The following is a 57,671-nucleotide window of genomic DNA, read 5'->3' on the forward strand; positions in this document are numbered from 1 at the left end:
GAAGTTGGGGCTCAGAAAGGAGACCACACCAATCAGGACCAGCAGCGCGACCAGGGATTTGTTCTCGATCCACCACGCCTTGCTCATGACGCCACGGCGGGAAAGGGTTTGGGTTGTCATTGGGATGCCTCTTGCTCTGCTTGCCACTGTTTACCGACTGCCGCCGCCATCAGCTTCTCCTGATTGGCATCGCGGGTGTTGAACTCTGCGCTGATGCGCCCTTCATGCATCACCATGATGCGATCACTCATGCCGAGCACTTCCGGCATCTCGGAGGAGACCAGAATGATGCTCATCCCCTCCTTCTTGAACTGGTTGATCAGCTGATAAATTTCCTTTTTCGCCCCCACGTCGACGCCGCGGGTCGGCTCGTCGAGGATCAGTACCTTGGGCCGGGTCAGCAGTCCCTTGGCGATGGCCACCTTCTGCTGGTTGCCGCCGGAGAGCAGCTTTATCAGCTGATCCTGACTCGGGGTCTTGATGTTGAACAGGCGCACATAGTCGCTCACCGCCTGCCGTTCGGCCTTGCCGTCAATCTTTCCGTTGCTGATGAACTCGTCGAGGGCGCACAGACTCATGTTTTCGCGCACCGACAGCTCCAGCACCAGCCCATCCCCCTTGCGATCCTCGGAGATATAGGCGATGCCTGCGGCCAGACCATCGGCCGGGCTTTTGGGCACCAGCGCATGACCGTCCACTGCCACTTCACCGGCGCTGATGGGGCTGGCGCCGTAGATCAGCTTCATCAGCTCGGTACGGCCGGAACCCATCAGGCCACTAAAGCCCAGAATTTCCCCCTGACGCAGGGAGAAGCTCACCCCGCGCACGCCGGGACCGGCCAGATCCTTCACCTGCAGGCTGACGGGGCCAAGCTCGCGCTCAAGACGCGGGTACTGCTCTTCCAGCCGGCGGCCCACCATCATCTCGATGATCTTGTCTTCATCCAGATCGCTCACCGCCTTCTCGCCGATCCACTTGCCATCGCGCAGCACAGTGACCCGATCGCAGATCTCGAAGATCTCTTTGAGGCGGTGAGAGATATAGACGATGCCGCAACCTTGTTCGCGCAGCTCGCGGATCACCTTGAACAGCTGCTCGGTCTCGGTATCGGTCAACGCATCGGTCGGCTCGTCCATGATGATGACGCTGGCATCGAACGACAGCGCCTTGGCGATCTCCACCATCTGCTGTTCGCCGATGGAGAGATCCCCGAGTCGGGTATCCGGCCCGTGTTTGACCCCAAGTCGCGCCAGCAGGCCGCTTGCCCGCTCGCGCAGCTGTTGGTGGTCGATGCTGCCAAAACGGGTATGGGGTTCGCGACCGAGGAAGATGTTGGCGGCAATCGACAACTCCGGCAGCAGGTTCAGCTCCTGGTGGATGATGCTGATCCCCTGATCCTGAGAGTCGCGGGGGCCCTTGAAGTGGACCGACTGACCGCGATAGCTGACGCTGCCCGCATCGGCCTGATAGATACCGGTCAGCACTTTCATCAGGGTGGATTTGCCGGCGCCATTTTCACCGAGCAAGGCCATCACCTGGCCCGGATAGACCCGCAGACCCGCTTCGTCGAGGGCGCGCACACCGGGGAAGGTCTTGACGATCCCGGTCAGCTCCAGAATGGGTGAGAGGGGGGAGGTTGTGCTCATTTGCAGCTTCCTTGAAGGGGCTTAAAACGCCACACCGGCGCAGAGGATCAGGTTGGCGTAGGGAGTCACCTCGCCGCTGCGCACGATCGCCTTGCTCTGGCGGGAGCGGGTTTTGAACTCCTCGTGCAGGCAGTATTCGATGGCGATGGGTTTGCCCTGGGCGGCTGCGTGCGCCTCAAGCTGATCGACCAGCGCCTGATGGGCGGCGGGGCTGATCTGCTTGATCTCGCTTGCCATGATCGCTTTCTCCACCACCAGATCGGTGAGCAGGGCGGTCAGTACGGTTTCAAGACTGGGCGTCCCCGCCATCAGCGCCAGATCGATCCGCTCCGGACCTGCCGGAATGGGCAAGCCAGCATCGCAGACGGTGATCTCGTCGGTGTGGCCCATCTGTGCCACCAGAGCACTCAGGGGAGCATTGAGCAGTACGCCTCGTTTCATACAGCACCTCATCAGGCCTTGGCCCGTCAATCTGTGAACCGCTAGGCAACCGGTTACGCAACCGGTTGCGTCATGGCGCAAAGATAGGCTTTTTACCGGGGAAGGGCCACGGCAAAACCACGGAAATGTGAAAACGATCTCAAAGGCGGGAGAAGAAGTGCAGGGGAGGAGGCAGGAAGGGTGTCAGCAGAGCCCTGACACCCTTGTTATTTATCGAGTTATTGATTTTATGGTTAGTTGGCCAGTGCCTTGGCGACCGCCGAACGGCTCAGCATGCGCTGATAATGATCGGCAACCTTGGGGAATTCACTGATCTCGACCCCATCGCTTTTCAGCCAGCCCGCGACCACGAACAGATAGATGTCCGCCACGCTGAACTGCTCGCCCAGTACCCAGGGGCCAGCCAGATAGTGTTGCTCAATCTGGGCAAAGCCATCGCGCATATTGCTGGCGACTTTCTGCTGCATGGCGGCAATGGCCTGCTCGTCATCGGCCCAGCGGCTGCCACGGCGACCGTGGGCATGGGAGACATGCACGGTGGAGGCGAGGAAGCTGTTGACCTCCTGCATGCGGGCCAGCAGGAACGGGTTGTCCAGCGGCGCCAGTTTGGCATCGGGGAAGCGCTGCGCCACATAGAGCAGCAGGGCCGGGGTCTCGGTCAGGGTGCCCTGCTCGGTGACAAGGGCTGGCACCCGTCCTTTGGGGTTGATGGCAAGATACGCAGGATCACGCTGCTCACCGGCGGCGAGGTTGACGAGACGGGGTTGGAACGGGGCATTCGCTTCCAGCAGGGCAATTTGCACGGCCATGGCACAAGTGCCGGGAGCGAAATAGAGGGTCAGATCGGACATGAATACTCCTGATTGGCTCAGGCCACCCGCGATATCGGCGAAAAGCGTGTTTTCCGTGATACCTCGAGGGGTCATGAAAAAAAGAGAGGGGGCAACGCTTGCCCCCACAGCCAATCTACACCCCTAAGGGATAATGAAAAAGCACAGAATTAATCGGCCTGCCACTTCGTAGTTTACCTACACCTTAAACACCTCAGCCAAAACTTTGAACCAGATGATGCTAAGGATCGCACAAGAAAACTACCTAAAAAATGCTAGATATTTTTTCAGCGCGGAAGTTCCATGAGGAATTTATCCACTTTTTCAAATAATAACTCATTTGGATCATCACCAGAGATTTTGCTTTTTATCAAGTCTATTAGCATGTTTTCATCAAGGTTTAGAATCAATTTTCCATGTTCACGCATTGCTCCCTGACAAGCGACAATCGCATTTTCTGAGGGACCCATTCTTGAAATAAGAAAGCAAACTTTGCGCTTAGCTTTTTCATAAAGATATTTTTCTGTTGAATATACTTGCGCTTGCCCTATTTCATCTTTATAGTTTTTAAATTCAAATAAAACATACCTAGAGTCTAGATTTAGAGAAATGAATTTCCAAACGGTAGAGTTATCTATGACTCGGCAAATTAAGTCATAACGGTGCAAATCATCTGCAGTTCTTTTCTGTTGATGCCAACCGGTTAGGTCTCCATCGAAAAGATACTTTAAAATGTTACTGACGGTATTTTCAAAATCATAGCAACCATCTTTGCCAAGAGGTATAGAACGAAGACTATCAATAAAAGCAGTACCTATTCTTTCATTTTCTTGAGATGTTTTTGTATTGTATGAAGATTTTATCTTTTTAGGTTGAATGATAGATTTAATATTTCCATCGAGATTTCGTTCTGACAGATCAACTTCGCACAGCTTTATAAGTTTACCGAATAGCTCCAACTCTATGCTTGCTAAAGATAGTAATTTATTTAAATCCAAAACCTGTATTCTATATTCGGCCTCGATCCGCTCTTTAATTTTTGGCTTTATATCTGCGGTAACAATAAGGATTGCTTTGCTAATGCCTGCAGCACTAGCGCTTTCAATAAGCCTTTCTGAGGAAATTAATAGGGCTGAGGTGGGATATATGGGGTTTCGTGTGTATTTGACTTCAAACGCGATACGATCTTTTCCGGTCGGTTCCGTTGCAACAATATCGATCCCTGTATCAGAAAATGAGTCTAACAATTCAACTTGCCAACCATTAGCAGATAAAATATCACGACAAAGGTCTTCGAGGGCGAATGCTAGCCTTGTGCTTAAACCAGCGTTTATTCTGATGCTCAATGTATATCCTTTATTAATTGGACTGTATTTGTTAATTAACAGTCATTTAGTCACATCATGCCTAAAACAGTCTTTCGATAATACAGTACCGTCATTCCCTATAAACACACCTATTGTGCCTATATCTCCACAATGGGGCAACTCTGAATCTAAATGGAATGACCCATATTCACTGCTCGCACCCCTAAAATTTTTATGCAGCTGGCTGCCTGGGGTGACTTACAAGGATTATTGTGTTGAGAAAAGGGGCTGGTGGTGAAAAAGAGAAGGGGGCAAATATTGCCCCCTTTATCCATTAATCCCGTCAGGGCTGATTAACCACTGACTTAACCGGCCTTGGCCACCATGGCTTTCAGCTGCAGAAAGTACTGCTCGTAGAGGCGGGAGGCATCCCCTACATCGGACTGGAACTCTCCCTTGCGCTTGATCTCATCGCTCGGGAAGACCATGGGGTTGTTGCGAAACGCCGGGGTGAGCAGTGGAATAGCATCCTTGACCGGGGTGGGGTAGCCAATCGCCTCGGCCACCTTGGCGGCCACATCGGGGCGCATCAGGAAGTTGATCAGAGCGTGTGCCTCCTTCACATGCTTGGCCTTGGCCGGGATGGCGAGGTTGTCCATCCAGAGTACCGCTCCCTCTTCGGGATAGGTCATCTGGATGGAGGGGTATTCGCGCTGGGCGCCGTAGGCCGAGCCGTTCCACAGCATGCCGATATTGACCTCACCGGCGATAAAGGGGTCGGCCGGGTTGTCGGAGTTGAACGCCTTGACGTTGGGCATCAGCTTTTTCAGGTATTCGAACGCTTCGGCGATCTGCGCCTTGTCTTGAGTGTTGGGGCTGTAGCCCAGCTGCACCAGCGCAATATGGAACACCTCGCGGGCATCGTCCATCAGCAGCAGGCTCTCTTTCCACTCCGGTGCCCAGAGCTGCTTCCAGCTGGTGACCGGCTGTTCGATGATATCGGTGTTGGTGCCGATCCCGGTTGCGCCCCAGATATAGGGGATGGAGTAGCGGTTGTCCGGGTCGTACTCGTGGTTGAGCAGGGTAGGGTCGAGGTGCTTGAAGTTGGGCAGCTGGGCGCGATCCAGCGGCTGCAGCATCCCCTCTTTGGCCATTTTCGAGATGAAGTAGGTGCTGGGCACGACCACGTCATAGCCGTCGCCATGGGTTTTCAGCTTGGCGTAGAGGGTCTCGTTGGATTCGTAGGTGGAGTAGATCACCTTGATACCGGTCTCTTGCTGGAACTGCTCCAGCAGGCCGTCCGGCACATATTCCGACCAGTTGTAGAAGTAGACCACCTTGTCATCGGCCGCGTGAGCGCTCTGGCTCAGCAGCGGGGTGGTGAGGGTGAGGGCGGCTGCCAGCAGGGCGCCGGCCTTGTGTTGGATTGTCATCAACAACTCCTTGGGGTTATGGGGCCTTGCGGCCCACCGTGACAGAGTTCGCCAAAGATGGCGGGGATGAAACGGGCAGGGTCAACCCTGCCGTTTACGCAGTAACAGTTGCGCCAGCAGCACCATCCCGAGGGAGGCGACCAGCATCAGGGTGGCCAGGGCGTTGACCTCGGGGGAGACCCCCACCTTGACCATGGAGTAGATCTTGAGCGGCAGGATCTCGTAGGACGGGCCGGTAACAAAGGAGCTCACCACCACGTCGTCCAGCGACAGGGTAAAGGAGAGCAGCCAGCCCGCCATCACCGCCGGCAGGGCCAGCGGCAGTATGATGCGGCGCAGGATGATCCACTCGCCAGCCCCCAGATCTCGCGCTGCCTCCAGCATCCGCACATCAAAACCGCACAGCCGCGAGTAGACGGTGATCACCACGAACGGCAGGCAGAAGGTGATGTGGGCGATCAGAAGCGACCAGAAGCCCAGCGCAATGCCGGTCACCACAAACAGGGTCAGCAGGGAGATGGCCATCACGATATCGGGGGACATCATCACCACGAACAGCATGCCGCTGACGTACTGCTTGCCGCGAAAGCGGTAGCGAAACAGCGCCACGGCGGTGAGGGTGCCGATCAGGGTCGCTGCGGTGGCGGTGAGGGCGGCGATGGTCAGGGAGTGCTGGGCCGCCTGCATCAGGCTGGCGCTGGCAAACAGCTTCTCATACCAGCCCAGGGTAAAGCCGCGCCAGTCGATGCCATATTTCGACAGGTTGAAGGAGTTGGCGATCAACACCCCGATGGGCACATAGAGATAGCCAAACACCAGCAGCAGGAACAGAGCTTTCAGTGCGCGCATCATGCCAGCTCCCCCTTCTTGCTGAGCAGCTTGCCCGCCCGCCAGTAGCAGTAGACCAACAGCGCCATCAGCACCGTCAGCATCACGCTGATGGCGGCGCCAAAGGGCCAGTCACGGCTGTTGAGGAACTGGGTCTTGATCAGGTTGCCGATCAGCAGGTGCTTGGCGCCCCCCAGCAGATCGGAGACATAGAACATCCCCATGGCGGGCAGGAACACCAGCAGACAACCGGCGATGATGCCGGGCAGGGTGAGGGGCAAGATGATCCGTACCAGCCGCTGCCAGCCATTGGCGCCAAGATCCCGCGCCGCCTCCAGCAAACGGCCATCCAGCTTCTCGATGCTGGAGTAGAGCGGCAGCACCATAAAGGGGAGCAGCACATAGACCAGCCCGATGATGACGGCCACCTCGGTATACATCATCTGCAGCGGTCGCTCGATAAGCCCCAGATCCAGCAGCCAGCCGTTGATCAGCCCCCGGGTGCCGAGCAGCACTTTTAGCGCATAGGTACGGATCAGGGAGTTGGTCCAAAACGGCACCACCACCAGAAACAGCAGCAGCGGGCGAATGCGCGTTGGCAGATGGGCCAGCAGCCAGGCAAAGGGGTAGCCCACCAGCAGGCAGATGGCGGTGGCGAGCAGCGCCAGCCAGAGGGAGTGGAGCAGCACTTCGAAATAGAGGGGGTCCAGCAGGCGGCCATAGTTGCTCAGGGTAAAGAGCGGCGCGATAAGCTCGGACTCATCACGGGTCAGGAAGCTGACGCCGATGATCATCAGGTTGGGCAGGAAGACAAACAGCGTCAACCAGCCCAGGATCAGCGCAATGGCTCCGTTGCGAAAGCCGTTGTGGGCAAAGCTGTGCGCTACCCGCAGATTAGTGAGGCTCATAGGGCAGCACCACCTCCCAGCTGTCGACCCAGTGGATCGCCACCTCCTGACCCAGACGGTAGTCAAAGTCGGGGTCATCCTCGTCGAAGAACTCGGAGATAAGCAGCTGTTTGCCACTTTCGAGCTCGATCACCGAATCCAGCGTCGCCCCCTTGTAGTTGCGCTCGCGGATATTGCCCCGCAGCGCACCACTTTGATCGTCATCCTGATCGAGAATGCGCAGATCTTCCGGGCGCAGCAGCACCAGCACCTTGTCGTCTGGCTGGAATGGCAGTGTGGTATGAAGCAGGCATTCGCGCCCCTCTACCTCCGCCTGCCAGATACCGGGCTCGCGCTGGCTGATCAGCTTGCCATCCATCACGTTGATCTCGCCGATAAAGCGGGCCACGAACAGGTTGGCTGGCGATTCGTAGATATCGCGCGGGGTGCCGCGCTGGATGATCTTGCCGCCCTCCATCACCAGGATGCGATCAGACATGGTGAGCGCCTCTTCCTGATCATGGGTAACGAAGACAAAGGTGATGCCCAGGCGACGCTGCAACGCTTTGAGCTCGCTCTGCATCTGCTTGCGCAGCTTGTAGTCGAGCGCCGAGAGGGATTCGTCAAGCAGCAGCAGGCGGGGCTTGTTGACCACGGCGCGGGCGATGGCGACCCGTTGCTGCTGGCCGCCGGAGAGCTGATCCGGGCGGCGGTTGGCCAGCTCGGTAAGCTGCACCATGGCGAGGGTCTCCTCGACCCGCTGACGGATCTCGCTGGCCGGTACTTTCTGCATCTCGAGGCCAAAGGCGACGTTTTCAAACACCGTCATATGGGGGAAGAGCGCATAGCTCTGGAACACGGTGTTGATGTGCCTGTGTTCGGCGGGGATATGGGTGATCTCGTCACCGGCCAGATGGATGGTGCCACCGTCGACCGATTCTAGCCCGGCCAGCAGGCGCAGCAGGGTGGTCTTGCCACAGCCGGAGGGGCCCAGCAGGGTAAGAAATTCACCGTCATAGATTTCAAGGTCAAGGTCACTCAGGATCACCTTGCCATCGTATTTTTTGCTGATCTTGTTCAGCGCAACAATTACCTGTGGATTGTTCATCATCCGCCAGTCTCACCCCAGCCAGTGGCCATCGTGTTGAAAGAGGGCCGCATTCTATGCAGCCGACACATGAAATTAAAGGCTTTTTGGCCCGAATTAGCCGCAAGTGCGCAGGAAAAACGGCTACGAATAGCAGACCAAATCGCTATAATGTGCCACCTGATTTGGTCGTTTTCGATATTGGATAGTCAATTGAGTAATAAAATGCGTATTGGCGGCTCCCTTGAGCAGTCTCTGAACCAGGGCTACCGCCTTGATCTGAAAGGGGTCATCCAGGAGGGATGGCAACAGACCCGCCGTACCGGATTTGGCCTGCTGCTGGCGATTGTCGGGGTGACGGCGATCTGGATCCTGCTTAGCAATGTGCTGCTGTTGCCCTATCTGGGGGATGATAGCCAGATGAATGTGGCCATGGTGCTGAGCCTGCTGATGACGGTGGTGATGGCCCCCATGACCAGCTCCCTCGATATGCTGGGGTTGCAGCAGTCGGTCGGGGTGCGCGCCCGCGCTAACCAGGTGTTCGACTTCTTCCGCCACTTTGTACGCCTCGGCATGTTGAGCCTGCTTGGCAGTCTGCTCACCAGCCTGTTTGGCCCGCTATTCGATCTGCTGGGATTGCCCGCCGTACTCTCTTTCATTCCCTCGGCCCTGATCGGCATGGGGCTGCTCTTTACCGTACCTCTGGTGCTGGAGCGTGGCTTGACGCCGCCCCAGGCCATTCTGGTTTCTCTCAAGCTCTTTGCGCGCGGCTGGCCCAGCATTGTGCTGTTCCACGGCGTGATGACCGCGCTCTTCTTCCTGGCTCTGATCCCCATGGGGTTGGGGCTTATCTGGGTGGCACCGCTCTATTTCAACTGCAAGGGGATCCTCTATCGGGATCTCTGCGGGGTAGGTGTAGAGGTTAATGAGGTGACAGAAGGCCCCAACCATTTCAATGCATGATGCAAAAGGACGTTGAATGACCCGTCGATATGGAGTGACCAAGGCTGTGCGCCAGAGCCTGCTGGCCACGCTCTTGCTGCCAGGGCTGGCGCTGGCTGAGCCGATGCTGGATCTGCAATACAGCACCTTCTACAGCCAGATGAAGACCTTTGCCAAAGGGGAGTTTGGTCACGCCAGACTGGGGTTTTATCTGACCGATCCGCAAAATGGTCAGCGCTGCGGTCTGGCCGCTGCGCGGGTATCGACGCAGGACAAGGAGGTCGCCGCCGAGGTGACGGTGGACAGCGAATTGCGACTGCCGTTCGATGATGATCTCAACCTCGACAAAGGGATGGTGCAGGTCACGCTCAAAGAGCCCCACGCCACCTGCGATATGGCGGTACAGGTGATGGCCGATGCGCCGAACGGGCCCGAGCTGCCGCTGGCGGAGCTAGCGGCCCGTCAGCAGCAGATGCAGTCGCTGCTCGACAAGATGGCGGGCATGGTCGGCAAGCACTTCCTGCCGAAGATGGAAGGAGTGCGTATTACCCTGGTGCAGCAGAGCGGTACCGCTTATCTGATTGATGGCGCCCGTCAGGAGGCGCTGTCCTGGCAGGAAGGCCACCTGCTGCTGAGCAATGAGCAGCTGGCCGCGTTCGCCGCAGGGCAACTGCGTCTGCAGGGTGACGTGTTGCGACTGACCCCCTGGCTGCACAAGGGCTGATGCCGATGGCGCTGTCACGTTGGTAACAGGCAGGTCAAGAAAGCAAAAAAGGAGCGATCATCGCTCCTTTTTTATTGCGTGGCGTTTGCCCTGTGAGCGCGGCTTAGCGCACTTCAATCACATCCAGCATGTCCATCTCGTCGATGTCCAGCAGCGGCGCCTTTGGCATCTCGGGCGGATCAAACGCCTTGTCGCCACCATCGATGATGCCGGAGTCGCGATTGATGCTCTTGAAGTCAAACAGCTTGTGGTCGAGGAGGTGGCTCGGGATCACGTCCTGAATGGCGGTGAACATGGTTTCGATACGACCGGGGAAGCGGCGATCCCAATCCTGCATCATCTGCTTGATGGCCTGACGCTGCAGGTTCTCCTGCGAGCCGCACAGGTTGCACGGAATGATGGGGAAGGCTTTGACGTCGGCGTAGCGGATCAGATCCTTCTCTTTGCAGTAGGCTAGCGGGCGGATCACCACGTTCTTGCCATCGTCGCTCACCAGCTTGGGCGGCATGGACTTGAGCTTGCCACCGTAGAACATGTTGAGGAACAGGGTCTCGAGGATGTCGTCGCGGTGGTGGCCAAGGGCAATCTTGGTACAACCCAGCTCCTGAGCGGTGCGGTAGAGAATACCGCGGCGCAGCCGTGAGCAGAGAGAGCAGGTGGTTTTTCCTTCCGGTACCTTCTCTTTGACGATGGAGTAGGTATCTTCCTCGACGATCTTGTACTCGATGCCGAGGGAATCCAGATACTCGGGCAGCACATGCTCGGGGAAACCGGGCTGCTTCTGATCCAGGTTGACGGCAACCAGATCGAAATGGATGGGGGCACTGGCTTTGAGGCTCATCAGTATGTCGAGCATACCGAAGCTGTCCTTGCCGCCGGAGAGGCAGATCATGACCTTGTCGCCCTCTTCAATCATGTTGAAGTCGGCAATGGCCTGACCCACGTTGCGCCGCAGGCGCTTCTGCAGTTTGTTAAAACTGTATTTTTCTTTGGCGTTCAGCTCTTCTAGCATGCTCGTAAAACCCGGGACACAAATAAGCGCGTTATTATAGCCATGTCCCGGGGGAGGGCAAGGTGCCAGGCACCTTATGATTGATTGCGACGACTGTCGACCGGGCAGCTGTAGTCCGCCGGTTTGAGGATCAGGATGTCGCAGGAGAGGCGGTCAATCACATGTTCGGCAGTATTGCCGAGCAAAGCTGCAGAAAGCCCGGTACGGCCGACGCAGCCCATGATCATCAGGGTCGCCTTGAGCTCTTCGGCCATATCCGGCAACACCTCTTCCGGTAGCCCCTCTGCTACCCGGGTCCAGAGATGACCGATCCCGAACTTGTCGGCATGGCTGAGCAGCAGGCTTTCGTGGTGTTTGCGGATAGCTTCGTTGTAGGCGTTGGGGTCAAACTCCGGCAGCTCGATGGCCACGTTGACCGGGGTGCCCGGGTAGGTGTTGACCAGATAGAGATTGGAGCCCAGCAGCTCGGCGATGTCGCTTCCCTCCTGGGTGATCCGTTCATTGAGCAGTTTCTGATCCGGATCGTCGCTTGAGCAGTTGATGGCGGCGATGATGTTGCCGCCCCGTTGCCAGTGACCCTCCTTGACCAGCAGCACCGGACAGGGGCATTTGCGCAGCAGGTGCCAGTCGGTGGGGGTAAAGATGAAGGTTTGCAGGAAGCTGTGATGGTGAGTGGCTTTGACCACCAGATCGTGACGCTGCTCAAGCACTTCCTGAATGACACACTCGAAGGGGCGATTGTGCCAGACAACCTTCACTTCGCATTCGATCCCCTGTGCCCGATAGGGGGTCAGGATCTCGTCCAGCCACTCACGTCGCTGTGAAATGACGCCGTCGCGCATCTCTTGCCGCTCGTCCACCGAGAGCATGGCGGTCATTTCATACGAGAAGTCATAGATGGTGAGCAGCAGGGTCAGATGGGCGTTTTCGTCCAGCTCGGCGACTTTGACTGCCCGTTCGAGGGCGATTTGACGCTCCTCTTCTGGATTGATAACCACCAGAATATTCTGATATTTGACCATCTTCTCCTCCTTGGAAAAGTCCAATGACAGCAGAATCTTAGCCATTACAGCTTAGCGCAGGAGGAGGGTATGGGGAACGTACCGGATCACATTCCAGAGGAAAGGATCCGGCAGGGAAAGCAGGAGAAAAGCGGGAGGGTAAGCGGAAAAATCAGCCGCAGGGCGGGCGAGTTGCACCGGCCATCATGCCCAGCGCGACCTGATCAAGCACGGTAATGTATTTGCCTTTGACGCTGATGAGACCGGACTTCTGGAAACGGCCGAGCAGACGACTGATGGTCTCGACGGTCAGACCCAGATAGTTGCCAATGTCACCACGGGTCATGGAGAGACGGAACTCCTTGGCGGAGAAGCCGCGCTCGGAGAAGCGTACCGACAGATTGTGCAGGAAGGCGGCGAGGCGCTCTTCAGCATTCTTCTTGGAGAGCAGCAGGATCATCTCCTGATCGCCCATGATTTCGCTGCTCATCAGACGCATGATCTGCTGGCGCAGTTTGGGCATCTTGCCGGAGAGATCATCCAGCACTTCAAACGGGATCTCGCACACCATGGCCGTTTCCAGCGCCTGGGCGAAGGAGGGGTGGGCCTGCTTATTGATGGCATCAAACCCGACCAGATCGCCAGCCAAGTGGAACGCAGTGATCTGCTCATCACCTTGCTCGGTGATGGTGTAAGACTTGATGGTCCCGGAACGGATGGCATAGAGCGATTTGAACTCATCGCCAGCCTTGAACAGCTCTTCACCCTTCTGGATCGGCTTCTTGCGCTCGATGATGCTGTCAAGCTGATCAAGCTCGTTGTCGTTCAGAGTGAAGGGAATACAGAGCTGACTGATGCTGCAATCCTGGCAATGAATTGCACAGCCACCGCTCTGGATACGTCTGCCAGGTTTCTTTTCCGGGATCATAGGCTCATACGAATAATTGATTTATATCAAACAAGTTTACCATCAACTCATCCGTTTTGGATAGGGTTTCAAAAGGAAGCAATGCCAATCCAGAAGGTATGCACCCCGAACAAAATGAGCAGCAGGGCACCGCCAAGGCGCAAACTGCGCAGGGTGAGCCAGTATCTCAGGCGATCAGCGAGTCCCCCCAACGCAAACAAGGTAGGCAGGGTGCCGAGACCAAAAAAGAGCATGATGAGCGCCCCGCCGCTGGCCGAACCGGCCGCCGCGCTCCAGGTCAGCATGGAATAGACCAGCCCGCAGGGCAGCCAGCCCCACACCATGCCAAAGGGCAGTGCCTGCACAGGCGAGGTGAAGGGGAGAAACTTGCCCGCCAGCGGTTTGATACGGGGCCAAAGTCTGGCGCCGAGCCGCTCCAGCAGCAAGATCCCTTGCCACCAGCCCGCCAGATAGAGACCAAGCGCAATCATCAATAGCGCTGCCACGAGACGCAAGCCGGCAATAGCGTGTTTGCCAGCGCCCAGCTCGCTGGTGGTGGCGAGCAGTCCGCCCACCAGTGCGCCTGCAATCACATAGCTCAGGATCCGGCCGAGGTTGTAGTTGAGCAGATAGGCAAGCCGCCCCCAAAAATGCTGTTTGTTGGCGGGGATCGCCATGGAGAGCGCGGCGGAGACACCCCCGCACATGCCGATGCAGTGAGCCGAGCCTGCCAGTCCGACCAGCAGGGCCCCCAGCAGATCAAGGTTGTGGGTCATGGTCAGCAGGCTTTACGGGTTTGTGGGCGGGTTGCTCTTCGTCAAACAGGATGTTGGAACCCTGCCGGTCGAGATCTTCAAACTGCTCGGAGCGAATGGCCCAGAAGAAGACGACCCCAGCGATGATCACAAACAGAATGGCGATGGGGATCAGGACAAAAATTATATTCATGAGAGGTACCTTGGCGTTCATCCTTGGCAAGCGTCCCCTATGGTAACCCTGTTCGGGCAGGGGGCCAGCCGCTATCAGTGAGAAATGTGGCCTGCATCGGAGGCAGGCCACATTTTCAGCTATTTTCCGCCACCGGCCTCATCGGTTGAGGCGCATGGAGTTGGTTACCACGATGAGTGAGCTGAGCGACATGCCCGCCGCCGCCAGATAGGGGGGCAGCCAGCCGCAGGCCGCCAGCGGCAGCACCAGCAGGTTGTAACCGATGGACCAGGCGAAGTTCTCGATGATGATCTTGCGGGTACGCATTGCAAGCACTCTGGCCTCGAGCAGTCGGCTCAGGTCATCGGCCAGCAGGATGGCATCGGCGCTGTTTTTCGCCAGATCGGTGCCACCAGCCATGGCGAACGAGGCGTGAGCTCCGGCCAGTACCGGCGCGTCGTTGATGCCATCGCCCACCATGATGCTGATATCCCCTTGGGCTTCCCGGGCCTTGAGGTAGGCCAGCTTGCCATCGGGCGAGACCCCCTTGACCAGCTCATCCACCCCCAGTTCCCGGGCAATCTCGTCTGCCTGCAAAGAGCTGTCGCCAGTCAGCACGGTAGTTTGCAGACCTGCTGCCTTGAATGCCGCGATCAGCGCCCTGGCATCGGGGCGCAGGGTATCTTCCAGATTGAAGCGGGCCAATACCTGCTGCTCGTTGGCCAGATAGATAGCCAGACCGCGGCCGTGCTCTTGCGCCGGATCCAGCCCAAGCCAGCGGGCACTGCCGATGCGGTAGCGTACACCCTCCACCAGCGCCGTGATGCCATGACCGATGACCGGGGTGATCTCGCGGGCGGATGGCAGCACACTGATACTGTCGGCAGGTAGCCGGAAGGCGCGAGCTATGGGGTGCTCGGATTGCGCCTCCATAGCCCGGGCGATGGCGAGGCAGTGCGCCTCCTCCACGTCTGCCAAGGTGGTGGTGCCGGTCAGACTGATCTCCCCTGTGGTCAGGGTGCCAGTCTTGTCCATCACGATCCGGTTTGCCTTGGTCAGCACGTCAAGCACATGACCGCGGCGCAGCAGAATGCCGTTACGGGTCAGATTGGCGGTGGCCGAGGTCAGTGCCGTCGGGGTCGCGAGTGACAGGGCACAGGGGCAGGTGGCCACCAGCACGGCGAGGGTGACCCAGAACGCCTGATCCGGTTGATGGAAGTGCCAGAAGGTCCAGACCGCGGCGGCAATGATCAGCAGCACCAGAATAAAGTGGCGTGACAGCTGATCCGCCATCTGGGCGATGGCTGGTTTGTCATCAAGAGCGTGATCCTGCAGCCGCATGATCTGGGCGATCCGCGACTCTTCGATACGGTGGCTGACCCGGATCTGCAGCGGCGCATCCGTGTTGATGGTGCCGGCATAGACCTGATCTCCGCGCTGTTTGAGCAGGGGCAGCTGTTCACCGGTCAGCATGGATTCGTTGAGGCTGGCTTGCCCTTCGACAATGATGCCGTCCGCCGGCAAGGTGGCGCCGGCCAGTACCCGCACCCGATCGCCGACCTGCAAGGTCTTGGCCGCTACCTCATGCTCTCCTTCATCATCGATGCGGGTCGCCATGATGGGCACCAGTCTGGCCAGGTTGGAGCTCGATTCCGACGCCTTGCGCCGGGCCCGCAACTCGAGAAAGCGCCCCAGCAGCAGGAAGAAGACGAACATGGTGATGGAGTCGTAATAGACCTCACCGGTATTGAACACGGTGGCCCACATGGAGGCGATAAAAGCCCCAATCAGCGCCAGCGACACCGACACATCCATCGACAGGTGACCCTGTTTCAGACTGCGCCAGGCACCCACGTAAAAGGGCTGGGCCGAGTAGATCATGATGGGGGTGGAGAGCAGCAGGCTTATCCACTTGAAGTAGACCATGAACTCATCTTCAACACTGATGAAGAGGTCCATGTAGAGGGCCACGGCGCACATCATCACCTGCATCGAGCCAAGCCCTGCCAGTGCCAGCCGGAACATATAGCTACGCACCTCTTTGGCGTAGAGCGCCTCCTGTTGATGGGTCTGGAACGGGTAGGCACGATAGCCGATCTGGGCAAATCCCTTGAGGATGTCACTTAGGGAGAGCAGCTCCGGATCCCACTTGATGCGGGCCCGGTGGGTGGTGGTGTTGACATTGATGTAGCGCAGGCCCGTCAGTGTCATCAGGTGGCGTTCGATAAGCCAGGCACAGGCGGCGCAGGTGAGCCCTTCAACTGTCAGCTGGATTTCGCGAAGGGTACCGCTGTCGGTGACAAAATCCTGTTGCACTTCTGCCAGATCGTAGTGGGTGAGGGCGGCCAGCTCTTCGGGTACCAGATCTCCCTTGGTGCCGGGAGCGGTGCGGTGATCGTAGTAACTGGCGAGGCCGCACTCCATGATGGTTTCTGCCACCGCCTGACAACCGGGGCAGCACATAGGGCGAACAATCCCCTTTATCTCAAGGGCATAGCCACTATTGGCGGGTACCGGCTCGCCACAGTGAAAGCAGGGGGTCATGCGTTATGCCCCCCTGAATGCAGAATGCAAGCAGCAGGGGCGCTGGCGAGCACCGGCCCGCCACAGTGAGAACAGCCGGTCATGGCTTAGCGTCCTTTCGGGTCGAGTTCGACAGGGGCCAGGGTGGGCAGCTGGACGGTCTCTTGCAATCGCCACTCGTGGTCAAAGGCATCGACCCGAATGTGCCACTTGCCGACCAGCGGCTTGTCAAAATGGAGGCGATAGGTGCCGCTCGCATCGGCGGTGATCATGTGTTCGCTGTCCTGACCGGCCAAGGTCGGGTGGAACAATGAGAGATAGAGAGCTTGCCCGGCAGGAATGTCACCGCTGATGGGTTTGAGGGTCAGCTCGTTGCCGTCAACCTCCAGCCCAAAGCGGATATTGAGCGTTTCGGAGCGGTCAAACTTGCTCAAGTCCTGATTGATCTCTTTCCCTTGTTTGTAATAGTCCTCGGCCACCAGATTGACCCCATCCTTGCTGGCGATGATGGCGGTGGCGATGCTGCCGACCACGGCGGCAGTGGGGAGGGCGATGATAAACCAGGGCCAGAATTGGCGATACCACGGTTTGGATAGAGGTTGGGTCATGATTGCTACTGCCATGAAACGAATGATTAACGTGGAAGATGGTTTTTACGCAACACAAGATAACAAAAAGCCTCGAGGAGTCGAGGCTTTTTGCTGTGTAATCACGTGTTTATCACATGTTACAACGTTACGGGCGAACCTTATTTGGCAGACTGTTGATGAGACAGGCTGTAAACGTAGGAGGCCAGCAGGTGAACCTTGTCCTCACCCAGAATGTCTTTCCAGGCTGGCATCACGCCGTGACGACCGTGGGTGATGGTTTGCACCACCACTTCGCGGGAGCCACCGTAGAGCCAGGTGTTGTTGGTCAGATCTGGCGCACCGACGGCGATACCGCCCTTGGCATCGGCCCCGTGGCAGGCTGCGCAGATGGCAAAGCGTGCTTCACCTTTCTTCGCTTCCACCAGGTCAACCTTGCGACCGGAGAGGCTCAGCACATAGGAGGCCACTTCCTGAACGCCATCTTTGCCGAGGATTTCACCCCAGGCAGCCATGATCCCCTGACGACCGCCCATGATGGTGGTCTTGATTTGATCAGGTTGGCCGCCCCATTGCCATTCGCTGTCGGTAAGGTTCGGGAAGCCGCGGCCACCACGGGCATCGGAGCCGTGACACTGGGAGCAGTTCTGCAGGAACAGACGCTGACCCACTTTCAGGGCTTCCGGATCCTTGGCGATCTCGGTGATGGCACGATAGGTTTTGCCATCCGCTTCATAGGTGAGTTCACGGAACTTGGCGCCGTAGATCTCGTCAGCCTTGGCGACCTCGCGGTCGTACTCCACCGCGCGACCTTCGGCCTTGGCCGATTCGGTTGCAGCCTTGGACTCGGCCAGCGAGCGCACGTCCTGGTTGGAACTTTGCCAGCCCAGCAGGCCTTTGAAGTTGCCAAGCCCCGGGAAGGCGATCAGATAGACCAGACCGGTGACGATGAAGAAGAGGAACATGTAAGTCCACCACTTCGGCAGCGGGTTGTTGATCTCCTCGATGCCATCGAAGGAGTGACCCATCGATTTGCCTTCTTCAACACCCATCTTGTCCTTGCGGCACCACATCAGCAGCAAGAAGCAGCCGAGGATGGTTCCCAGACTGATGACAGTCACAAAAATGCTAAACAGAGTGCTCATTATTGTTTCGCTCCTGCGTTCTTTTTATCAGCACCGGGTTGCTCATCATCGGCAAAAACCAGATTGGCAGCCTCGTCGAAAGAGGTCTTGCGGCGTTTGCTATAGGCCCAGACGATGATGCCAATCATGATGGCCATCAACAGCAGGGTATACAGACCGCGAAATGTGCCGTAGTCCATCTTCGCCTCCTTATTTCAGGGCATGACCCAGTGATTGCAGATAGGCCACCAGCGCATCCAGCTCGGTTTTACCCTTCACGGCTTCGCCTGCACCCTGAATATCTGCGTCGGTATAGGGCACACCGAAGTGATCGCGGAACAGCGCCAGCTTCTTGGCGGTCATCTCGCCGGTCAGCACATTAGTATCAAGCCAGGGGTAGGCGGGCATGTTGGATTCCGGTACCACATCGCGCGGGTTGATCAGGTGAACCTTGTGCCACTCGTCGGAGTAACGGCCACCGACACGGGCCAGATCCGGACCAGTACGCTTGGAGCCCCACAGGAAGGGGTGCTCCCAGACGCTCTCACCGGCGACCGAGTAGTGACCGTAACGCTCGGTTTCGGCACGGAACGGACGGATCATCTGGCTGTGGCAGTTGGTGCAGCCTTCGCGAATGAAGATGTCGCGCCCTTCCATCTGCAGAGCGGTGTAGGGCTTGAGGCCCTCCACCGGCTCGGTGGTTTGCTTTTGGAAGAACAGCGGGGTGATTTCAACCAGGCCCCCCAGACTGATGGCGAAGATGATGCCGACCACCAGCATGGGAACGCTTTTTTCAAATATTTCGTGACGGTTATTGTTGCTCATGGGTTGACCTCTTCAATCATGCTGGCTGGGCGACAGGTTCCAGAGAACCTTTGGGCGCAGTGATGGTGCGATAGGCGTTGTAAGCCATCAGCAACATGCCGGTGACGAAGAAGCAGCCACCCAGGAAGCGCACGAAATAGAAGGGATAGGATGCCTGCAGCGCTTCAACGAAGCTGTAGGTCAGGGTGCCGTCTTCGTTGACTGCACGCCACATCAGGCCCTGCATCACGCCGGAAATCCACATGGCAACGATGTAGAGCACGGTGCCCACGGTCGCCAGCCAGAAGTGAACGTTGATCAGCTTGACGCTGTACATCCGGCCCTGGCCGAACAAGTTCGGGATCAGGTGATAGACCGCACCGATGGAGACCATGGCAACCCAGCCCAGCGCACCGGAGTGAACGTGACCAACGGTCCAGTCGGTGTAGTGGGAGAGGGCGTTGACGGTTTTGATCGCCATCATCGGGCCTTCGAAGGTCGACATGCCGTAGAAAGAGAGAGAGACGATCAGGAAGCGCAGGATGGGGTCATAACGCAGTTTGTGCCAGGCACCGGAGAGGGTCATGATGCCGTTGATCATGCCGCCCCAGGAGGGGACAAACAGGATCAGGGACATCACCATGCCCAGTGACTGAGCCCAGTCAGGCAGTGCGGTGTAGTGCAGGTGGTGCGGACCGGCCCAGATATAGAGGGAGATCAGCGCCCAGAAGTGCACGATGGAGAGGCGATAGGAGTAAACCGGACGACCGGCCTGCTTGGGCACGAAGTAGTACATCATCCCCAGGAAGCCGGCGGTCAGCAGGAAGCCTACCGCGTTGTGGCCATACCACCACTGCACCATGGCGTCCATGGCGCCGGAGTACATGGAGTAGGACTTCATGCCGGAGAGCGGCACTTCCATGTTGTTGACAATGTGCAGCACCGCAACGGTGATGATGAAGGCGCCGAAGAACCAGTTCGCCACATAGATGTGGGAGGTGGTGCGCTTCATCAGGGTGCCGAAGAAGACGATGGCATAGGCGACCCATACCACAGTGATGGCGATATCAATCGGCCACTCCAGCTCGGCATACTCTTTGGCGGAGGTGTAACCCAGCGGCAGAGAGATGGCGGCAGAGAGGATGATTGCTTGCCAGCCCCAGAAGACGAAGGTTGCCAGCGGGCCACCAAACAGTCTGGTTTGACAGGTGCGCTGCACCACGTAGAAGGAGGTGGCCATCAGTGCACTGACGCCGAAGGCGAAGATCACTGCGTTGGTATGGAGGGGCCGCAGACGACTGTAAGTCAGCCACGGGGTCTCGAAGTTGAGGGCAGGCCAGATCAACTGGGCTGCGATCAGTACGCCAACCGACATGCCGACAATTCCCCAGACAATCGTCATGACGGTAAACTGGCGAACAACGGTGTAGTTGTACTCAGGATGGTTAGTTGTATGGCTCATCGTTATATTCCGCTTCCGATGCTGCTGTTGTTTGGTTTTGTATCCGGAGAACCGGACTGGCTTCATCAGCCACCGCCGACCAGTTGTTAACATCTGTTAACGAAAGGAAAAGCAAAAGATGGCTAAATGAAAACTGCATGGGAATGATACTGAACTGACAGGTAAAATAACAGTATAAACAGTGATATATTTGGCTCCGTCCGGTCTCGATATGGCAGTTTTTTACCTTGTTCGAGATCACAAAAAACTATTTTAATTGCATCTTAATCGGGCTGTTTTTGATGAAAGAGAGACTTACCGCACGTAAAGTTTTGCACCTCGTACTGGTATTGGCGCTGTTATTGGCGCTGATGGCCTATCGCACCTGGTTTTCGGCCGATAACAGCGTCTCTGCTGACCAGAAAAAAGATCAGATTTGTGATCTTTCCCACACCCCTTGCAGCGCGCTGATTGGTGACAAGCCGCTGACGGTCGCCATCAAGGAATTACCGCTGCGCGCTGAACATGACTTTGCCATCGCTATTACCGGCGGCGATCCGGCCATCAAACCGGTGAAAGCGACACTCGAAGGCAAAGATATGTTTATGGGCACCATTCCGGTGAGTTTTGAAGAAATAGACGGACAGTGGCAGGGGGTGACCCAGGTGGGGAGCTGTACATCACCCGTCATGATCTGGTTGTTAAATATCGAGTGGAGTAATGGTCAACGCCAGCAATTGGCGCTTTCCGTTGCCCGGGAATAACGGCGCAAGAGGTGGAGAGTGGAAAAAATATTTGAAATTTCCCGGCCAGGCGTTACCTTCCCCAAACCATCAGGGAGTGAAGTTCATTTAATCATGATTGAAAAACAACCGTTTTATCGCACCCTCAACCAGCAGGCCAAGGCGCTGCTGGAGGGGGAAACCGATCTGATTGCCAATCTGGCCAACCTATCCGCGCTGCTGAATCAGGAGCTGGAGGAGATCAACTGGGTCGGTTTTTATCTGTTGCAGGGCGAGACCCTGGTATTGGGGCCATTTCAGGGCAAACCGGCCTGCGTGCGGATCCCGGTCGGCCGTGGGGTGTGTGGTACGGCAGTGGCAGAGGGGAAAACCCAGCTCATTGACGATGTCCACCAGTTCGACGGTCACATCGCTTGTGATGGCGCGAGCAACTCGGAAATCGTGATCCCGGTGCGCCGTGGTGGCGAGATCATCGGGGTACTCGATATCGACAGTCCGATTTTTAACCGTTTCGACCAGCAAGACCGGATTGGCCTCGAAGAAACGGTGCAAATTTTGGAAAGCATGCTCTAAGTCATTGCTAGATGGTTCGCAAAAGGCCCCAAGCTCTCTATAATGGGGCCTTTGTTGTGCTCGGGACGTGCCCGTGCGTTTATATGAAAGCCAAGGTTATACATGGAAAACACTGAGAAGCTGAAGAACAGTAAAGAGATCGTTGCCTACCTGGTCGAGAAATTCCCGGCCTGCTTCGTTGCTGAAGGAGAGGCCAAGCCGCTCAAGATTGGCATCTTCCAGGATTTGGCCGAGCGTCTTGCTGACGATGCCAGAGTCTCCAAGACCATGCTGCGTTCCGCACTGCGTCAATACACCTCCAGCTGGCGCTACCTGCACGGTCTCAAAGCTGGCCAGGCTCGCGTTGATCTGGATGGCAACCCGGGCGAGCTGTTGACCGAAGAACACATCGAGCACGCCAAGCAAGCTCTGAAAGAGAGCAAAGAGCGCGTATTCGCCAGCCGTCGTACCAATACCAAAGAGAAGGATGAGAAGGCCAAGAAGCCCCGTCGTCCTGCTGTGCGCAAAACCGAGAAAACCGAGAAAGCTGATGTAGCTGCCAAGCCGAAAGCTGCCGCCAAGGCACCGGTCGCTGACACTCCGCTGGTTAAAGTGGATGCCGCTACGCTGAAAGTGGGCCAGGATGTGCGCGTCGTTATGGGTAAATTCCCGGTTCCGGCAACCATCAAGGAAGTAACCAAGGACGATGTACAGGTCCAACTGCAGACCGGCATGATGGTGCGGGTCAAATCAGAGCACTTGGTTCTCTAAGGAGACAAATGTTGAAGCATGGCGTAATTCGTTTTTCCCTCGTTGCCTGTAGCCTGGCGCTTGCCGGGCTTGCACAGGCCATCGAGCCGGTGCTCAAGGAGAGTGATTTGCCTGTGTTGGCTCAAGAGAGCCAACATGCTACGGCCAGCAAGCGAATTACCAATCTGTTTACCCGCTCGCACTACAAACAGTTCAAGCTGGACGATGCCTTTTCCTCCGTGATTTTCGATAAATATCTGGAGAATCTGGACTACAGCCGCAACCTGTTTTTGGCCTCTGATATCAGCCGTTTTGAAAAGTACCGTAACGGTTTTGACACCGACCTCGAAAGAGGCCGTCTGGCTCCCGCCTACGAGATGTTCAACCTGAGTCAGCAGCGGCGTTATGAGCGGTTCGAATACGCCCTCAAACTGCTTGATACTCCTTTCGATTTTACCCAGACCGACAACTATGTGTTTGATCGGGAAGGGGCGGCTTGGCCCAAAGATGAAGCAGAGCTCAACGAGCTGTGGCGTCAGCGGGTCAAGTTCGATGCCCTGAGTCTCAAGCTCAGCGGCAAGGAGTGGCCCGAGATCAAGGAGCTGCTTGGCAAGCGTTACAACAACGCCATCAAGCGGATGTCCCAGACCGAGAGCGAGGATGTCTTCCAGCTCTTCATGAACTCCTTCGCTCGCGCCATCGAACCGCACACCAGTTACCTCTCACCGCGCAGTGCCGATCGTTTCAATACCGAGATGAACCTCTCGCTCGAGGGGATTGGTGCCGTGTTGCAGGCGGAAGATGACTTTACCGTCATCCGTTCTCTGGTGCCTGGTGGCCCGGCTGCCAAATCCAACCACCTCAAACCCGATGACAAGATCACCGGGGTGGGGCAGGAAGATGGCAAGATTGTCGATGTGATCGGCTGGCGTCTTGATGACGTAGTCGAGCTCATCAAGGGGCCCAAAGGGAGCAAGGTCAAGCTGGAGATCCAGCGCGGCAAAGGCGCAACTGCCAAGACCGAGCAGATCGAGCTGACCCGCGACAAGGTGCGCCTTGAAGATCGGGCTGCCAAGTCCAAGGTGATTAACGCCGAAGGCAAGAAGATTGGTGTCATCGAGATCCCGAGTTTCTACGTCAATCTGCACGATGACGTGATCAAGGAGCTCTCGAGCCTCAACAAGAAGAAGATCGATGGCTTGATCATTGATCTGCGCGGTAACGGCGGCGGCGCTCTGACTGAAGCTTCCGCCCTCAGCGGTCTCTTCTTTGCCAGCGGTCCCGTGGTGCAAATTCGTGATCACATGGGCCGTATCACGGTCAATGGCGATGACGATGGCAACGTCTACTACGGCGGCCCGATGTCGGTGATGATCGACCGCTACAGTGCCTCGGCTTCCGAGATCTTCGCTGCGGCCATGCAGGATTATGGCCGCGCGTTGATTCTGGGTGAAAACTCGTTCGGCAAGGGGACGGTGCAGCAGCATCGCAGCCTCGCCAAGGTCTATGACTTCTACGAGCAGCCGCTGGGTCACGTGCAGTACACCATCGCCAAGTTCTACCGGATCGACGGTGGCAGCACCCAGAACAAGGGCGTTGCGCCGGATATCAGCTTCCCGACACCGGTTGCTCCGGAAGAGACGGGCGAAAGCCGTGAGTTCAATGCGTTGCCGTGGGACAAGATTGCCTCCGCCAACTACGAGAAACTCGGCAACTTTGCCAGCGTACTGCCCAAGTTGCAGGCGGCGCACGATGCCCGGATCGCCAAGGATCCCGAGTTTGCCTATGTGATGCAGGACATCGCCGACTACAAGGAGGAGAAAGACAAGAAGTCGGTCTCCCTCAACGAGGCGGAGCGTGTTGCAGAGCAGGCGAAACAGGATGAGAAAGCGCTCAAACGTACCAACGAGCGTCTGGCACGTCTTGGCAAGCCGGCGGTGAAGAGTCTGGATGAGCTGCCCGCTGATTTTGAAGCGCCGGATGAGTATCTCATCGAAGCGGCCAATATCACGGCAGATCTGGCCAAGGTCAGCAAACGCAGCTGACAAAGCGACCTCCAATGCACAAGGGCGACTGCGGTCGCCCTTTCTTTTTGTCTGGCGTATCTGACGTAATGCAAATTGTTTGACCCCGCCAGTTGGTTGTGACAGCCTCTTTCTCGCCTTTAACAAGCGTGGAAGCAGACAATAATGACCGATCACTCCCAGGCCATGACGGCCAAATATCGCCAGGATTATCAGGCGCCGCTCTACTGGATCGACACCATCGACCTCGATTTCCAACTGCAGGGGCCGCTGACCCAGGTCACCGCCATCACCCGCATTCGTCGCAACGGCGAGCACAATGCGCCGCTCGTCCTCGATGGTGAGCAACTGACCCTCAAAAGCGTTGCCATTGATGGCATTCCCTGTGACCACTACGAGCAAGGCGAGAGCAGTTTGACCCTGTTCAACCTGCCGGCCGAATGTGTGCTGACCATTGTCACCCTGCTGGATCCGGCCGCCAACACCGCTCTGGAAGGGCTTTACAAGTCAGGCGATGCCTACTGCACCCAGTGTGAAGCGGAAGGTTTTCGCCGCATAACCTATTATCTGGACCGCCCCGACATTCTGGCGCGCTACAGCACCCGCATTACCGCCGACAAAGCCCAGTTCCCCTTCCTGCTCTCGAATGGCAACAAGGTCGACAGCGGTGATCTCGATGGCGGCCGTCATTTCGTACAGTGGCAGGATCCTTTCCCCAAACCGAGCTACCTGTTTGCGCTGGTTGCCGGTGATTTCGATGTGGAGCGCAGCCACTACACCACCAAGAGCGGCCGCAAGGTGGCCCTCGAGATCTTCGTCGACAAGGGCAACCTCGATCGCGCCGGTTTTGCCATGGAGAGCCTCATTAACTCTATGCGCTGGGACGAGCAGCGTTTCGGCCTCGAGTATGATCTCGACATCTACATGATCGTTGCGGTGGACTTCTTCAACATGGGCGCCATGGAGAACAAGGGGCTCAACATCTTCAACTCCAAGTTCGTGCTGGCCAATCCGGCCACCGCCACCGATAGCGACTACCACGGCATCGAACGGGTGATCGGTCATGAGTATTTCCACAACTGGACCGGCAACCGCGTCACCTGTCGCGACTGGTTCCAGCTCAGCCTGAAAGAGGGGCTGACAGTGTTCCGGGATCAGGAGTTCTCCTCTGATCTGGGCTCCCGTGGCGTCAATCGCATCAACAACGTGCGTACCGTCCGCGGCCCGCAGTTTGCGGAAGATGCCGGCCCCATGGCGCACCCGATCCGCCCGGATGTGGTGATCGAGATGAACAACTTCTACACCCTGACCGTTTATGAAAAAGGGTCGGAAGTGATCCGCATGATGCACACCCTGCTGGGGGAAGATGCCTTCCAGGCCGGTATGCGTCTCTACTTCGAGCGTCACGACGGCTCGGCCGCTACTTGTGATGATTTCGTGCAGGCGATGGAGGATGCTTCCGGTGTGGATCTCGGTCGTTTCCGTCGCTGGTACAGCCAGTCCGGCACCCCCGAGCTGACCGTGACCGACGAGTACGATGCCGCCAGCGGTATCTATCGCCTTCATGTGAGCCAGCACACCCCGCCGACTCAGGATCAACCGCAAAAGCTGCCGCTGCACATCCCTCTCGATATCGAGCTTTATGACGAGCAGGGTGCCGTCATTGCGCTGCAGTATCAGGGAAAGGCCATCGGCAACGTGCTCGACGTGCTGGAAGCGGAGCAGACCTTCGAATTCGATCGGGTGCCGGTCAAGCCTGTTCCCTCCCTGCTGCGGGACTTCTCCGCGCCGGTCAAGCTGCACTATGACTACAGCGACGAAGCGCTCGCCTTCCTGATGCGCTTTGCCCGCAACGAGTTTGCCCGCTGGGATGCTGCCCAGATGCTGATCAACAAGGCGGTCATCGACGGAGTGGCGCGGGTCCTGCACGGGCAGGGGGTTGAGCTCTCCCAAACCCTGTTGGCAGCCTTCGTCGCCATTCTGGACGACAGTGAACTGGATTTGGCCCTCAAGGCGGAGATCCTGGCGCTGCCCGGTGAGGCGACCCTGGCCGAGCTGTTCGAGGTGGCCGATATCGATGCCATCCATCAGGTACGCGACGCGATCCACACCCGTCTTGCCGAGGCCTTTGGTTCGCGCTTGGCGGCAACCTATCAGAGTTTGCGTCTGAACGGTTATCAGGTGGTGCATGCCGACATGGCCAAACGGGCCCTCAAAGGGGTCGTGCTCGGCTATCTGGCGGCACTGGATGCGGAGCATGCTGATGCGCTGGTGCGCGAGCAGTATGCAACTGCCGACAACATGACCGACACCCTGGCGGCGTTGCAGGTGGCCAACGGCTATCTGTTGCCATGCCGTGCCGCGCTGTTGTCCGATTTTGAAGGCAAGTGGGCCAAGGATGGACTGGTGCTGGACAACTGGCTTCGGCTGATTGGCAGCAAACCGGCTGCCGATGTGCTGAGTGAAGTGAAACAGGCGATGAATCACCCCACTTTCAGCATTCGCAATCCGAACCGGCTGCGGGCGCTGATCGGCAGCTTCGCCATGAGCAATCAGGTGCAGTTCCATACGGTGGATGGCAGCGGTTACCGTTTCCTGACCGATCTGCTGATCGAGCTCAACGAGGTCAATCCGCAGGTGGCCTCCCGCCTCATCACTCCGCTTATCCAGTTCAAGCGACTGGATGAGGCGCGCAAGGCGCTGGTCCGCGCCGAGCTGACCCGTCTTGCCAACCTTGAGGGGCTGGCACGGGATCTGTTCGAGAAGGTCAGCAAGGCGCTGCAGCAGTAAGTATCGACGGGGCAGGGGCGTGAATGCGCCTGCCCCTATTGTGTGATTTGTCGTGTGATCAGGAGCAAGCGTGAAGCAGTTTACTTTTCGGCTCTCATTGAATAGCGATGAGGTGATGCTGATGTATCAGGGCCATGCCAGACGGCTGGTGGTGCGTACCGAGCAGGGATTAACCATCGAGCTGGGATTGGAGAAAATCCGGCCATTTGTCGCTGTCAGCGGGGTTCATGGCTATTTTCGGCTCAAAACTCAGGACGATTATCGCTTCATCAGTCTCGAACGCATAAGTTAACAAAAATCGAACAGATTACCGACTGTTTATCTGCTTTGCGTCACTATCTATCCGGTAAACTGGCACAAAGGTAGTGGGAATTTCTGTATTTTTGGTTATTTGCAAAATTTCTCACAGTTTAAGCCGTGATCTGTACCTTGTTTTTAACATCTCGTTAGCACCTTTCCTCGCCTTCCCTTAGCCAAGCCATTACACTTCGCAACAACTCTGCACCAGCGGGTAACCAGGGTGGTTGCCTCTGCGTCGGTGGTTAATGTCGTCCGATAAGGAATATAAAAATGGCATTGAAAGACGCCCCTACCTCAGTTCTGCTCGAAAACGTTCTCAGTCTGATCCATCAGAAGTTGCCCAAAAACAGTGCCTCTCTGGTCGAGCGCTTCGTTGCCAAGTTCTACGGCAACATGGCGAGCTCCGATCTGCACGATCGCAATGACAGCGATCTCTACGGCGCGGCCCTTAGCCTGTGGAATGCCCTCAATCTGCGCACCGGCACCGATCCCTACATCCGGGTCTACAATCCCGAGCTGACCCGTCACGGCTGGCAATCGCCCCATACCATCGTCGAGGTGATCCTGCAGGACTCCCCCTTCCTGGTGGACTCCATCCGGATGGCACTCAAGCGACTCAATATCACCGCCCACATGATGTTGCACCAACCGCTGCACCTCATTCGTGGTGCGGATGGCAAGATTGACGCCATTCTGGAGCTCGACAACACCGACGGGCAGACCTCGGTTGAAACGGCATTCCTTATCGAGATCGATCACCTCACCAGCGAGGAGCAGATGGCCGCGCTGGCTGCCGAGCTTAACTCGGTGGCCGGTGAAGTGGCGCTGGCAGTCGGCGACTGGCAGCCCATGCTGGCCAAGCTCAATGAGATCATCGACGAACTGCCCAAGCGCAAGCACCCGGTCAGCAAGGAGGAGGTGGCCTCCTGCGTTGCCTTTCTCAAATGGGTGGCTGCCCACAACTTCACCCTGATGGGGTATCGCCGTTACGACGTCAAGGCCGTGGAGGGGGATCACGAGATCCTGCCGCAGGCGAGCTCCAGCCTGGGGCTGATGAAGAACTCCATCAAGGAGGTGGGTCAGCGCCTTGGCAACATGCCGGCCAGCGCCCGTCACGCCGCCCTGAGTTCTGACCTGCTGATCCTCACCAAATCCAACAGCAAGTCACGGGTGCACCGTCCGGCCTATGTGGATTACATCGGCATCAAGCGCTTTGACGAGCATGGCAAGGTGATCGGGGAAGATCGCTTCATAGGTCTTTACGCCTCTTCCATCTACAACACCAGCGCGACCCAGATCCCGCTCATCAGCCATCGTCTCGAACGCATCATGGCTGCCTCTGGTCACGAGAAGGGCTCCCACGCCTACAAGGCGCTGCTGAACGTGCTGGAAACCTATCCCCGTGACGAGCTGATCCAGGCCCGTGAAGAGGAGCTGCTGGCCACCGGTCTTGGCGTGCTGGAGATGCAGGAGCGGGACATGCTGCGGCTGTTCGTGCGCCGGGATGTCTATGGTCGTTTCTTCTCCTGCATGGTCTATGTCACCAAGGAGCGCTACAACACGGCGCTGCGGATCAAAACCCAGCAAATTTTGCAGAAGTATTTTGGCAGCAACGAAGAGGTGGAGTTCAACGTCTACTTCACCGAAGGCGTGCTGGCACGGACCCACTACATAGTGCGGGTCAACAACAACAACGTGGATGTGGATGTGAACGAAGTACAGAACAACCTGATTGAAGCGGCCCGCAGCTGGGACGATCGACTCGACTCCGTGCTGCTTTCCCACTATGGCGAGGCCCGTGGCAACGAGCTGCGCCGCCGTTTCAGTACCGCCTTCCCCCGTGCTTACAAGGAAGATGTGCTGCCTGGCTCTGCCGTGGCCGACATCATGGCGCTCGATAACCTGAGCGAAGCCGAGCCGCTGGGGATGCTGTTTTACCGCGCGCAGGAGGAGGAGAACGACCGTCGGGTACGGCTCAAGCTGTTCCACCGTACCGAACCCATTCACCTCTCCGACGTGCTGCCGATGCTGGAGAACATGGGACTGCGGGTGATCGGCGAGACCCCGTATCAGGTACGCACTCCGGGGGGCGATCTGTTCTGGATCCTCGACTTCTCCATGTTGCTGCACGGCGAGCAGCCCTTTGATCTGGCCCAGAGCCAGCAGCGCTTCCAGCAGGCGTTTGCCGCCATCTGGAACAAGCAGCTGGAAGATGACGGCTTCAACCGGCTGGTGCTGGGGGCGGGACTTACCGGCCGCCAAGTGTCGGTGCTGCGCGCCTATGCCAAATACATGCGTCAGACCGGCGTTTCCTTCAGCCAGTCCTATATCGAAGAGACCCTGACCCGTTACCCCGACATTGCCCAGTTGCTGTTTGCTCTGTTCGAACAGCGCCTGGATCCTGTCGGCAAGCAGGACGCCAAGGTACAGGCCAAGCTGCACGAGGAGCTTGCCGCCAAGCTGGATCAGGTGGCCAACCTGGATGACGATCGCATCATCCGCCGCTATGTGGAGATGATCGACGCTACCCTGCGCACCAACTACTACCAGCTGGACAAGGCGGGCAACATCAAGCCCTACATCTCCTTCAAACTGGCGCCGTCCAGCATCACCGACATGCCACTGCCGCTGCCGAAATTCGAGATCTTCGTTTACTCGCCGCGGGTGGAAGGGGTGCATCTGCGCTGGGGCAAGGTTGCCCGTGGCGGCCTGCGCTGGTCCGATCGTAAAGAAGATTTCCGTACTGAAGTGCTGGGTCTGGTGAAAGCCCAACAGGTGAAGAACACCGTCATTGTGCCGGTGGGGGCCAAGGGCGGTTTCTACTGCAAACAGATGCCGGTGGGGGCACCCCGTGCCGTCATCCAGGAGGAGGGCAAGGCCTGTTATCGTCTGTTTATTCGCGGTCTGCTCGATGTGACTGACAACATCATCGGCGGCGAGGTGATCCCGCCCAAATCCGTGGTGCGTCACGATGAGGATGACTACTACCTGGTAGTCGCCGCAGACAAGGGCACAGCCACCTTCTCGGATATTGCCAACGAGATCAGCCTCGAATACGGTCACTGGCTCGGCGATGCATTCGCCTCCGGCGGCTCGGTCGGTTACGACCACAAGAAGATGGGCATCACCGCCCGTGGTGCCTGGGAGTCGGTCAAGCGGCATTTTCGTGAAATTGGCGTCAACTGCCAGACCACCGACTTCACTTGCGTGGGGATTGGGGACATGGCCGGCGACGTGTTCGGCAACGGCATGCTGCTCTCCGAGCACACCCGGCTGGTGGGTGCGTTCAACCACATGCACATCTTCGTTGACCCTACTCCGGATGCGGCCAAGAGCTTTGTCGAGCGCCAGCGCCTGTTCGATCTGCCGGGCTCCAGCTGGGATGACTACAACCGTGAGCTGATATCACAAGGGGGCGGCATCTTCTTGCGCTCTGCCAAGTCCATCAAGCTTAGCCCCGAGATGCAGACCCTGCTCGGCACTGACAAGGCCAGCATGGCGCCGAACGAGCTGATCAAGGCGCTGCTTTGCCTCAATGTCGACCTGCTGTGGAACGGCGGCATCGGCACCTATGTGAAGAGCGCTCGCGAGAGCGATGCCGAGGTGGGCGATCGCAGTAACGATGCTCTGCGGGTCAATGGTCGCGATCTGCGGGCCCGTATTGTGGGTGAGGGGGGCAACCTTGGCTTTACCCAGCTCGGCCGGGTGGAGTACGCCAGTCAGGGCGGTCGCATCAACACCGATTTTACCGACAACGTGGGCGGTGTGGACTGCTCCGACAACGAGGTGAACATCAAGATCCTGCTGAACCAATTGGTGGCGGCAGGGGATCTGACCCTCAAGCAGCGTAACCAGATGCTGTATGAGATGACCGACGACGTGGCGCAGATCGTGATCACCAACGCCTATCGCCAGTCCCAGTCCATCTCGGTCACCAGCTTCCGCGGTTCTGAACAACTGAAAGAACAACAGCGCTTTATTCAGGGGCTGGAGCGGGAAGGCAAGCTCGATCGTGCGCTGGAGTTCCTCCCCTCTGACGAAGAACTCTCCGAACGGATGGCGGCAGGGCAGGGGCTGACCCGCCCCGAACTGGCGGTGCTGGTGGCCTACGGCAAGATGGTGCTGAAAGAGCAGCTCAACTGCCCGGAAGTGACCGACGAGCCCTTCCTCGCCAACATGCTGGTCACCAGCTTCCCGGCCAAAGTACAGCAGCAGTTTGGTGCCCAGCTGGCCGATCACCCGCTACGCGGCGAGATAATCGCTACCCGGGTGGCCAACATGCTGGTCAACGACATGGGGCTCAACTTCGCCAGCCGGATGAAGGACGAGACCGGTGCCTCGGTCGCCGAAGTGGCCTGCTGCTTTGCCATGGCCCGCGAAGTGTTTGGCATGAACCAGTTGTGGCGCGATATCGAAGGGTGCGACAACCTGGTGGATGCCCAGACTCAGCTCGAACTGATGTTCTACAGCCGCCGCATCGTGCGCCGTGCCACCCGCTGGTTCCTGCGCGCCCGCAATCGCAGCTGGAGCATCAGCGAGAACATCGCCTTCTTCCGCCCGGCGTTCGAAACCTTAGGGAAGCACCTCTACGAGGTCATGGATGAGAGCGAAGTGGCCGAGCATCGTCAGGTTGTAGCCAAGTGGATGGAGAAACAGGTGCCGGAGGCCATTGCCCGTCAGGTCGCCCATATGAGCAGCCTCTTCTCCAGCCTGGATCTGGCGCAGATTGCCGCGGAGCACAAGACCGATATCCTGCGTGCCGCCAATGTCTACTATCGCCTCGGAGCCAAACTGGATCTGCACTGGTTCCTCGACCAGATCAACCATCAGCCAGTCGGCAACCACTGGCAGGCGATGGCGCGTGCCTCCTTCCGCGAAGATCTTGACTGGCAGCAACGCAGTCTCACTTCTGTGGTACTGGAAGGGTGCAAAGATCAGGGAGAATGCGCTACCATACTGGCCGACTGGATTTCGGAGCATGAGCAACTCTTGTCCCGTTGGACCCACATGTTGGCCGACTTCAAGACCACCAGTACCCACGAGTTCGCCAAGTTCTCGGTGGCCTTGCGAGAGTTGAACCTGCTCCAGTTGAATTGTCGGGCACTTTAATTGCCAGATTAAGGCATGACACCGACATTACACCCAAAGCCCCGGCCAGTTGCCGGGGCTTTCTTTAAGGAGCAAAGATGTTGTACCCCATCGCCAGGCATTTCCTGTTCAAACTCAATCCGGAACAGGCTCACGATCTCTCCATGAAATATTTGCCCCGCCTTCTCGGTACGCCACTCGATTGTTTCTTCCGCCAGAATTTGCCGAAACGCCCCGTCACTGTCATGGGGCTTTCTTTTGCCAATCCGGTGGGATTGGCGGCCGGTCTGGATAAAGATGGTGAGTGCATTGACGCGCTGGGCGCCATGGGATTTGGTTTTATCGAAGTCGGTACCGTCACCCCCAGACCCCAAAGCGGCAATGACAAGCCGCGCCTGTTCCGGGTTATTCCGGCAGAGGGGATCATCAACCGGATGGGATTCAACAACAAGGGGGTGGATCATCTGGTGGCCAAGGTAAAAGAGGCCAAATATCAGGGAGTCATCGGCATTAATATCGGCAAGAACAAAGACACTCCCATCGAACAGGGCAAGGATGATTACCTGATCTGCATGGACAAGGTTTATGATCATGCCGGTTATATTGCCGTCAATATCTCTTCCCCCAACACCCCGGGTTTGCGTTCGCTGCAATATGGCGAGGCGCTGGATGAATTGCTGGCCGCCCTCAAGGTGCGTCAGCAAGAGCTGGCCGCTCAATATAAAAAGTATGTGCCGCTGGCGGTTAAAATTGCCCCGGATTTAAGCCTTGAAGAAATAGATCAGGTGGCTGCTTCGCTGGTACGGAATGGTATTGATGGGGTTATCGCCACCAATACCACCCTCGAGCGCGAGATGATTTATGACATGCCCCACGCCGGTGAAGCGGGTGGCCTGAGTGGTCGTCCGCTGCAGCACAAGAGTACCGAGGTGATCCGTCATCTGGCCAAGGCGCTCAATGGTGCTCTGCCAATTATCGGTGTGGGTGGTATTGATAGTGCCATGGCCGCTCGTGAAAAATTGGCCGCCGGTGCCAGTCTGGTACAAATTTATAGCGGCTTTATTTATAAAGGGCCGGGGTTGGTCAAAGAGATTGTGACCAATATTTAAGAAATAGATGGCGGAGCCCTTTATTTGACGTTGCTGATTTCCTGCATATGGAATAAAGTCAACTGGTAATTATCAAGTAAGGGCTCCAACATGTTTATCCAACCGACCGATAGCTGGCAATGGCACTATGATGCCCAGAGTGACCGTCTGATGTTGGACCTGTCTGATAACATGTTATTTGCGACCGAGTATAAAGGGCGACAATTGGTGCCCAGCTCGTTTACGACCCAACCTTTTTGTGTCGATGATGCCGCCCTCTATTATCAGTTGATGGATAAAGCAGCCGAACTTGAGTGGAGTATTCCCCATCAGGTTCAGTTGGTGCTTAATGCCATCGCGGTAAGTCGCTTTTATAAACCCCTGATGCCGCAAAGCTGGTTTTTTAGTGAACAGCATCCGCAAGTGATCCCGCAAAACGGTGATCTGGTCCTGATGAATACACCTCATGGTAACGGCGAATTTATGGTCATTGAGGCAGGGGATCAGGCCAGCGTCTGTTTGAACCTCACAGCCGATCTGGTATTGACCACCAGTAAAACCTTGCCGCGTTTCGGGGTGATCAAGGTGATGAATAACCGGATGAAACCGCGTATTACCGTGACCGAGCAATATCGTCAGGTCAGTTGATATATATTCATCAATCTTTTTATCTCTGTGATTACACCGCTGCCTGTTTTAACTGTGGACACCTCAATCGCGCCTCGTTTCTGATCCTTCATTGATCCGCGAACATCTTGCCCATTCTCATTGATCTTCATGGTTGTAATTCAGCCTATCTTGAGGCTTGTTACATCCACTTGCACCTTGTGTTCTGACCCACGCAGTATCTTGGTCTTCCGTGCTATAAGCATGGTGTCTCATTCTTGTTTCGTTCTGCTTGCGTAGTGCTTCCACCTCGCTATCAACACATCACTCACTGCTGCGATTTTCTTCATACGACATTTGATGCTTGAAACGAGAGCTATTCTCACTTACATTTTGTTATAACATAACAAAATGGAGTTGCCATGAAGCCTCATATTCATCCGGATTATCGTTTGGTGCTGTTCCATGACACGGCGGCAGATGCCTTTTTCCTGATCGGTTCAACCATCAAGAGCGATCGCCGCTATACGTGGCAAGACGGGAAGGAGTATCCCTACGTATCGCTCGATGTTTCCAGCCAGTCGCACTCGTTCTATACCGGCAAGCAGAAGCAGGTATCGAGCGAGGGGAGTGTGGCCCGTTTCAACAAGCGCTTTGGCGCATTTTCAAGCAAGAAGGAGTCCTGAATGCAGGTCGTCTGTTCACTCAAATCCGCACGGGCGCGTCATCCCGATTGTCAGTTGGTGCGCCGTCGGGGCAAATTGTTCGTGATTTGCAAAAGCAATCCCCGTTTCAAGGCTCGTATGAAGTGATCCGCTAAATGATGTCTGGCCCCATGATCTCGCCATCGGGTAGTCATGGGGCCTTTTACCTTTTCACCACCTATCAATCTGTTTCCATCCTGCTGTTTGCGCCGACTTTTGCATGCTCCAGCCCGCCTGATGAGGTATAATGCGGCACTATTTTTATGGGTTCCCCGTGAGCGTGATGAAAGAATTTTTTGCAACCTGCCCCAAGGGGCTGGAAAACCTGTTGGCCGACGAGCTGACCACCCTGGGCGCAGAGCAGGTCCGTGAGACCGTGGCTGGCGTTCACTTCAAAGGCGAACTGGCAATTGGCTACAAGGCCTGCCTGTGGAGTCGTTTTGCCTCCCGTATTGTGCTGGTGCTGTCCGAATTCCAGATGAACGACGATCTGGATCTCTATCTGGGTGCCCACACCATCCCCTGGGAAGAGCACTTCTCCGGTACCTCTACCATCGCGGTGGACTTTACCGGTACCAACCCCGCCATTCGCAATACCCAATATGGCGCGCTGAAGATCAAGGATGCCATCGTCGACCGCTTCACCAAGCGCGGTCACGTGCGTCCGGACGTGGACAAAAAGTCGCCTGATATCCGTATCATGGCGCACCTGGGCAAAGGCAAGGCCAATATCACGCTGGACTTGTCAGGCCCGGCGCTGCACCAGCGTTTCTATCGTCAAGGCACAGGTGAAGCACCGCTCAAAGAGAACCTGGCCTGCGCCATGATTGCCCGTAGTGGCTGGGCCGGTGAGCCCATGATGGACCCTATGTGCGGTTCCGGTACCTTGCTGATTGAAGCGGCCTTTATCGCCGCCGACATGGCACCGGCGCTGCGCCGCGAGCGCTTCGGTTTCGATCGCTGGCTGCAGCACGATAGCGAGCTGTGGCAAAGCCTGATGATGGAAGCGCAAGTGCGCGCCAAACGCGGTATGCAGCGTTGTGAAGTGAAGCTGTTTGGTTGCGATGCGGACTCTCGCGTGCTGATGAAGGCGCGCGACAACGCCAAGGCGGCCGGTGTGGCCCACCTCATCACCTTCAAACAGGCCGATGTGACCCAGCTGGAAAACCCGCTGCCGATGCCGACTGTGGAAGGAGAGGCCCGTCAGGTCGGTATGCTGATCTCCAACCCGCCTTACGGCGAGCGTCTTGGCGAGTTCCCGGCCCTGCTGGAAGTGCATCAGGCGCTGGGCGATGCTCTGCGTCGCAGCTTCCAGGGTTGGAAAGTCTCCATTCTTTCTGCATCGCCCGAGCTGCTTAGCTGTCTGCGCCTGCGCGCCGACAAGCAATACCGCCTGTTCAACGGCGCCCTCGAGTGTCAGCTGCGTAATTATCAAATCGCGCTCGATGCCGTCGCCTCGCAAAAAGAGGTGGCGCAGGACTTTGCCAACCGTCTGCGCAAGAATCTGAAAGCGCTCGAGAAGTGGGCCAAGAAAGAGAATCTCGACTGCTATCGTCTCTACGACGCCGATCTGCCTGAGTACAACGCCGCCATCGACCGCTATCAGGACTATCTGGTGGTGCAGGAGTATGCCGCGCCCAAGGACATCCCCGCCCAGAAGACTCGTCAGCGTCTGCTCGACATGGTTCAGGCCGCCATCAAGGTGACCGGGATGGACGGCGAGAAGGTGATCCTGAAGGTGCGCGAGCGTCAGGAAGGCAAACAGCAATATCAGAAGCTCTCCGAAGAGCAGCACCGGATGGAAGTGCAGGAGTACGGTGCCCGTCTGTGGGTCAACCTCTACGACTATCTCGATACCGGCCTGTTCCTCGACCACCGTCAGACTCGCCGCATGCTGGGTCAGATGGCCAAGGGCAAGCGCTTCCTGAACCTGTTTGCCTACACCGGCAGTGCCACCGTGCACGCAGGTCTTGGCGGTGCCAGCGAAACCACCACAGTCGACATGTCCCACACCTACCTGAACTGGGCGCAGGACAACATGCGTCTCAACTCGCTGGTGGGCCGTCAGCACAAGTTTGTCCAGGCAGATTGCCTGAAGTGGTTGTCTGAAGCCGATGATCAGTACGACCTCATCTTCATCGATCCGCCCACCTTCTCCAACTCCAAGCGGATGGATGAGAGCTTCGACGTGCAGCGCGATCACCTGTTGCTGATGCAGCACCTGAAGCGCCTGCTGGCGGCGGACGGCACTCTGGTGTTCTCCAACAACAAGCGTCACTTCAAGATGGATCTGGCCGGTCTAGAGGCCACTGGTCTCAAGGCCCAGAACATCACCCAGAAGACGCGACCGAAGGATTTCGAACGTAACCAGCACATCCACAACTGCTGGATCATCACCCATGCGCCGGAGCAAGGCGAGGCGTGATGCTGACCCTGTTTCATACCGACGGTTGCCACCTGTGCGAGCAGGCCTGGGCGCTGGTGGAGGAGGCAGGCCTTGCCGCGACCACCCGCCAGTGCGACATCATGGATGATGAGCAGTGGCTTGCCGCCTATCGGGTGCGCATTCCGGTGCTGTGTGACGAGGCGGGCCGCGAGCTCGGCTGGCCCTTCACGCTGGTGGAGCTCAAGGGCTGGGCCGCCCGTCAGGGGTGAGAGTGATTGACGATAAAACGGGGGCAGACCTAGTCTGCTGCCCGTTTTTTTCATATGAAATAAGGAACACACATGGCTCTTTTAACATTGCACGGCGCATGTCTGTCGTTCAGTGATTTCCCGCTGCTCGACAATGCCGAATTGACCATCGAGCGGGGCGAGCGCCTCTGTCTGGTTGGCCGCAACGGGGCGGGCAAGTCCACCCTGATGAAGGTGATCGCCAGCGAATTGCCGCTGGACGACGGGCGTCTGGTGCTGCAACAAGATTTGAAAGTGACCCGCCTTGAGCAGGATCCGCCTGCTTCCAGCGAGCTGACGGTGTTTGACTATGCCGCCGAAGGACTGGCCGGGGTAGGGGAGCTGCTCAAACAGTATCACCATATCTCCATGGAACTGGCGCATGATCCGTCAGATGCCAACATTCGCAAGATGAGCGAGTTGCAAGAGCAGCTCGACTATCAGAACGGCTGGCAGTTCGAGACCCGCATCAGTCAGGTGTTGACCCTGCTGGGGCTGGATCCCGATGTGACCCTCGATAGCCTCTCCGGTGGCTGGCTGCGCAAAGTGGCGCTGGCCCGTGCGCTGGCTTGCGATCCCGACTTGTTGCTGCTCGATGAGCCGACCAACCACCTGGACATCGAAGCCATCAACTGGCTGGAAGATTTCCTCAAGGATTTTCGTGGCGCCATCGTCTTTATCTCCCATGACCGGGAGTTCATCCACAAGCTGGCAACCCGGATCATCGATCTGGATCGAGGCGCCATCACCTCCTGGCCGGGCAACTACGACGAATACCTGCAGGGGAAAGAGGAGTGGCTGCGGGTCGAAGAGCTGAAAAATGCCGAATTCGACCGTAAGCTGGCCCAGGAAGAGGTGTGGGTGCGTCAGGGTATCAAGGCTCGTCGTACCCGTAACGAAGGCCGGGTGCGCGCCCTTGAAGCGATGCGGATGGAGCGCTCCCAGCGTCGCGAGTTGCAGGGCAAGGCCAAGCTGCAACTGGACGAGGTCAATCGCTCCGGCAAGCTGGTGTTCGAGACCGAAGGGCTTGGGCTGGACTTTGGCGATCGCACCCTGTTCAAGGGGCTCGATCTGCAAGTGCTGCGCGGTGACAAAATTGCGCTGGTCGGCCCCAATGGTTGCGGCAAATCGACCCTGATCAAGCTGTTGCTGGGTCAGCTTGAGCCAACCCGTGGCACCGTCAAGGGGGGCACCAATCTGGAGGTGGCCTACTTCGATCAGTACCGCGAGCAGCTCGACCCCGAGCAGACCGTGGTGGACAACGTGGGGGAGGGTAAGCAGGAGGTGATGGTGCGTGGCCGCTCCCGTCACATTCTTGGTTACCTGCAGGACTTCCTGTTCGAGCCCAAGCGGGCCCGTACGCCGGTCAAGGCGCTCTCCGGTGGCGAGAAGAACCGGCTGCTGCTGGCCAAGCTGTTCCTCAAGCCGAGCAACCTGCTGATCCTCGATGAACCGACCAACGATCTGGATGTGGAAACCCTGGAACTGCTGGAAGAGCTGCTTTCCGACTACCCCGGCACCCTGCTGCTGGTCAGTCACGATCGTCGCTTCATCGACAACACTGTGACCGGCTGCTGGCTGTTTGAAGGGGATGGCCGCATCAGCGATTACGTGGGTGGTTACGCCGACATGATGGCGACCCGAGAACAGCAGAACGCTCAACAACAGGCTAAGAGTGCAGCGGTCAAGGCCCCGGAGCCGGTCGTTGCCGCCGCGCCAGAAGCGCCGAAGAAGAGCAAGAAGCTCTCCTACAAGCTGCAGCTTGAACTGGAAGGGTTGCCCGCTCGTCTCGAACAACTGGAAGCCGAGCTGGATGCGCTGCAAAGCGAGATCAACCAGCCAGGGTTCTTCTCGCTGCCGGCAGATAAAACCCAGCCGAAACTGGATGCGCTCAATGCCGCTGAAGCCGCGCTGGAACAGGCATTTGCTCGCTGGGAAGAGCTGGAAGGACTCAAAAATCAGGAGTAAGTTCCTTGTAATTAAAACTTAATCCAGTTCAGTGCCTTGTGTCACATAGCCCGGTTAGGGTGGAAGTTTTTGTTTGACCCAGTGCGCTCGCAGGAGTAAAGATGAAAGCGACCGATGCAGAATTGGTCGCTTTTTTTGTTCCACGAAGAGGGTCGTAGATGATGAAGAGACAGAAGCGGGACCGTCTGGAAAGAGCTCGTGCTCGTGGTTATCAGGCTGGCGTGGTCGGCAAACAGAAAGAAGCGTGTCCGTATCAATGCCTGGATGCCCGAGGGCATTGGCTTGGTGGTTGGCGTGACGCCATGGAAGGGCGGGGCTCAGGCCTCTTCATGAAGTAGCAGTTACTTCATCACTCATTACAAAAGGAAAGGGGCCGTTGTGGCCCCTTTGCGTTAATGCTGTTTTACCACCAATCAGAGAGATCAGAATGCGGTGGTATCTTTGAACAGGCCCACTTTCAGGTCGGTGGCGCTGTAGATCGGACGGCCGTCAACTTCGACCACACCATCAGCAATCCCCATCACCAGCTTGCGGTTGATGACGCGCTTGAAGGTGATCTTGTAGGTCACTTTCTTGGCAGTCGGCAGGATCTGGCCGGTGAATTTCACTTCACCTACGCCCAGAGCACGACCCTTGCCAGGACCGCCTTTCCAGCCAAGGAAGAAGCCGACGAGCTGCCACATGGCGTCCAGACCGAGACAGCCAGGCATCACAGGATCACCCGGGAAGTGGCAATCGAAGAACCAGAGATCCGGAGTAATGTCGAGCTCAGCCAGGATCTCGCCCTTGCCGTGTTCGCCGCCGTTGTCATTGATCTTGACGATGCGGTCCATCATCAACATGTTGGGGGCAGGCAGCTGACTGTTACCCTCACCAAACAGTTCGCCACGGCTGCAAGCCAGCAGCTCTTCACGGGTAAAAGAGTTCTTGCCCTGTTCGCACAGGGAAAGGCGGGCTTCCATGGTGGTATTGTCTACGGTCACGCGGTATTTCCTTCAAATGGGTCAAAGCCGGGCCAATTTAGCTTACAGTTGTTCGCTAAACAACTCCGATCACTTCATCAGCGGCCAAACAGGCGCCCCAGCAGGGATTGCAGCAGTCCGACTTTGGCAGTGGAGCCGTTCAACTCGTCCAACCGCTCCTGAATACGGCCAAACAGGGTATCGGGCATATCAGGCTCACCGGCGACACAGCCTGTGAGCAACTCGATGGCCTCTTCCACATGATCCACCGGGTGGATGTGGAACTGGCCTGCTTCAACCGCTGCAATCACCTCGTCAGAGAGGTTCAGCTGCTGGATGTTGGTGCCCGGCAAAATGATCCCTTGCTTGCCGGTGATGCCGTGGATTTTGCACACCCGGAAGAAGCCTTCAATCTTCTCGTTCACGCCACCAACGGCCTGCACATTGCCAAACTGATCGACCGCACCGGTCACGGCGAAGTGCTGATAGATAGGCTGGCGGGCGAGGGCAGAGAGCAGGGCACACAAGCCGGTCAGGGAGGCGCTGTCACCGTCAATTTCGTGGTAAGACTGCTCAAACACCAGATTGGCCGACAGAGGGGAGGGGTTCTCTGCACCAAATTTGTTGGAGAGATAGCCGTGGATAATCATCATCGCCTTGGCGTGGATATGACCGGCCAGCTCCGCTTTGCGCTCGATATCCGCCACATCGCCATCACCAAGGTGTACGGTAGCGGTGAGGCGCACCGGTTCACCGAAGTCATAGGGGTGACCGGAGACCTGAATGACCGACAGGCCGTTGATCTGGCCAATCTCTTCGCCATCGGTTTGCAGCAGGATCTGGCCGTCGATAACCCCCTGATCGGACTGCTCAACCAGATAGTTGAGGCGGTAATCCTGCTCTTCCAGTGCGCCGCGAATATGCTCGTCGGTGACCACATCAGATTCCAGCTCCCGGGCCAGACTGTCAGCCATCCGCATGATGGCGGAGAGTTGCACTTCGGAGAGCGACAGCCACTCCTGATGGTCACAGAGGCGGCTGGCATGACGACAAATGGCGGCGAGGGCGGCTGGCGTGAAGTCCAGTAGGCTCCAGCGCTGGCGCAGCCAGGCCAGGTACTGCAGAAATTCCTGCAGATCCTCTTCAATATTCACCTCTGATACCAGATCAGCGCGCAGGAAGATGCGCTCGGACATATCCCGATCCAGCATCTGGAACTCGGCCACGTCCAGTCGGTCACCCACCAGGATCAGCTTGAGCTTGATGGGGGTCGCTTCAGGCGCGAAGAAGGGGGTCAGAGTTTTCCCTTCCTGATAGGCGTTCCAGTCCAGCTCACCTTTTTGCATGGCATTTTTCAGTTTGAACCAGAGGTGCGGCTGATCCAGCAGCTCATCCAGTTGCAAAATGAGGTAACCGCCGTTGGCTTCGCGCAGCAAGCCAGGCTCCAACAGGTGCTGGTTGGCATAGACAGAGCCTTGTTCTGTCTGGTAATTGATGGAGCCAAACAGGGTATCCCAGTTGAGATCACGGCCATAAATCACCGGCGCTTCCTGCGCTTCGTGATGGATCAACAGGTTGATCAGAATGGGGTGCTGGAATTCCAGACCCAATGCCACGTGAGCCGCCAGGTCGGAGAGGAAATCATCGATTTTCGGATCATTGTTCTGCTTGCGCATGATGCGGGTCACGATGCGTTCGGCATCGAGATGGTGGCTCAACAGCTTGAGCAGCTCGCCAACCATTTCGCAAAACTCAACGCCGGTGCCCGGTTGCAGGCGCAGCCAGATAGGCTTGTAGGGGTTGTTCAGATTCTCGGTGTAGCAGAGATCAAACAGGTCACCATCCTTGCCATTGGAGTCGGCAATCAGCGTCTGGCAAACTCCTTCGTAATCTGCACCGGGGAACCCGTTGAGCAGCATGACCGGACAGTCACCATCAAAACTGGCAAGACGTTTGATGCCGGAAATGGCTCTGGGTTGCAGCGCAGCAAAGGGGATAGGTTCAAGCTCGCTGAGCTTGGGGAACTGTTCAATCGCAAAAGCGGGTTTTAATTGTTCTGATGTTAATTCAGCCACTTAAGACATCCGGTCGAAGATAGGATCAATTGTTGCCATTATACACAGTTCAATAAGTGGTGACAGGAAACAAGATTCTTAATTTAACATAATATACATTATGCGCAGTTGTGGCTTGTTTGAGGGGCTATGGGGGGTTGTGCCGGGTCTGGTGCCGATAACTAGCTTTATCGGCAACAACAGCACCGGGCGCACGGCCCTTGTCGCTCAGCCCGCTTCGCGGGCCGAGCGCCCGGTGCTTTATGTTTTGATTAGCTGGGTTTCGTCAGGTTGGCTAACTGGACGACATTGCCGGGCAAGACGTTCTGCGGTGTGCTGGGCTGACTGTAGATCCGTGGCGCACAGTTCACGACCATCGCACGGCCAGCCCGGTCAGTGACTACCGAATAGCAGTCCCCGAGATAATCCACCTTGTAACCCATGTTCACCAAGTCATCAGAGTTAAACGCGAGTTCCTGCTGGCCACGAACGCCAGAGAAGATCACCAGTCCCTCAAACCGCCCCATGTAGATGGCACCACTAGACCCGGTGACGAACAGCTCCGTGACCTGATAAGGCATTACGAAAGAAGACTGACTGCTCCCGTTGCCAGCATTCTGGTTAGAAACAGGCACAGCCACAGAACCAGAAGACGCAGAACTACCACCCGAAGTAACCACAGTATGCCCGTTCTCAGATACCGGAGGGTCAGACGCAAGCCGCGAATAAAAGAAATAACCCCAGTACACAAGAATGAGCGGCAGAAATACAAACATGACAAAGCGGACTTTAAACGAGGATAACGGCCCGCCAGATTGGCCGGACTTTGTAATAGAACCTGTTTGAGTGGACTTATATAGCATATGCACAGCCAGCGGCACATGCCTTTTAAACGTGACACTCTGCTTGGTCGGAATTCCGTTTTCGAGGGGGTTGTGTTCATAGATGCGAGGTTTCCGTTTAGAAAGAAAAAAAGAGTCTTTGCTGGAATACGCAAAGGCTACTTCGCAGCAGGCCCGAACCGGACGAGGGATAGAGTTAATATCGGGAGTTGCAAATACAACATCCCAGTTATAGTGGCGGTGACGCATGAAAGATTCTTTCGGCGTGGTCGGGTAAATAATCTGTCCCCGGTCATCAAATACCACCCTCCCCGTATCATCCATGTCACACTCATCAATGGCGTCAGGCTTATAGCTTTCAAGCATATCCTTGAATAGCTGAATAAAGTCTTTAGGTAATACCTCGCTGTAAGTATCAATCGGTTTAAGGTCGTACTCCTTCTGTCCCTTAAACACATCCCGGTCATATATATCCTGACACTCATCAATAAAGACAAATGCGCCAATAGGCATCCAATGATGCCAACGACGCCATAACTCCTGATATCTCGGGTCTTGAGAACTAATACGAAACAGGCGTGCCGTATCTGGGAATTTCTCGCCCAAGAACTCCTCTATACGATGCAAGGGATACATCCCGGCAGCATTGGTAACAACAAGACGGCCAGCGCGAAGGGCTGGCAATAAACGATACCAAATAACCGAACTGGACTTATAAGAACCGTTATGCCCGTGCTCAATAACGATTGCCATTTACCACCCCATGATGTTCATAACAAAGCGTGTGATATACACGTTAATCAACAAATTAAGGCCATTGGCAAACCCTAACTCTTGCAAGGCCCAACGTACCCCCTCGGGCATCTGAGAAATAGACGACAGCAAATAGGCACTGATATTGATATCGGTGGCTATCTGCTTGGCAACCAGATACGCGAACTTAATCATATGCAACTTGGCGGTTAACATCGCCAAGGTGTAATACTCAACCCCCCAAGCAACAAAACGGTGAAATATCCCCGGCACTTCTTCGGTAATAGCATAATGCAGGTCGTTGAGTTGCTGGCCAACGTAGTCCAAGAAGGACGAAGAGCTATCGGCCGCAAAGGCGACCGACGGCAGAACGAGAAGGGCCACAATAATCAGGTTACGCATTCTTCCTTCCTCCCATCAGAATAGAAAAGGCAACCAGCACAGCCAAAAACCAAATGGCTGTCCGGGGGCCAGAATTAAAAAACAGTTCCAAGTTTGATTTGCCGCTTAAATCAACCTTAACGCCATGAATATCCTGATAGTCATTGTTATAGGTGCCGCTAATCGTCAGTTCCTCAGAGATAAACACGGACTTAACGTCCCTCATTACGTCGGTGATCTCCCCATCCTTGGCCTCGATCTGCTTCTTCACATCAGCAATGGATTCCTCAGAGAAGACCGAGGACAAGCCAGAACCGGAGCTAACAGGGGGCTTGGTGAAGTCACACAACGGGCCTTCGCAAGGCTTATCACCACCCTCGCCTCCCTCACCACCACCAGTACCACCACCCTCGCCCAGTTTGTCGAGCTTGCCGGATATATCATTCAAGAGCTGATTTGTATCCATCATGCCCCTCATGTAAGGGCTATAACGACCGCCAAACAATTCATTTAATTTGCTGATATCCTCTTCCATATTGTAAATGGAATTAAGAGCCGCATCAGGTAATCCACTACCACCACTATTATTACCGCCACCGTTATTATTGCCACCACCATTGTTTGGCCCCCATTCAAGAATGCCATGTATTTGAGAAACCAAATCGCGCATATTGCTGTAATAGTATTGGGCCTTCTCACGGTCTTGGTTCATTTCATTAAGCCAGAAAGAATGGTCTAAAACCCGACTTTGATTTAGCTTCATGAGTTGAGCGTTAAGGGTTTCATTACCCTGACCAATGGCATTAGCAAGATTTGCAGTGTTATTAGCAATGCGCTTTAAATCCTGACTGGATTCTGAAAGGTATCTAGAGGCATCAAAAGAAAAAGAATCAAACTTTCTTGAGAAATCCTTAATCTCTCCAGAAACTTTATCAGACGCCACGCGAACGTTATTTGAAACAACGTTAAAGCCTTTGCCTAAATCGGCATGGCTATTTTGACCAACCCACAGCTCGCCCATATTAACAACACCATTGCCACCTGTAGCGGTGCCATCTTCACCAACAGGAGGATTTGGATCTTTCCCAGGGCCGTTATTATCATTGGGAGTACACTCTTGGCCGCTAGAAAAGTAAGGGCCACGGGTAGGAGGAACGGCGTTAGGCAGCTCAACACAAACAGAGCCATTCTCACTCCCACCGCAATAGGCATAACAACCGCCCAGTGTAGAACCCGAGTAAACATAGCAAATGGGATTTGGTGAAACGATATGAGCAGAACCGTAATTTACGCCGGGGGCACAGCCAGCGAACGCGGCAAAAGGGGAAAACAGCAAAGGTAAGAAATAACGCATGGTGACACCTAATTAAAAAGGGGCCGAAGCCCCCCAGTTCAGGAGGTGAACACCCCCGCTAAAAAGGCAGCCCCAAACACGAACGCGCCAGCGGCGGCAAGAATGGCGGCTACCAACATACTTATTTACGCAGCCAGGAAACGATCATGCCTACGCAGAACCCGAGCGCGGCCACGGTGATAACACCAGCGGTCACGGTGCCATAGTTGGCAGTACCGGAAGCAATGGCGTCGTTGATGGCCTTGGTGATACCAGCCTCATCAGCGCGCGCAGCTGTTGCAACAAAAGGTGCTGCAATAACAGCGGGGACGGTGGCTTTTTTCATACCAGCAGCAAACAGTTGATTGATCTTTTCCATGATAGTTTCCCTCAAAGTTAACGGCCCAGCTTGCGAGCAATAAGGCCAGTGAAATACCCCCCAAGGAACAGGAGGATAAAATACAGAACAAACGCGCCGAATATCTCGGGGTCAAACCCAAATAAATCAGCGGTTGCAAATACCCGGTCTAATTCCGAAGGAGTTAGCAGGGTATAAACTAACGACCCGTCCGCGCTCGTTTGTGGGCAAACATCAAGATGTTCGACCCGTGTTACCCCTGTAGTGGAATCAACAAAAAAGCACGGACGGGGCATTAGAATTTCTCCGCAACCTTCCCGCCCTGACTGGCGACCTTGATCGCCTCATCGAGGGGAAGTTTCTTGCCGTTCGGGACGAAGCCAACAACAGTCGGCTTGGAACCCTTGAGGCTAAACGAGAGTTGGAATTCAAACTCGGCATTGCCGGGCACCAGTTCGCCGGAACGAACAGCGGCGTGGATGGACTTGGCCAGCTTGTTACCATCAGAGGTATCGACGGTGATCTTACCGAGATCGCACCCGGCAAAACCGTCACGTACGTCGATAGCGTCTTCGATAACGTGGATATGAGCCCACGAGTTACCGCCGTCGCTCTCATCCATCTGCCCATAACGGACGTTCACAAAGTTCACGGTTTGCTTCATGCCAGACATTGGTTTTCCCCTTGCTTGATGTTGCGGCCACGGGAATCAGTGGCCCGGTGTGCCCAGAACCAGAGGCGATCCAAACGCCGCTTGGTATGGGTGATTCGTTCACGGAGTTTGACCGCCGTAGCGATCTTGTCCGGGTCTTGTTCGGCGTCGGCCAGCTGACTACGCAGCGAGTCGAGAATGATGGACAGCTTGCGATGCTCGGTTTGCGCATATGACCGGGCATCAAATTCGGGGGCCGATTTGGTGCCGAGATAAGCGGCAAAGTCATCAAGCAACTCATCGTCAGAACCGTATGCAGGGGTTCGCTGGTCAGGAACGGGGATGTCATGCTTTTCGTGATAGGCAAAGATGTCGCCCCGGATAAGCTCGAACGACCCGTCATCGAACACAGCCAGGTGCAGTTGTTCGTTGTCGTTGATGCGCAGCGGACGGCCTGCGAGAAGATGCTGGACGGAAGCCTCGGCAGCAGAAAGATCCACATAGGATCCAACCGCCTTTTGGATGAGCTGCTCACGGGACTGGCCGAACGACTGGACGAAGCCACGCCCGAACTTATCGCCGATGCTGAGGATGTCGCCCTGCTTATCGAGCACCGTGCCCACGGGCTCAACGTAGGAGGCCGGACGCTGTGCGTCGAAGTCCATGCGAATGAGGTGCAACAGCTTGAGGGTCTGGCGCTTCTTCAGGTTCTGGAGCTGGGCCTTGGTCAAGCCGATAGCCAAGAGGCAGTTCACAGCATCATAGAAGGTGCTGGAGGCGGTAAGGCGCTTGGTCTTGTCCCATCCGTCAGTGGCCAGACTGCGATAGAACAACATCAAGCGATCCGCTCTGGCGTAACTCCACTTCTCAGTGATGGTGCCATCGTGATTGGTAATGAGCTTGCAGCGGCCATAGTGCTTGCGCAGCTGCTCTTGCACCCGGCTGTTCTGGGTCAACGAGACCTTGGTTGCACCAAGGGCCGCGAACATCTCGGAGAAGAGATCCCGCCATGCCCACTCACAGAACGAGAGGCCATCATTGGCCGGGTCGCTCTCGAAGTGACCAACGAACGTCAGGAACTGCCACACGTTGCGGGGGATCTTGTTGCGCTCAAACCACCGGGTAAGTGCCCTCCCCTCAAACCGGAGGCGGTTAGCGGCGAAGGCGTTTAGCTCGGGGTCTTCGAGGCTCTTGATCACCGGGTCATAGCGGGTGGTCTTCTCGGTACGTGCTGCCCGCTTGAGCTGCTCAAGCTGGTGCTGCATCTCGTTGTGCTTGGCGTAGACGACCAGAACGCGAGTCCGCCCGGCATCCTGCTGGTCTTGACTGCGCTTGTTGAAATAGATGGTGCTCTCATAGTCCGCCTCTTTGGCGGCCCGCAAGTGACGGTGTGAGAGATTACCGATTGCCGAGAGGCAGTTAGCCAGCGTCTCGGCGTCAGGAAGTTGGATGGAGTAAGTAACGTCTACGCGGCGAATGTGGGCATTGCCCCAGTCGAGCATCTCAGCGACTCGGGGTAGTGCTCTAGCGAAGGCCGCGAGTAGTTCGAGGATACCAACAGCAGCATTACTCGACCCGTAGACGTTGTGACCTTGCAGCAACTTAGCCGGTGATGCTTTGAGAGCAATGCAAGGCCAACTGCGCTTGAGATGGGCCTGATGGAGCTTGCAGGCGATGTCTGTGAACGAGCTAGGGAGTGACTCCCAAGGGTGGTAGAGATCATGGAGGGCGCCCTCTCTGTCAATGGCGAAGTCAACACGTCTGGAGCCAAGAGTTAAACCACGGCGTCCGCACTCTTCTAGGTCAACCATCCCCACGATGTCGGCAGAGCCAGCGCCTACACGCTGAGTGGTACACCACCTATCGGCGAAGGGTACATGGATTTCCCAAAAGTCGTACATACCTATGTGATTTCCCGGCAATTATTTAACGCATGCGCGCATGTGATTGAAAAATCATACGGGGATCGCATGCACCATGCAAGCATGGTGAACACAAAAAACTAGCATGCTGTAGACTTGTGTTCAGGTAGTGAGGAATGAATCAGGAGGCTAAGTGAGCAAACCACAGAGAGAAGACACGACCGTTCGGATAAATGGCCCCCGCCGTATGAGGCTGGAGCGGAAAGCGATAGAGACGAGTTTCAAGTGCAGCTCAACGGTGAAGATGAGCGACATAGTGAACTGGTTGATAGATAACAGGTTGGAAGAGGCAGCAAACGCCATCGAGCGAGAGAGGAAAGGAATGACCAGTTAACCCCCCTTTACTCCCTGCCGTCGTTTTAACACACCATATCAAAGCTAACACACTGAAAAACAATAAAAATTGGCCCGAGGTATCGTCCGGCTCTCGGAGTCAAAGCCACAGTTAGAGTACGTGGCCGTCTCAACTCCCGCCCCGGCCCCCATTCGGGGGCCCAGTTCAGGCCTTACGTGAAAATTTTAACGTAACGAAGACCCCAGCCTTGAACCCGCTGCCCGCAAGCGGGCCAACCCTCTCTGCTGATGGCCCAGCCTTCCGGGGCATCAAAGACGGTTTGGCAGGAAGGGGGGGTGTTACTGCCTCTGGTAAGCACTCCAAAGAAGTTTCGGCGGGCCTACCACTTTCCCGAATATGGGCAACTGGGGGCCGCCTTATACTCGCTTGCACTTCGTGCGCTCGTTTGCTGCGGTGGGTCACAAGGAGATGGGGGGAAGCTGGAATGATAGCAGGCGGTCGTCCTGCAGCGAGCTGGCCAAGGCCGAACGCGCGAGAGGGTGATAGCAAAAAGTCGCCCCGGGTTTATCCTGGGCGACTTGTTTTGCTACAAGAGGTCGAACTGATCACGGGCGGCCTTGTACCGCTGGACAACATCGCGGTACTGGGCGAACTCACGCTGTAGGGCGTCCAGTTCGGCCCGCTGCCGCTCGATAGTCTCACGCAGCTGGACATAAGAACATGCGGCGGCCATGACGGCCTTGGAGGCGGCAGTCTCCCCGGTTACCCGCTTCAACTGCTCGACGGCCTCATCCTGCTGTGGATCCAATCGCAAAGTAAGGATCATGCTTTACCCCTGACATACTGACGAATGATGGACTTCACCTGTACGACGCTTGCAGCGACAGGCACAGAGAGGTTGTCCACCTCTGAACGATCCAAGTAGACGAGCACCTGCTGGTCACCCTTGAACCAAAAGAACTCAAGTTGGCGCTCAACCCATGCAGCATCAAGAACGCCTGAACGGTAATCAAAATTGATGGTTGCCTTGGACATTTGGTATCACTCCGTTGACGGGCTGAGTCGCCCCACTAAGGTAATGATAGCAAAATGCAGGGCCGCGGTCTAGCTCGATGTGCTGTTTTGATAGCAAATGTTTGTCCAGGTAGCGCGCCGGCGACGGGAATTTGATAGCAAACCACAGCTGCGCATAACACAGATTATGTTACGGGCGCTCGGTCGTTGCGACGATGCCAGCGAGCTGGCCCACGTAGCGGCCTAGTCGCGTCCCCCTGCCCCTTCGGGATGGTCGCAGGGGGAAGACCACTCAACATAATGCTGAACGACATTATGCGCAGTTGTGGCTTGTTTGAGGGGCTATGGGGGGTTGTGCCGGGTCTGGTGCCGATAACTAGCTTTATCGGCAACAACAGCACCGGGCGCACGGCCCTTGTCGCTCAGCCCGCTTCGCGGGCCGAGCGCCCGGTGCTTTATGTTTTGATTAGCTGGGTTTCGTCAGGTTGGCTAACTGGACGACATTGCCGGGCAAGACGTTCTGCGGTGTGCTGGGCTGACTGTAGATCCGTGGCGCACAGTTCACGACCATCGCACGGCCAGCCCGGTCAGTGACTACCGAATAGCAGTCCCCGAGATAATCCACCTTGTAACCCATGTTCACCAAGTCATCAGAGTTAAACGCGAGTTCCTGCTGGCCACGAACGCCAGAGAAGATCACCAGTCCCTCAAACCGCCCCATGTAGATGGCACCACTAGACCCGGTGACGAACAGCTCCGTGACCTGATAAGGCATTACGAAAGAAGACTGACTGCTCCCGTTGCCAGCATTCTGGTTAGAAACAGGCACAGCCACAGAACCAGAAGACGCAGAACTACCACCCGAAGTAACCACAGTATGCCCGTTCTCAGATACCGGAGGGTCAGACGCAAGCCGCGAATAAAAGAAATAACCCCAGTACACAAGAATGAGCGGCAGAAATACAAACATGACAAAGCGGACTTTAAACGAGGATAACGGCCCGCCAGATTGGCCGGACTTTGTAATAGAACCTGTTTGAGTGGACTTATATAGCATATGCACAGCCAGCGGCACATGCCTTTTAAACGTGACACTCTGCTTGGTCGGAATTCCGTTTTCGAGGGGGTTGTGTTCATAGATGCGAGGTTTCCGTTTAGAAAGAAAAAAAGAGTCTTTGCTGGAATACGCAAAGGCTACTTCGCAGCAGGCCCGAACCGGACGAGGGATAGAGTTAATATCGGGAGTTGCAAATACAACATCCCAGTTATAGTGGCGGTGACGCATGAAAGATTCTTTCGGCGTGGTCGGGTAAATAATCTGTCCCCGGTCATCAAATACCACCCTCCCCGTATCATCCATGTCACACTCATCAATGGCGTCAGGCTTATAGCTTTCAAGCATATCCTTGAATAGCTGAATAAAGTCTTTAGGTAATACCTCGCTGTAAGTATCAATCGGTTTAAGGTCGTACTCCTTCTGTCCCTTAAACACATCCCGGTCATATATATCCTGACACTCATCAATAAAGACAAATGCGCCAATAGGCATCCAATGATGCCAACGACGCCATAACTCCTGATATCTCGGGTCTTGAGAACTAATACGAAACAGGCGTGCCGTATCTGGGAATTTCTCGCCCAAGAACTCCTCTATACGATGCAAGGGATACATCCCGGCAGCATTGGTAACAACAAGACGGCCAGCGCGAAGGGCTGGCAATAAACGATACCAAATAACCGAACTGGACTTATAAGAACCGTTATGCCCGTGCTCAATAACGATTGCCATTTACCACCCCATGATGTTCATAACAAAGCGTGTGATATACACGTTAATCAACAAATTAAGGCCATTGGCAAACCCTAACTCTTGCAAGGCCCAACGTACCCCCTCGGGCATCTGAGAAATAGACGACAGCAAATAGGCACTGATATTGATATCGGTGGCTATCTGCTTGGCAACCAGATACGCGAACTTAATCATATGCAACTTGGCGGTTAACATCGCCAAGGTGTAATACTCAACCCCCCAAGCAACAAAACGGTGAAATATCCCCGGCACTTCTTCGGTAATAGCATAATGCAGGTCGTTGAGTTGCTGGCCAACGTAGTCCAAGAAGGACGAAGAGCTATCGGCCGCAAAGGCGACCGACGGCAGAACGAGAAGGGCCACAATAATCAGGTTACGCATTCTTCCTTCCTCCCATCAGAATAGAAAAGGCAACCAGCACAGCCAAAAACCAAATGGCTGTCCGGGGGCCAGAATTAAAAAACAGTTCCAAGTTTGATTTGCCGCTTAAATCAACCTTAACGCCATGAATATCCTGATAGTCATTGTTATAGGTGCCGCTAATCGTCAGTTCCTCAGAGATAAACACGGACTTAACGTCCCTCATTACGTCGGTGATCTCCCCATCCTTGGCCTCGATCTGCTTCTTCACATCAGCAATGGATTCCTCAGAGAAGACCGAGGACAAGCCAGAACCGGAGCTAACAGGGGGCTTGGTGAAGTCACACAACGGGCCTTCGCAAGGCTTATCACCACCCTCGCCTCCCTCACCACCACCAGTACCACCACCCTCGCCCAGTTTGTCGAGCTTGCCGGATATATCATTCAAGAGCTGATTTGTATCCATCATGCCCCTCATGTAAGGGCTATAACGACCGCCAAACAATTCATTTAATTTGCTGATATCCTCTTCCATATTGTAAATGGAATTAAGAGCCGCATCAGGTAATCCACTACCACCACTATTATTACCGCCACCGTTATTATTGCCACCACCATTGTTTGGCCCCCATTCAAGAATGCCATGTATTTGAGAAACCAAATCGCGCATATTGCTGTAATAGTATTGGGCCTTCTCACGGTCTTGGTTCATTTCATTAAGCCAGAAAGAATGGTCTAAAACCCGACTTTGATTTAGCTTCATGAGTTGAGCGTTAAGGGTTTCATTACCCTGACCAATGGCATTAGCAAGATTTGCAGTGTTATTAGCAATGCGCTTTAAATCCTGACTGGATTCTGAAAGGTATCTAGAGGCATCAAAAGAAAAAGAATCAAACTTTCTTGAGAAATCCTTAATCTCTCCAGAAACTTTATCAGACGCCACGCGAACGTTATTTGAAACAACGTTAAAGCCTTTGCCTAAATCGGCATGGCTATTTTGACCAACCCACAGCTCGCCCATATTAACAACACCATTGCCACCTGTAGCGGTGCCATCTTCACCAACAGGAGGATTTGGATCTTTCCCAGGGCCGTTATTATCATTGGGAGTACACTCTTGGCCGCTAGAAAAGTAAGGGCCACGGGTAGGAGGAACGGCGTTAGGCAGCTCAACACAAACAGAGCCATTCTCACTCCCACCGCAATAGGCATAACAACCGCCCAGTGTAGAACCCGAGTAAACATAGCAAATGGGATTTGGTGAAACGATATGAGCAGAACCGTAATTTACGCCGGGGGCACAGCCAGCGAACGCGGCAAAAGGGGAAAACAGCAAAGGTAAGAAATAACGCATGGTGACACCTAATTAAAAAGGGGCCGAAGCCCCCCAGTTCAGGAGGTGAACACCCCCGCTAAAAAGGCAGCCCCAAACACGAACGCGCCAGCGGCGGCAAGAATGGCGGCTACCAACATACTTATTTACGCAGCCAGGAAACGATCATGCCTACGCAGAACCCGAGCGCGGCCACGGTGATAACACCAGCGGTCACGGTGCCATAGTTGGCAGTACCGGAAGCAATGGCGTCGTTGATGGCCTTGGTGATACCAGCCTCATCAGCGCGCGCAGCTGTTGCAACAAAAGGTGCTGCAATAACAGCGGGGACGGTGGCTTTTTTCATACCAGCAGCAAACAGTTGATTGATCTTTTCCATGATAGTTTCCCTCAAAGTTAACGGCCCAGCTTGCGAGCAATAAGGCCAGTGAAATACCCCCCAAGGAACAGGAGGATAAAATACAGAACAAACGCGCCGAATATCTCGGGGTCAAACCCAAATAAATCAGCGGTTGCAAATACCCGGTCTAATTCCGAAGGAGTTAGCAGGGTATAAACTAACGACCCGTCCGCGCTCGTTTGTGGGCAAACATCAAGATGTTCGACCCGTGTTACCCCTGTAGTGGAATCAACAAAAAAGCACGGACGGGGCATTAGAATTTCTCCGCAACCTTCCCGCCCTGACTGGCGACCTTGATCGCCTCATCGAGGGGAAGTTTCTTGCCGTTCGGGACGAAGCCAACAACAGTCGGCTTGGAACCCTTGAGGCTAAACGAGAGTTGGAATTCAAACTCGGCATTGCCGGGCACCAGTTCGCCGGAACGAACAGCGGCGTGGATGGACTTGGCCAGCTTGTTACCATCAGAGGTATCGACGGTGATCTTACCGAGATCGCACCCGGCAAAACCGTCACGTACGTCGATAGCGTCTTCGATAACGTGGATATGAGCCCACGAGTTACCGCCGTCGCTCTCATCCATCTGCCCATAACGGACGTTCACAAAGTTCACGGTTTGCTTCATGCCAGACATTGGTTTTCCCCTTGCTTGATGTTGCGGCCACGGGAATCAGTGGCCCGGTGTGCCCAGAACCAGAGGCGATCCAAACGCCGCTTGGTATGGGTGATTCGTTCACGGAGTTTGACCGCCGTAGCGATCTTGTCCGGGTCTTGTTCGGCGTCGGCCAGCTGACTACGCAGCGAGTCGAGAATGATGGACAGCTTGCGATGCTCGGTTTGCGCATATGACCGGGCATCAAATTCGGGGGCCGATTTGGTGCCGAGATAAGCGGCAAAGTCATCAAGCAACTCATCGTCAGAACCGTATGCAGGGGTTCGCTGGTCAGGAACGGGGATGTCATGCTTTTCGTGATAGGCAAAGATGTCGCCCCGGATAAGCTCGAACGACCCGTCATCGAACACAGCCAGGTGCAGTTGTTCGTTGTCGTTGATGCGCAGCGGACGGCCTGCGAGAAGATGCTGGACGGAAGCCTCGGCAGCAGAAAGATCCACATAGGATCCAACCGCCTTTTGGATGAGCTGCTCACGGGACTGGCCGAACGACTGGACGAAGCCACGCCCGAACTTATCGCCGATGCTGAGGATGTCGCCCTGCTTATCGAGCACCGTGCCCACGGGCTCAACGTAGGAGGCCGGACGCTGTGCGTCGAAGTCCATGCGAATGAGGTGCAACAGCTTGAGGGTCTGGCGCTTCTTCAGGTTCTGGAGCTGGGCCTTGGTCAAGCCGATAGCCAAGAGGCAGTTCACAGCATCATAGAAGGTGCTGGAGGCGGTAAGGCGCTTGGTCTTGTCCCATCCGTCAGTGGCCAGACTGCGATAGAACAACATCAAGCGATCCGCTCTGGCGTAACTCCACTTCTCAGTGATGGTGCCATCGTGATTGGTAATGAGCTTGCAGCGGCCATAGTGCTTGCGCAGCTGCTCTTGCACCCGGCTGTTCTGGGTCAACGAGACCTTGGTTGCACCAAGGGCCGCGAACATCTCGGAGAAGAGATCCCGCCATGCCCACTCACAGAACGAGAGGCCATCATTGGCCGGGTCGCTCTCGAAGTGACCAACGAACGTCAGGAACTGCCACACGTTGCGGGGGATCTTGTTGCGCTCAAACCACCGGGTAAGTGCCCTCCCCTCAAACCGGAGGCGGTTAGCGGCGAAGGCGTTTAGCTCGGGGTCTTCGAGGCTCTTGATCACCGGGTCATAGCGGGTGGTCTTCTCGGTACGTGCTGCCCGCTTGAGCTGCTCAAGCTGGTGCTGCATCTCGTTGTGCTTGGCGTAGACGACCAGAACGCGAGTCCGCCCGGCATCCTGCTGGTCTTGACTGCGCTTGTTGAAATAGATGGTGCTCTCATAGTCCGCCTCTTTGGCGGCCCGCAAGTGACGGTGTGAGAGATTACCGATTGCCGAGAGGCAGTTAGCCAGCGTCTCGGCGTCAGGAAGTTGGATGGAGTAAGTAACGTCTACGCGGCGAATGTGGGCATTGCCCCAGTCGAGCATCTCAGCGACTCGGGGTAGTGCTCTAGCGAAGGCCGCGAGTAGTTCGAGGATACCAACAGCAGCATTACTCGACCCGTAGACGTTGTGACCTTGCAGCAACTTAGCCGGTGATGCTTTGAGAGCAATGCAAGGCCAACTGCGCTTGAGATGGGCCTGATGGAGCTTGCAGGCGATGTCTGTGAACGAGCTAGGGAGTGACTCCCAAGGGTGGTAGAGATCATGGAGGGCGCCCTCTCTGTCAATGGCGAAGTCAACACGTCTGGAGCCAAGAGTTAAACCACGGCGTCCGCACTCTTCTAGGTCAACCATCCCCACGATGTCGGCAGAGCCAGCGCCTACACGCTGAGTGGTACACCACCTATCGGCGAAGGGTACATGGATTTCCCAAAAGTCGTACATACCTATGTGATTTCCCGGCAATTATTTAACGCATGCGCGCATGTGATTGAAAAATCATACGGGGATCGCATGCACCATGCAAGCATGGTGAACACAAAAAACTAGCATGCTGTAGACTTGTGTTCAGGTAGTGAGGAATGAATCAGGAGGCTAAGTGAGCAAACCACAGAGAGAAGACACGACCGTTCGGATAAATGGCCCCCGCCGTATGAGGCTGGAGCGGAAAGCGATAGAGACGAGTTTCAAGTGCAGCTCAACGGTGAAGATGAGCGACATAGTGAACTGGTTGATAGATAACAGGTTGGAAGAGGCAGCAAACGCCATCGAGCGAGAGAGGAAAGGAATGACCAGTTAACCCCCCTTTACTCCCTGCCGTCGTTTTAACACACCATATCAAAGCTAACACACTGAAAAACAATAAAAATTGGCCCGAGGTATCGTCCGGCTCTCGGAGTCAAAGCCACAGTTAGAGTACGTGGCCGTCTCAACTCCCGCCCCGGCCCCCATTCGGGGGCCCAGTTCAGGCCTTACGTGAAAATTTTAACGTAACGAAGACCCCAGCCTTGAACCCGCTGCCCGCAAGCGGGCCAACCCTCTCTGCTGATGGCCCAGCCTTCCGGGGCATCAAAGACGGTTTGGCAGGAAGGGGGGGTGTTACTGCCTCTGGTAAGCACTCCAAAGAAGTTTCGGCGGGCCTACCACTTTCCCGAATATGGGCAACTGGGGGCCGCCTTATACTCGCTTGCACTTCGTGCGCTCGTTTGCTGCGGTGGGTCACAAGGAGATGGGGGGAAGCTGGAATGATAGCAGGCGGTCGTCCTGCAGCGAGCTGGCCAAGGCCGAACGCGCGAGAGGGTGATAGCAAAAAGTCGCCCCGGGTTTATCCTGGGCGACTTGTTTTGCTACAAGAGGTCGAACTGATCACGGGCGGCCTTGTACCGCTGGACAACATCG

General features: G+C 56.0%; 54 protein-coding genes (2 of these 54 cut by a window edge). 17 read left to right on the top strand and 37 right to left on the bottom strand.

All coding sequences use genetic code 11. From position 1 onward, the window contains the following. From rbsC to potA, 9 genes are all read right to left on the bottom strand, one after another. Positions 1-120: the 5' end (the start) of a ribose ABC transporter permease gene (rbsC, locus tag I6L34_RS21480; protein WP_005336670.1), read on the bottom strand. 849 nt of this gene lie to the left of the window's left edge; the window shows 120 of its 969 coding nt (coding positions 1-120); the start codon lies at positions 118-120; its stop codon lies beyond the left edge, outside the window. Then, positions 117-1,646, bottom strand: coding sequence for a ribose ABC transporter ATP-binding protein RbsA (rbsA, locus tag I6L34_RS21485; protein ID WP_216955315.1), 1,530 nt, complete (start codon positions 1,644-1,646; stop codon positions 117-119). Before rbsA ends, rbsC begins: the two co-directional genes overlap by 4 nt. Positions 1,647-1,667: 21 nt before the next feature. Then, positions 1,668-2,087, bottom strand: a complete 420-nt coding sequence (gene rbsD / locus I6L34_RS21490; protein ID WP_103252053.1) for a D-ribose pyranase — start codon at positions 2,085-2,087, stop codon at positions 1,668-1,670. Between the two features lie 233 nt (positions 2,088-2,320). Further along, positions 2,321-2,938, bottom strand: coding sequence for a glutathione S-transferase family protein (locus I6L34_RS21495; RefSeq protein ID WP_216955316.1), 618 nt, complete (start codon positions 2,936-2,938; stop codon positions 2,321-2,323). Positions 2,939-3,204: 266 nt separating this feature from the next. Then, positions 3,205-4,263, bottom strand: coding sequence for a restriction endonuclease (locus I6L34_RS21500; protein WP_216955317.1), 1,059 nt, complete (start codon positions 4,261-4,263; stop codon positions 3,205-3,207). A gap of 326 nt (positions 4,264-4,589) precedes the next feature. Further along, positions 4,590-5,657: an extracellular solute-binding protein gene (locus I6L34_RS21505; RefSeq protein ID WP_005345409.1), complete on the bottom strand. Its 1,068-nt coding sequence runs from the start codon at positions 5,655-5,657 to the stop codon at positions 4,590-4,592. Positions 5,658-5,738: 81 nt separating this feature from the next. Next, complete coding sequence (gene potC / locus I6L34_RS21510) at positions 5,739-6,509, bottom strand: spermidine/putrescine ABC transporter permease PotC (protein ID WP_042051845.1); 771 nt, start codon at positions 6,507-6,509, stop codon at positions 5,739-5,741. After that, positions 6,506-7,393, bottom strand: a complete 888-nt coding sequence (gene potB, locus I6L34_RS21515) for a spermidine/putrescine ABC transporter permease PotB (RefSeq protein WP_071910068.1) — start codon at positions 7,391-7,393, stop codon at positions 6,506-6,508. The genes potC and potB overlap by 4 nt, the downstream gene beginning before the upstream one ends. After that, complete coding sequence (gene potA / locus I6L34_RS21520; protein ID WP_005351940.1) at positions 7,380-8,483, bottom strand: spermidine/putrescine ABC transporter ATP-binding protein PotA; 1,104 nt, start codon at positions 8,481-8,483, stop codon at positions 7,380-7,382. The genes potB and potA overlap by 14 nt, the downstream gene beginning before the upstream one ends. Before the next feature lie 201 nt (positions 8,484-8,684). Between potA and I6L34_RS21525 the strand changes: the two genes are divergently transcribed. Both I6L34_RS21525 and I6L34_RS21530 read left to right on the top strand, forming a co-directional pair. Beyond that, a complete protein-coding gene (locus tag I6L34_RS21525) occupies positions 8,685-9,422 on the top strand; it encodes a hypothetical protein (RefSeq protein WP_005351939.1) in 738 nt (245 codons plus the stop codon). A 16-nt stretch (positions 9,423-9,438) separates the two neighbouring features. Continuing rightward, positions 9,439-10,125, top strand: coding sequence for a DUF2987 domain-containing protein (locus tag I6L34_RS21530; protein WP_216955318.1), 687 nt, complete (start codon positions 9,439-9,441; stop codon positions 10,123-10,125). A 103-nt stretch (positions 10,126-10,228) separates the two neighbouring features. Here I6L34_RS21530 and ttcA read toward each other — a convergent pair whose 3' ends face one another. The 11 genes from ttcA to ccoN all read right to left on the bottom strand — a co-directional run bounded on the left by ttcA (position 10,229) and on the right by ccoN (position 20,472). Further along, positions 10,229-11,137 (bottom strand): tRNA 2-thiocytidine(32) synthetase TtcA, encoded by a 909-nt coding sequence (gene ttcA / locus I6L34_RS21535; RefSeq protein ID WP_201929871.1) that lies wholly within the window; start codon positions 11,135-11,137, stop codon positions 10,229-10,231. A gap of 74 nt (positions 11,138-11,211) precedes the next feature. Then, a complete protein-coding gene (gene uspE, locus I6L34_RS21540; RefSeq protein ID WP_005345417.1) occupies positions 11,212-12,159 on the bottom strand; it encodes a universal stress protein UspE in 948 nt (315 codons plus the stop codon). 151 nt (positions 12,160-12,310) lie between these two features. Beyond that, a complete protein-coding gene (locus tag I6L34_RS21545; protein ID WP_005351934.1) occupies positions 12,311-13,066 on the bottom strand; it encodes an FNR family transcription factor in 756 nt (251 codons plus the stop codon). Between the two features lie 68 nt (positions 13,067-13,134). After that, positions 13,135-13,821 carry a sulfite exporter TauE/SafE family protein gene (locus I6L34_RS21550; protein WP_201992196.1) on the bottom strand — a complete coding sequence of 229 codons (687 nt, stop codon included), beginning with the start codon at positions 13,819-13,821 and terminating at the stop codon, positions 13,135-13,137. After that, positions 13,805-13,993 carry a cbb3-type cytochrome oxidase assembly protein CcoS gene (ccoS, locus tag I6L34_RS21555; RefSeq protein ID WP_005336630.1) on the bottom strand — a complete coding sequence of 63 codons (189 nt, stop codon included), beginning with the start codon at positions 13,991-13,993 and terminating at the stop codon, positions 13,805-13,807. The genes I6L34_RS21550 and ccoS overlap by 17 nt, the downstream gene beginning before the upstream one ends. A gap of 138 nt (positions 13,994-14,131) precedes the next feature. Beyond that, positions 14,132-16,516, bottom strand: coding sequence for a heavy metal translocating P-type ATPase (locus I6L34_RS21560; RefSeq protein WP_216955319.1), 2,385 nt, complete (start codon positions 16,514-16,516; stop codon positions 14,132-14,134). Between the two features lie 86 nt (positions 16,517-16,602). Then, positions 16,603-17,103 (bottom strand): FixH family protein, encoded by a 501-nt coding sequence (locus I6L34_RS21565; RefSeq protein WP_216955320.1) that lies wholly within the window; start codon positions 17,101-17,103, stop codon positions 16,603-16,605. Between the two features lie 140 nt (positions 17,104-17,243). Beyond that, positions 17,244-18,227 carry a cytochrome-c oxidase, cbb3-type subunit III gene (gene ccoP, locus I6L34_RS21570; protein WP_005351929.1) on the bottom strand — a complete coding sequence of 328 codons (984 nt, stop codon included), beginning with the start codon at positions 18,225-18,227 and terminating at the stop codon, positions 17,244-17,246. Then, positions 18,227-18,406 carry a CcoQ/FixQ family Cbb3-type cytochrome c oxidase assembly chaperone gene (locus I6L34_RS21575; protein ID WP_005336620.1) on the bottom strand — a complete coding sequence of 60 codons (180 nt, stop codon included), beginning with the start codon at positions 18,404-18,406 and terminating at the stop codon, positions 18,227-18,229. The genes ccoP and I6L34_RS21575 overlap by 1 nt, the downstream gene beginning before the upstream one ends. Before the next feature lie 10 nt (positions 18,407-18,416). Then, positions 18,417-19,031 (bottom strand): cytochrome-c oxidase, cbb3-type subunit II, encoded by a 615-nt coding sequence (ccoO, locus tag I6L34_RS21580; protein ID WP_005336618.1) that lies wholly within the window; start codon positions 19,029-19,031, stop codon positions 18,417-18,419. A 16-nt stretch (positions 19,032-19,047) separates the two neighbouring features. Beyond that, complete coding sequence (ccoN, locus tag I6L34_RS21585) at positions 19,048-20,472, bottom strand: cytochrome-c oxidase, cbb3-type subunit I (protein ID WP_005336616.1); 1,425 nt, start codon at positions 20,470-20,472, stop codon at positions 19,048-19,050. 281 nt (positions 20,473-20,753) lie between these two features. On the opposite strand from ccoN, the gene I6L34_RS21590 reads away from it, so the two are divergent. The 15 genes from I6L34_RS21590 to rmf all read left to right on the top strand — a co-directional run bounded on the left by I6L34_RS21590 (position 20,754) and on the right by rmf (position 40,075). After that, entirely contained in the window at positions 20,754-21,215 is a 462-nt protein-coding gene (locus I6L34_RS21590) for a hypothetical protein (RefSeq protein WP_005351925.1), read from the top strand. 93 nt (positions 21,216-21,308) lie between these two features. Next, entirely contained in the window at positions 21,309-21,767 is a 459-nt protein-coding gene (locus I6L34_RS21595) for a GAF domain-containing protein (protein WP_088868948.1), read from the top strand. A 102-nt stretch (positions 21,768-21,869) separates the two neighbouring features. Then, on the top strand, positions 21,870-22,517 hold the full coding sequence (proQ, locus tag I6L34_RS21600; RefSeq protein WP_216955321.1) for an RNA chaperone ProQ: 648 nt from the start codon (positions 21,870-21,872) through the stop codon (positions 22,515-22,517). A gap of 8 nt (positions 22,518-22,525) precedes the next feature. Then, positions 22,526-24,541: a carboxy terminal-processing peptidase gene (gene prc, locus I6L34_RS21605; RefSeq protein WP_005351922.1), complete on the top strand. Its 2,016-nt coding sequence runs from the start codon at positions 22,526-22,528 to the stop codon at positions 24,539-24,541. Positions 24,542-24,685: 144 nt separating this feature from the next. Further along, positions 24,686-27,310, top strand: a complete 2,625-nt coding sequence (pepN, locus tag I6L34_RS21610; RefSeq protein WP_216955322.1) for an aminopeptidase N — start codon at positions 24,686-24,688, stop codon at positions 27,308-27,310. Between the two features lie 70 nt (positions 27,311-27,380). Beyond that, complete coding sequence (locus I6L34_RS21615) at positions 27,381-27,602, top strand: DUF2835 family protein (protein ID WP_216955323.1); 222 nt, start codon at positions 27,381-27,383, stop codon at positions 27,600-27,602. 278 nt (positions 27,603-27,880) lie between these two features. Beyond that, on the top strand, positions 27,881-32,719 hold the full coding sequence (locus I6L34_RS21620; RefSeq protein ID WP_075114645.1) for an NAD-glutamate dehydrogenase: 4,839 nt from the start codon (positions 27,881-27,883) through the stop codon (positions 32,717-32,719). A 77-nt stretch (positions 32,720-32,796) separates the two neighbouring features. Further along, positions 32,797-33,807 (top strand): quinone-dependent dihydroorotate dehydrogenase, encoded by a 1,011-nt coding sequence (gene pyrD / locus I6L34_RS21625; RefSeq protein WP_005336601.1) that lies wholly within the window; start codon positions 32,797-32,799, stop codon positions 33,805-33,807. A 90-nt stretch (positions 33,808-33,897) separates the two neighbouring features. Beyond that, entirely contained in the window at positions 33,898-34,434 is a 537-nt protein-coding gene (locus I6L34_RS21630; RefSeq protein WP_005336600.1) for a cell division protein ZapC, read from the top strand. A 380-nt stretch (positions 34,435-34,814) separates the two neighbouring features. Beyond that, complete coding sequence (locus I6L34_RS21635; RefSeq protein ID WP_058058151.1) at positions 34,815-35,078, top strand: type B 50S ribosomal protein L31; 264 nt, start codon at positions 34,815-34,817, stop codon at positions 35,076-35,078. Continuing rightward, complete coding sequence (ykgO, locus tag I6L34_RS21640; protein WP_005336596.1) at positions 35,079-35,204, top strand: type B 50S ribosomal protein L36; 126 nt, start codon at positions 35,079-35,081, stop codon at positions 35,202-35,204. A gap of 139 nt (positions 35,205-35,343) precedes the next feature. Continuing rightward, positions 35,344-37,521 carry a bifunctional 23S rRNA (guanine(2069)-N(7))-methyltransferase RlmK/23S rRNA (guanine(2445)-N(2))-methyltransferase RlmL gene (rlmKL, locus tag I6L34_RS21645; protein WP_058057024.1) on the top strand — a complete coding sequence of 726 codons (2,178 nt, stop codon included), beginning with the start codon at positions 35,344-35,346 and terminating at the stop codon, positions 37,519-37,521. Next, positions 37,521-37,751 carry a glutaredoxin family protein gene (locus I6L34_RS21650; RefSeq protein WP_021230102.1) on the top strand — a complete coding sequence of 77 codons (231 nt, stop codon included), beginning with the start codon at positions 37,521-37,523 and terminating at the stop codon, positions 37,749-37,751. The genes rlmKL and I6L34_RS21650 overlap by 1 nt, the downstream gene beginning before the upstream one ends. Positions 37,752-37,823: 72 nt before the next feature. Then, positions 37,824-39,737, top strand: a complete 1,914-nt coding sequence (locus I6L34_RS21655) for an ABC transporter ATP-binding protein (RefSeq protein WP_058057025.1) — start codon at positions 37,824-37,826, stop codon at positions 39,735-39,737. A gap of 161 nt (positions 39,738-39,898) precedes the next feature. Next, on the top strand, positions 39,899-40,075 hold the full coding sequence (rmf, locus tag I6L34_RS21660; RefSeq protein WP_010674759.1) for a ribosome modulation factor: 177 nt from the start codon (positions 39,899-39,901) through the stop codon (positions 40,073-40,075). Between the two features lie 84 nt (positions 40,076-40,159). Here the strand turns inward: rmf and fabA are convergent, their stop codons facing one another. From fabA to I6L34_RS21745, 17 genes are all read right to left on the bottom strand, one after another. Next, a complete protein-coding gene (gene fabA / locus I6L34_RS21665; RefSeq protein ID WP_196783564.1) occupies positions 40,160-40,699 on the bottom strand; it encodes a 3-hydroxyacyl-[acyl-carrier-protein] dehydratase FabA in 540 nt (179 codons plus the stop codon). A gap of 98 nt (positions 40,700-40,797) precedes the next feature. Further along, positions 40,798-42,774, bottom strand: coding sequence for a Lon protease family protein (locus I6L34_RS21670; protein WP_058057026.1), 1,977 nt, complete (start codon positions 42,772-42,774; stop codon positions 40,798-40,800). A 251-nt stretch (positions 42,775-43,025) separates the two neighbouring features. Further along, positions 43,026-44,348: a zonular occludens toxin domain-containing protein gene (locus tag I6L34_RS21675; protein WP_216955324.1), complete on the bottom strand. Its 1,323-nt coding sequence runs from the start codon at positions 44,346-44,348 to the stop codon at positions 43,026-43,028. Next, the gene (locus tag I6L34_RS21680; RefSeq protein ID WP_201912907.1) at positions 44,349-44,750 is read right to left on the bottom strand and encodes a DUF2523 family protein; all 402 of its coding nucleotides are present in this window, start codon (positions 44,748-44,750) and stop codon (positions 44,349-44,351) included. Continuing rightward, complete coding sequence (locus I6L34_RS21685; RefSeq protein WP_216955325.1) at positions 44,743-46,083, bottom strand: hypothetical protein; 1,341 nt, start codon at positions 46,081-46,083, stop codon at positions 44,743-44,745. The genes I6L34_RS21680 and I6L34_RS21685 overlap by 8 nt, the downstream gene beginning before the upstream one ends. Positions 46,084-46,204: 121 nt before the next feature. Further along, positions 46,205-46,441 (bottom strand): hypothetical protein, encoded by a 237-nt coding sequence (locus tag I6L34_RS21690; protein ID WP_201912911.1) that lies wholly within the window; start codon positions 46,439-46,441, stop codon positions 46,205-46,207. A 274-nt stretch (positions 46,442-46,715) separates the two neighbouring features. Continuing rightward, the gene (locus I6L34_RS21695; RefSeq protein WP_216955326.1) at positions 46,716-47,084 is read right to left on the bottom strand and encodes a hypothetical protein; all 369 of its coding nucleotides are present in this window, start codon (positions 47,082-47,084) and stop codon (positions 46,716-46,718) included. Beyond that, complete coding sequence (locus I6L34_RS21700; RefSeq protein ID WP_216955327.1) at positions 47,081-48,973, bottom strand: phage/plasmid replication protein, II/X family; 1,893 nt, start codon at positions 48,971-48,973, stop codon at positions 47,081-47,083. Before I6L34_RS21700 ends, I6L34_RS21695 begins: the two co-directional genes overlap by 4 nt. A 902-nt stretch (positions 48,974-49,875) precedes the next feature. Then, positions 49,876-50,103, bottom strand: coding sequence for a hypothetical protein (locus I6L34_RS21705; RefSeq protein ID WP_216955328.1), 228 nt, complete (start codon positions 50,101-50,103; stop codon positions 49,876-49,878). Between the two features lie 8 nt (positions 50,104-50,111). Continuing rightward, on the bottom strand, positions 50,112-50,324 hold the full coding sequence (locus I6L34_RS21710) for a hypothetical protein (RefSeq protein ID WP_201912919.1): 213 nt from the start codon (positions 50,322-50,324) through the stop codon (positions 50,112-50,114). 445 nt (positions 50,325-50,769) lie between these two features. Then, a complete protein-coding gene (locus I6L34_RS21715; protein ID WP_216955324.1) occupies positions 50,770-52,092 on the bottom strand; it encodes a zonular occludens toxin domain-containing protein in 1,323 nt (440 codons plus the stop codon). Beyond that, positions 52,093-52,494, bottom strand: coding sequence for a DUF2523 family protein (locus I6L34_RS21720; protein ID WP_201912907.1), 402 nt, complete (start codon positions 52,492-52,494; stop codon positions 52,093-52,095). Further along, a complete protein-coding gene (locus tag I6L34_RS21725) occupies positions 52,487-53,827 on the bottom strand; it encodes a hypothetical protein (protein WP_216955325.1) in 1,341 nt (446 codons plus the stop codon). The genes I6L34_RS21720 and I6L34_RS21725 overlap by 8 nt, the downstream gene beginning before the upstream one ends. A 121-nt stretch (positions 53,828-53,948) precedes the next feature. Next, positions 53,949-54,185, bottom strand: a complete 237-nt coding sequence (locus tag I6L34_RS21730) for a hypothetical protein (protein WP_201912911.1) — start codon at positions 54,183-54,185, stop codon at positions 53,949-53,951. Positions 54,186-54,459: 274 nt separating this feature from the next. Beyond that, complete coding sequence (locus I6L34_RS21735) at positions 54,460-54,828, bottom strand: hypothetical protein (RefSeq protein ID WP_216955326.1); 369 nt, start codon at positions 54,826-54,828, stop codon at positions 54,460-54,462. Continuing rightward, the gene (locus I6L34_RS21740; RefSeq protein WP_216955327.1) at positions 54,825-56,717 is read right to left on the bottom strand and encodes a phage/plasmid replication protein, II/X family; all 1,893 of its coding nucleotides are present in this window, start codon (positions 56,715-56,717) and stop codon (positions 54,825-54,827) included. The genes I6L34_RS21735 and I6L34_RS21740 overlap by 4 nt, the downstream gene beginning before the upstream one ends. Positions 56,718-57,619: 902 nt before the next feature. Beyond that, on the bottom strand, positions 57,620-57,671 hold the end of the coding sequence (locus tag I6L34_RS21745) for a hypothetical protein (protein ID WP_216955328.1). Its footprint extends 176 nt past the window's final position; only the last 52 of its 228 coding nucleotides appear in the window; its start codon lies beyond the right edge, outside the window; its stop codon occupies positions 57,620-57,622.

The sequence above is a fragment of the Aeromonas sp. FDAARGOS 1404 genome, assembly GCF_019047085.1.
GTDB classification, from domain to species: domain Bacteria; phylum Pseudomonadota; class Gammaproteobacteria; order Enterobacterales; family Aeromonadaceae; genus Aeromonas; species Aeromonas veronii.

What these genes read in the sequence shown, in the direction of transcription:
- rbsA (WP_216955315.1), bottom strand. Translation starts at nt 1,646, where the DNA reads ATGAGCACAACCTCCCCCCTCTCACCCATTCTGGAGCTGACCGGGATC.
- rbsD (WP_103252053.1), bottom strand. Translation starts at nt 2,087, where the DNA reads ATGAAACGAGGCGTACTGCTCAATGCTCCCCTGAGTGCTCTGGTGGCA.
- I6L34_RS21495 (WP_216955316.1), bottom strand. Translation starts at nt 2,938, where the DNA reads ATGTCCGATCTGACCCTCTATTTCGCTCCCGGCACTTGTGCCATGGCC.
- I6L34_RS21505 (WP_005345409.1), bottom strand. Translation starts at nt 5,657, where the DNA reads ATGACAATCCAACACAAGGCCGGCGCCCTGCTGGCAGCCGCCCTCACC.
- potC (WP_042051845.1), bottom strand. Translation starts at nt 6,509, where the DNA reads ATGATGCGCGCACTGAAAGCTCTGTTCCTGCTGCTGGTGTTTGGCTAT.
- potB (WP_071910068.1), bottom strand. Translation starts at nt 7,393, where the DNA reads ATGAGCCTCACTAATCTGCGGGTAGCGCACAGCTTTGCCCACAACGGC.
- potA (WP_005351940.1), bottom strand. Translation starts at nt 8,483, where the DNA reads ATGATGAACAATCCACAGGTAATTGTTGCGCTGAACAAGATCAGCAAA.
- I6L34_RS21525 (WP_005351939.1), top strand. Translation starts at nt 8,685, where the DNA reads ATGCGTATTGGCGGCTCCCTTGAGCAGTCTCTGAACCAGGGCTACCGC.
- I6L34_RS21530 (WP_216955318.1), top strand. Translation starts at nt 9,439, where the DNA reads ATGACCCGTCGATATGGAGTGACCAAGGCTGTGCGCCAGAGCCTGCTG.
- ttcA (WP_201929871.1), bottom strand. Translation starts at nt 11,137, where the DNA reads ATGCTAGAAGAGCTGAACGCCAAAGAAAAATACAGTTTTAACAAACTG.
- uspE (WP_005345417.1), bottom strand. Translation starts at nt 12,159, where the DNA reads ATGGTCAAATATCAGAATATTCTGGTGGTTATCAATCCAGAAGAGGAG.
- I6L34_RS21545 (WP_005351934.1), bottom strand. Translation starts at nt 13,066, where the DNA reads ATGATCCCGGAAAAGAAACCTGGCAGACGTATCCAGAGCGGTGGCTGT.
- I6L34_RS21550 (WP_201992196.1), bottom strand. Translation starts at nt 13,821, where the DNA reads ATGACCCACAACCTTGATCTGCTGGGGGCCCTGCTGGTCGGACTGGCA.
- ccoS (WP_005336630.1), bottom strand. Translation starts at nt 13,993, where the DNA reads ATGAATATAATTTTTGTCCTGATCCCCATCGCCATTCTGTTTGTGATC.
- I6L34_RS21560 (WP_216955319.1), bottom strand. Translation starts at nt 16,516, where the DNA reads ATGACCCCCTGCTTTCACTGTGGCGAGCCGGTACCCGCCAATAGTGGC.
- I6L34_RS21565 (WP_216955320.1), bottom strand. Translation starts at nt 17,103, where the DNA reads ATGACCCAACCTCTATCCAAACCGTGGTATCGCCAATTCTGGCCCTGG.
- ccoP (WP_005351929.1), bottom strand. Translation starts at nt 18,227, where the DNA reads ATGAGCACTCTGTTTAGCATTTTTGTGACTGTCATCAGTCTGGGAACC.
- I6L34_RS21575 (WP_005336620.1), bottom strand. Translation starts at nt 18,406, where the DNA reads ATGGACTACGGCACATTTCGCGGTCTGTATACCCTGCTGTTGATGGCC.
- ccoO (WP_005336618.1), bottom strand. Translation starts at nt 19,031, where the DNA reads ATGAGCAACAATAACCGTCACGAAATATTTGAAAAAAGCGTTCCCATG.
- ccoN (WP_005336616.1), bottom strand. Translation starts at nt 20,472, where the DNA reads ATGAGCCATACAACTAACCATCCTGAGTACAACTACACCGTTGTTCGC.
- I6L34_RS21590 (WP_005351925.1), top strand. Translation starts at nt 20,754, where the DNA reads ATGAAAGAGAGACTTACCGCACGTAAAGTTTTGCACCTCGTACTGGTA.
- I6L34_RS21595 (WP_088868948.1), top strand. Translation starts at nt 21,309, where the DNA reads ATGATTGAAAAACAACCGTTTTATCGCACCCTCAACCAGCAGGCCAAG.
- proQ (WP_216955321.1), top strand. Translation starts at nt 21,870, where the DNA reads ATGGAAAACACTGAGAAGCTGAAGAACAGTAAAGAGATCGTTGCCTAC.
- prc (WP_005351922.1), top strand. Translation starts at nt 22,526, where the DNA reads ATGTTGAAGCATGGCGTAATTCGTTTTTCCCTCGTTGCCTGTAGCCTG.
- pepN (WP_216955322.1), top strand. Translation starts at nt 24,686, where the DNA reads ATGACCGATCACTCCCAGGCCATGACGGCCAAATATCGCCAGGATTAT.
- I6L34_RS21620 (WP_075114645.1), top strand. Translation starts at nt 27,881, where the DNA reads ATGGCATTGAAAGACGCCCCTACCTCAGTTCTGCTCGAAAACGTTCTC.
- pyrD (WP_005336601.1), top strand. Translation starts at nt 32,797, where the DNA reads ATGTTGTACCCCATCGCCAGGCATTTCCTGTTCAAACTCAATCCGGAA.
- I6L34_RS21630 (WP_005336600.1), top strand. Translation starts at nt 33,898, where the DNA reads ATGTTTATCCAACCGACCGATAGCTGGCAATGGCACTATGATGCCCAG.
- I6L34_RS21635 (WP_058058151.1), top strand. Translation starts at nt 34,815, where the DNA reads ATGAAGCCTCATATTCATCCGGATTATCGTTTGGTGCTGTTCCATGAC.
- ykgO (WP_005336596.1), top strand. Translation starts at nt 35,079, where the DNA reads ATGCAGGTCGTCTGTTCACTCAAATCCGCACGGGCGCGTCATCCCGAT.
- rlmKL (WP_058057024.1), top strand. Translation starts at nt 35,344, where the DNA reads ATGCGGCACTATTTTTATGGGTTCCCCGTGAGCGTGATGAAAGAATTT.
- I6L34_RS21650 (WP_021230102.1), top strand. Translation starts at nt 37,521, where the DNA reads ATGCTGACCCTGTTTCATACCGACGGTTGCCACCTGTGCGAGCAGGCC.
- I6L34_RS21655 (WP_058057025.1), top strand. Translation starts at nt 37,824, where the DNA reads ATGGCTCTTTTAACATTGCACGGCGCATGTCTGTCGTTCAGTGATTTC.
- rmf (WP_010674759.1), top strand. Translation starts at nt 39,899, where the DNA reads ATGAAGAGACAGAAGCGGGACCGTCTGGAAAGAGCTCGTGCTCGTGGT.
- fabA (WP_196783564.1), bottom strand. Translation starts at nt 40,699, where the DNA reads ATGGAAGCCCGCCTTTCCCTGTGCGAACAGGGCAAGAACTCTTTTACC.
- I6L34_RS21675 (WP_216955324.1), bottom strand. Translation starts at nt 44,348, where the DNA reads ATGGCAATCGTTATTGAGCACGGGCATAACGGTTCTTATAAGTCCAGT.
- I6L34_RS21680 (WP_201912907.1), bottom strand. Translation starts at nt 44,750, where the DNA reads ATGCGTAACCTGATTATTGTGGCCCTTCTCGTTCTGCCGTCGGTCGCC.
- I6L34_RS21685 (WP_216955325.1), bottom strand. Translation starts at nt 46,083, where the DNA reads ATGCGTTATTTCTTACCTTTGCTGTTTTCCCCTTTTGCCGCGTTCGCT.
- I6L34_RS21690 (WP_201912911.1), bottom strand. Translation starts at nt 46,441, where the DNA reads ATGGAAAAGATCAATCAACTGTTTGCTGCTGGTATGAAAAAAGCCACC.
- I6L34_RS21695 (WP_216955326.1), bottom strand. Translation starts at nt 47,084, where the DNA reads ATGAAGCAAACCGTGAACTTTGTGAACGTCCGTTATGGGCAGATGGAT.
- I6L34_RS21700 (WP_216955327.1), bottom strand. Translation starts at nt 48,973, where the DNA reads ATGTACGACTTTTGGGAAATCCATGTACCCTTCGCCGATAGGTGGTGT.
- I6L34_RS21710 (WP_201912919.1), bottom strand. Translation starts at nt 50,324, where the DNA reads ATGTCCAAGGCAACCATCAATTTTGATTACCGTTCAGGCGTTCTTGAT.
- I6L34_RS21715 (WP_216955324.1), bottom strand. Translation starts at nt 52,092, where the DNA reads ATGGCAATCGTTATTGAGCACGGGCATAACGGTTCTTATAAGTCCAGT.
- I6L34_RS21720 (WP_201912907.1), bottom strand. Translation starts at nt 52,494, where the DNA reads ATGCGTAACCTGATTATTGTGGCCCTTCTCGTTCTGCCGTCGGTCGCC.
- I6L34_RS21725 (WP_216955325.1), bottom strand. Translation starts at nt 53,827, where the DNA reads ATGCGTTATTTCTTACCTTTGCTGTTTTCCCCTTTTGCCGCGTTCGCT.
- I6L34_RS21730 (WP_201912911.1), bottom strand. Translation starts at nt 54,185, where the DNA reads ATGGAAAAGATCAATCAACTGTTTGCTGCTGGTATGAAAAAAGCCACC.
- I6L34_RS21735 (WP_216955326.1), bottom strand. Translation starts at nt 54,828, where the DNA reads ATGAAGCAAACCGTGAACTTTGTGAACGTCCGTTATGGGCAGATGGAT.
- I6L34_RS21740 (WP_216955327.1), bottom strand. Translation starts at nt 56,717, where the DNA reads ATGTACGACTTTTGGGAAATCCATGTACCCTTCGCCGATAGGTGGTGT.